This is a genomic window from Lacipirellulaceae bacterium (assembly GCA_040218535.1).
In the GTDB taxonomy this organism is placed as follows: domain Bacteria; phylum Planctomycetota; class Planctomycetia; order Pirellulales; family Lacipirellulaceae; genus Adhaeretor.
The window spans coordinates 57,672-115,342 of sequence record JAVJRG010000013.1 but is presented as its reverse complement, the minus strand read 5'-3'; the positions used below and the strand labels follow the sequence as shown (position 1 = coordinate 115,342).

27 protein-coding genes and 1 tRNA gene (1 of these 28 only partly in view) are annotated in these 57,671 nt (G+C 54.6%); 10 read left to right on the top strand and 18 right to left on the bottom strand.

The window, feature by feature from the left end; translation table 11 throughout:
- Positions 1-213 precede the first annotated feature (213 nt).
- The gene (locus tag RIB44_20780; protein MEQ8619017.1) at positions 214-852 is read right to left on the bottom strand and encodes a response regulator transcription factor; all 639 of its coding nucleotides are present in this window, start codon (positions 850-852) and stop codon (positions 214-216) included.
- Positions 853-933: 81 nt separating this feature from the next.
- The gene (locus RIB44_20775) at positions 934-2,019 is read right to left on the bottom strand and encodes a response regulator (protein ID MEQ8619016.1); all 1,086 of its coding nucleotides are present in this window, start codon (positions 2,017-2,019) and stop codon (positions 934-936) included.
- Between the two features lie 366 nt (positions 2,020-2,385).
- Between RIB44_20775 and RIB44_20770 the strand changes: the two genes are divergently transcribed.
- From RIB44_20770 to RIB44_20730, 9 genes are all read left to right on the top strand, one after another.
- Complete coding sequence (locus tag RIB44_20770; protein ID MEQ8619015.1) at positions 2,386-20,322, top strand: choice-of-anchor Q domain-containing protein; 17,937 nt, start codon at positions 2,386-2,388, stop codon at positions 20,320-20,322.
- Between the two features lie 1,261 nt (positions 20,323-21,583).
- Positions 21,584-23,233, top strand: a complete 1,650-nt coding sequence (locus RIB44_20765; GenBank protein MEQ8619014.1) for a hypothetical protein — start codon at positions 21,584-21,586, stop codon at positions 23,231-23,233.
- A 643-nt stretch (positions 23,234-23,876) separates the two neighbouring features.
- Positions 23,877-23,959, top strand: a tRNA-Leu gene (locus RIB44_20760).
- A gap of 321 nt (positions 23,960-24,280) precedes the next feature.
- Positions 24,281-25,747 carry a circularly permuted type 2 ATP-grasp protein gene (locus RIB44_20755; GenBank protein MEQ8619013.1) on the top strand — a complete coding sequence of 489 codons (1,467 nt, stop codon included), beginning with the start codon at positions 24,281-24,283 and terminating at the stop codon, positions 25,745-25,747.
- Complete coding sequence (locus tag RIB44_20750) at positions 25,747-26,736, top strand: alpha-E domain-containing protein (GenBank protein MEQ8619012.1); 990 nt, start codon at positions 25,747-25,749, stop codon at positions 26,734-26,736. Before RIB44_20755 ends, RIB44_20750 begins: the two co-directional genes overlap by 1 nt.
- A gap of 130 nt (positions 26,737-26,866) precedes the next feature.
- Complete coding sequence (locus RIB44_20745; GenBank protein ID MEQ8619011.1) at positions 26,867-30,346, top strand: transglutaminase family protein; 3,480 nt, start codon at positions 26,867-26,869, stop codon at positions 30,344-30,346.
- Positions 30,347-30,379: 33 nt separating this feature from the next.
- Positions 30,380-33,028 (top strand): circularly permuted type 2 ATP-grasp protein, encoded by a 2,649-nt coding sequence (locus RIB44_20740; GenBank protein MEQ8619010.1) that lies wholly within the window; start codon positions 30,380-30,382, stop codon positions 33,026-33,028.
- A 36-nt stretch (positions 33,029-33,064) separates the two neighbouring features.
- On the top strand, positions 33,065-33,943 hold the full coding sequence (locus tag RIB44_20735; protein MEQ8619009.1) for a transglutaminase family protein: 879 nt from the start codon (positions 33,065-33,067) through the stop codon (positions 33,941-33,943).
- Positions 33,944-34,261: 318 nt separating this feature from the next.
- The gene (locus RIB44_20730; GenBank protein ID MEQ8619008.1) at positions 34,262-35,890 is read left to right on the top strand and encodes an alginate export family protein; all 1,629 of its coding nucleotides are present in this window, start codon (positions 34,262-34,264) and stop codon (positions 35,888-35,890) included.
- Between the two features lie 83 nt (positions 35,891-35,973).
- Here RIB44_20730 and RIB44_20725 read toward each other — a convergent pair whose 3' ends face one another.
- The 15 genes from RIB44_20725 to RIB44_20655 form a co-directional block, all read right to left on the bottom strand.
- Complete coding sequence (locus tag RIB44_20725; protein ID MEQ8619007.1) at positions 35,974-36,387, bottom strand: globin family protein; 414 nt, start codon at positions 36,385-36,387, stop codon at positions 35,974-35,976.
- 99 nt (positions 36,388-36,486) lie between these two features.
- Positions 36,487-36,879, bottom strand: a complete 393-nt coding sequence (locus RIB44_20720) for a c-type cytochrome (GenBank protein ID MEQ8619006.1) — start codon at positions 36,877-36,879, stop codon at positions 36,487-36,489.
- Positions 36,880-36,912: 33 nt separating this feature from the next.
- Positions 36,913-37,539, bottom strand: a complete 627-nt coding sequence (locus RIB44_20715; GenBank protein MEQ8619005.1) for a DUF3365 domain-containing protein — start codon at positions 37,537-37,539, stop codon at positions 36,913-36,915.
- An 88-nt stretch (positions 37,540-37,627) separates the two neighbouring features.
- Complete coding sequence (locus tag RIB44_20710; protein ID MEQ8619004.1) at positions 37,628-38,992, bottom strand: cytochrome c3 family protein; 1,365 nt, start codon at positions 38,990-38,992, stop codon at positions 37,628-37,630.
- Between the two features lie 37 nt (positions 38,993-39,029).
- The gene (locus RIB44_20705) at positions 39,030-41,060 is read right to left on the bottom strand and encodes an FAD-dependent oxidoreductase (protein ID MEQ8619003.1); all 2,031 of its coding nucleotides are present in this window, start codon (positions 41,058-41,060) and stop codon (positions 39,030-39,032) included.
- A gap of 65 nt (positions 41,061-41,125) precedes the next feature.
- Positions 41,126-42,694, bottom strand: coding sequence for a sulfite reductase subunit alpha (locus RIB44_20700; protein MEQ8619002.1), 1,569 nt, complete (start codon positions 42,692-42,694; stop codon positions 41,126-41,128).
- Positions 42,695-42,835: 141 nt separating this feature from the next.
- On the bottom strand, positions 42,836-44,665 hold the full coding sequence (locus RIB44_20695; protein ID MEQ8619001.1) for a NirA family protein: 1,830 nt from the start codon (positions 44,663-44,665) through the stop codon (positions 42,836-42,838).
- 6 nt (positions 44,666-44,671) lie between these two features.
- Positions 44,672-46,903: a nitrate reductase gene (locus RIB44_20690; GenBank protein ID MEQ8619000.1), complete on the bottom strand. Its 2,232-nt coding sequence runs from the start codon at positions 46,901-46,903 to the stop codon at positions 44,672-44,674.
- Entirely contained in the window at positions 46,900-48,573 is a 1,674-nt protein-coding gene (locus RIB44_20685; protein ID MEQ8618999.1) for a DmsC/YnfH family molybdoenzyme membrane anchor subunit, read from the bottom strand. Before RIB44_20685 ends, RIB44_20690 begins: the two co-directional genes overlap by 4 nt.
- Before the next feature lie 37 nt (positions 48,574-48,610).
- Positions 48,611-49,579 carry a hypothetical protein gene (locus tag RIB44_20680; GenBank protein MEQ8618998.1) on the bottom strand — a complete coding sequence of 323 codons (969 nt, stop codon included), beginning with the start codon at positions 49,577-49,579 and terminating at the stop codon, positions 48,611-48,613.
- Between the two features lie 51 nt (positions 49,580-49,630).
- Positions 49,631-50,536, bottom strand: coding sequence for an ABC transporter ATP-binding protein (locus RIB44_20675; protein ID MEQ8618997.1), 906 nt, complete (start codon positions 50,534-50,536; stop codon positions 49,631-49,633).
- A 37-nt stretch (positions 50,537-50,573) separates the two neighbouring features.
- Entirely contained in the window at positions 50,574-51,434 is an 861-nt protein-coding gene (locus RIB44_20670) for an ABC transporter ATP-binding protein (protein ID MEQ8618996.1), read from the bottom strand.
- A 161-nt stretch (positions 51,435-51,595) separates the two neighbouring features.
- Positions 51,596-53,200, bottom strand: coding sequence for an ABC transporter permease subunit (locus RIB44_20665; GenBank protein MEQ8618995.1), 1,605 nt, complete (start codon positions 53,198-53,200; stop codon positions 51,596-51,598).
- 105 nt (positions 53,201-53,305) lie between these two features.
- Positions 53,306-54,679, bottom strand: a complete 1,374-nt coding sequence (locus RIB44_20660) for a CmpA/NrtA family ABC transporter substrate-binding protein (protein MEQ8618994.1) — start codon at positions 54,677-54,679, stop codon at positions 53,306-53,308.
- Positions 54,680-55,451: 772 nt separating this feature from the next.
- Positions 55,452-55,628 carry a hypothetical protein gene (locus RIB44_20655; GenBank protein MEQ8618993.1) on the bottom strand — a complete coding sequence of 59 codons (177 nt, stop codon included), beginning with the start codon at positions 55,626-55,628 and terminating at the stop codon, positions 55,452-55,454.
- Between the two features lie 574 nt (positions 55,629-56,202).
- Here RIB44_20655 and RIB44_20650 point away from each other — a divergent pair.
- On the top strand, positions 56,203-57,435 hold the full coding sequence (locus tag RIB44_20650; GenBank protein MEQ8618992.1) for a PEP-CTERM sorting domain-containing protein: 1,233 nt from the start codon (positions 56,203-56,205) through the stop codon (positions 57,433-57,435).
- A gap of 118 nt (positions 57,436-57,553) precedes the next feature.
- Here the strand turns inward: RIB44_20650 and RIB44_20645 are convergent, their stop codons facing one another.
- Positions 57,554-57,671: the end of a hypothetical protein gene (locus RIB44_20645; GenBank protein MEQ8618991.1), read on the bottom strand. The gene runs 2,270 nt beyond the window's last position; the window shows 118 of its 2,388 coding nt (coding positions 2,271-2,388); the start codon falls outside the window, past its right edge; its stop codon occupies positions 57,554-57,556.

Here is a 57,671-nt window from a genome sequence, read left to right as displayed (position 1 = left end):
TTTATGGAGCAAGAAGCCGAAACGCTCCGCGAGCTATATCAGGGGCTATAAAATACCTACGGAAATGGTTTAGCGAGCAAGGCAGCCCGCGATATAGAGATCGTTCTGCGGCATGTGATCCCGGCCGACATGGAAGGCCCGCTCCCGACCCCGGCGGTACCACTGCAGCACGAGCTGTTCTGATGCGAAGGATGAGACGCATAAAGAAGCAGCTTACAGCAACGTATCGAACTGCCATGCCAAGGCCACGCGTTTCAGCTCCTCGGCGGTGCTGAGATCGAGCTTATTCTTGATGCGGTCAAGAACCGATCGTACCGAATTGGGGCTGCCACCGATCTCCTTGGCAATCTCTGCATTACGGAGTCCCTGGCCTGTGAGCTCAAAGACGAGAAACTCTTGATTGGAGAGGGACTTGATGGCGGGAAGATACTCTTTCGATTTCGCATTCGGTCCCGGCTGCCCTTCGCTGATATAGGTTTCACCTCGCATTAGCGCATTGATCGCTTCAACGATCTGCATGTCCTGTGGTGACTTACGCAAATAACCGTGAGCACCAACGGCAAGGACTCTCTCACCCATGACCCAGGCAGGCCGCTGCGAAAAGACAAGAATCCTCACGCTCGGATGATGTTCCGCCAAATAATGAACGAACTCAATACCGCGAGAGTCGACCAAAGAGAGATCGATGATCGCCAATTCAGGTACAGTTTGCTCGACAAAACCAATGGCATCAGCAACCGAATGTGCTTCGCCAATAACCTTGAGATGCGCTTCTTCGGCCAGCAGTGATTTGAGGCCGGTCAAGAGAAGCTGATGGTCTTCAACGATCAGGATACGACACGCCGCAGACATGGACTCAACGCTCCTGATTAGTCTCGTTGGGGGTACGGACTGTGCCCTGAAATCCTATCGGCTCACACGAGAAGGGTGCATTTAAGCACAACCCCGTGAGGAATCATATCGGTCTAAACGATCCGTTGGAATAAGACACTGGATCGAGGTCCCCCTGCCGGGCTGGGAGTTAATGAGGAGCTTGCCACCAATGGACATGGCACGGTGAGCCATTGAGCGCAATCCTAAGTGAGATCGAGAATTCAATGTGGTCTTCGGATCAAATCCGCACCCATCGTCGTCGATCCTTAGCAAGACACGGCGTGGACCCTCCTTTAGTGAGAGCAAGATTCGTTTGGCCCCCGAATGACGTACCGCGTTGTGCAGCGCTTCTTGGCTGATGCGATAGAGCTGTAAACTGAGATGTCCTGCTGGGATTCTCAGTCTAGCGGGGCCTTCGAAGCGGCATTCCAGTCCTTGGGCACTCTTCCACTGTTGGGTGAGTTGTACCAAGGCACCGGTCAATCCTAGTTGTTCGAGTTCTGGAGGTGCCAGGCCAGCAATAGCCGCATTTACTTGGCCCTGTAGGGCAACTAGGGTTTCACAAAGCTCTTTCGCCTTTGGAGTAAGTACGTTCGATTGTTCTGCCAGCTGACGCTGCAAACTCTGGGCCGTCACCCCTGCGGCAGTGAGCGTTTGGTTGACCCCATCGTGCAGATCATTGGCGATGCGAAGCTGTGCTTCGGTATCGGCCTGCATCTGAGCTTCCTGGCTCTCTCGAACCCGAGTGAGCAATTGGGAACGTTCCATCGCATGGCGGATTGCAGGACCTAACAGGCCATCGCCTAACCGTGACTTAGGGAGGTAATCCTGGGCACCTGCTGCGATCAATTGTTTTCCGATCTCGTCATCATTAATGCCTGTTAGCACGACGATGGGTAAATCTTCGGTTTCTTCTACGAAACGTTTGAGCGTTGAATTTCCCTCGCTGTCAGGTAGATGGAGATCTAGTAAGACGATGTCGTAGTTGCGCTCATGAGTCAGTTCGAGAGCCTTTTGTAGGTCCTCGACATGAGTGATTTCGAATCGTTCACCAGAGTCACTTTCTAACTCACGTTGGACAGCCTGCGCATCGATTGCGTCATCTTCGACGAGCAACAAGTGCTCGACGGTTGGTGGGGAGTGCATCGTTGTCTGTTCCTCATCGGCAGAAGAGCGATGTTAAGCTGGGCAGTTCCGTATTGCCAACAATCACGCCGAGTGAGTCACAGTGACGTGCTTCACTCATAGGTGTAATGTGCTTAATACCCACAAGTTAAGGCATCTTATCGGTGGTGCAAGAAGCATTTTTGGGCCAACAATGAAACTGATTCTGTAAGGCTCGGCAGAGCCAATTATTTTGGACTTTTTGGGTCGTTTGTGGTCGAAGCGCTTACAAGGAAATTTTTGACTTCTGGTAGAACGTGACGGCCGACTCAGCTTACGTCTTATTCTTTAAGCTGATTCCGGCGAGTTCAGATTAGGGTAAACACCCCAAGCTCAACCGGATCTCAAATGCGTAGCTATCCCTCTTGTTGGAACAAAACTCTCACGAAACTTGGCTTCAAGCGAGTTTTCAAAAAGCGTAAACCAAAGAAGTTGCAACTCGGTCGGCACTCACTGATTGAGCAACTCGAGCCACGACAGATGTTGGCAGCGGATACTTATGTGGTGTCGACGCTAGAGGATGTCTCTGTTGCAGGCACGTCCACGGACGATCAGTGGAGTTTGCGCGAAGCATTAGCCGACTCTGCGAATGACCCAACGCACCAAGCCGGAGAGCGGGACACAATCAAGTTCGCTCCCCTTTTGTGGAATGGAACCATCGAGTTGGATGCGGCGCTAAGCCAACTAGTTGTCGACAGTGATGTGACCATTGAAGGGCCCGGAGCTGATCTGCTCACGATCGACGCCAAAGGGAACAATCGGGTATTTAGGACGTACCCTGGTAATGAAGTCACCATCGAAGGAGTCACGATTACGGGAGGCTCTTCCGGTTCCCACGGAGGAGGTATCTACAACGAAGCCGAGCTGGACTTAATCGAAGTCGTCATCACCGGTAACCAAACTGTGGGAACCAACAAACATGGTGGCGGGCTCTATAACCAGAGCGGCAGTGTGCAGATCATCGACTCGTTGATCTCGAACAACCATGCTGCAAAGAACGGCGGCGGCATCTTCTTCCGAGCTTATGGGGACGACACCCTAGAAATGGTTCGTTCGACCCTCGCCAACAACACGACCGTTGGTGGTGGTCGTGGAGGTGGACTCCTGCTTTACGCATTTGGCTCAGATACAAGCTCAGCGACCCTGGTCGATACAACCGTCAGTGGGAACCAGGCACTGATCGGCGCGGGGATCATGACTAGCGGCTCCCCTTCGTTAACACTGATCAATTCAACGGTAACAGCGAATATCGTCACTCAGGACTCGGCAGGAGTACTCAATAATCTAAACGACGCCGATGTCACGTTGTTCAATTCCATTGTGGCAGGGAATATTGGGGGCATTGCGAATACGCGAGATCTGGCCCGCGGAGTCGACGTAAGCAGTGCCAACAACTTGATTGGTCGACATTATGCCGCAGGCATCGACACATTACAGAACGAGATGCTCGACGCCAATGAAAGTCCCGAACTCCTGCCGCTGGGAAATTATGGCGGACCTGTCCCGACGCACATGCCTACATCAGATAGCCGTGCGAAGGATGGAGGAGATGAGCTTCACTATCAGTCTACGCCGAATCCAGGGACGCAGCACTACTTGGATCGCGTCGTCGGCTCCTCGATTGATATTGGTGCTCATGAGTATGGAGCGAAGCCGATTCTTGCGGATAAGCCGTTTGAGCTTGAGACACTTATCAGTCCGACCTATCCAGCCGAAGCACGGGTCGCAACAAACGCACAAGGCAAATCAATCGCTGTTTGGAAGGACGATGGCAGTGAGGGTGTTGGCGTCTACGCTCAACTAATCAACCCCGATGGTGCTGCCGCGAGCCAGCCTCGAATGGTTGATTTGGGCACCGAATCGATCGCGGTTGCCACCTGGAATGCCGCGATTGATGATCGTGGACGCTTTGCCGTTGCTTGGAAAGGCCACGACGGTAGTAACTTCAAATTGTACTTGCGGCGATACCAGTCAGATGGCACTCCCATCGATCAACTTCCCGTTGAAGTCACTACGGACCCAATGAACCACCATGCACCTTCGATTGTCACCAATGCAAGTGGCCAAACCGTCATCTCTTGGCAGGCTGCCAATGGTGATTTGATGTTTCGGCGATACACGACTTCAGGCCTGTCACTCGATGCGGCACCGCGACTTGCACAAATCGACGATGGTAATGCGATCCAAACCAGCTTGGGTGGGAGACATGCGGCCATTGATCAGGACGGCAGCTTCTACCTCATTTGGTCGCAATCAGAAGGTGCTGGTGAACGAGCAGGCTTGATGCGTCATTACTCGGCAGGAGGGAATCCAGTCGGAAGTGCGCTGAAATACGAATCAACCTCTTCACCAATTGGTGGTGCTGATGACGAAACCCTTGTCACTCCAAGCTTTTTGGTGAGCAGCAGCGCAGCGAATCATGAGGTCACCCCTTACGACGTTGCCATCGACGCAGAGGGAAGGGTTACGGTTGCCTGGTATCGTAAAGCAGGCTGGACGCTCACCAGCAGTCATGATTATCTGCGTGAGGAAGATCGCCTGTTAATGCGTCAATACGACGACCAGAGTGGATGGGGCGAACACATCGAAGTAGCAAGGGGAAGTACTCTCGACAACCTTGGCATAACCACTGGGCAAGTCCCCAACTTCACGCAGACCTTGACGCTCGATCGCCCCGGATTGGCCGTCGATAATTTGGGACGGATTGGCATTGCTTGGAAGAGCGCAAGTTCCTACTTCGTTCAGTCCAACTACGACCCCAGCATTCTTCTTGAAGCGGATTACTCTCCTGAAGAGATCGTTATCGGAGGAGGGTCAGAAAGTGCCATTCAGATTCGCTGGTACGAGAAGGACGGCCAAACGTATTCCAACAGCAATGTTGTCCTTAGCGGTAGTGAAGGGCCCGGAAATAGCATCGGGAAACCTTCGCTTTCGACCAACGGAGTCGGTGAATTCTTCTTGGCGACTCAAGACGGCAACCAACTCTCTGCCCAACGGTTCCAACTCACCAAGCCGATCGAGCTTGTCGAGGGCCAACTGCGAATCAATGATATCTTTTCGCAGTTCAAAGACATTACCGTGGCGACAGCACCCATTGAGGGAGTGCGCTACGTCACTCTCAACGGTCAGGTGACCGACATCCTCGCTAGCGAGGTGACGTCGATCGACATCACGGCTGGCAGCAGTGACAATCGGATTGATCTGAGCCGGGTTAGCGAAGAGCACTTCCCGAGCCTAGTCATTAATGGAATCCCAGGAACCATAGAGATCCGTGGCGGTGCTGGGGACGACACGATCTTCGGCACCGCACTCCGTGACACGATATATGGCGATGCTGGCAACGATGAGATCTTCGGCGGCGAAGACATCGATGCGATCTACGGTGGTGAAGGTGAAGACGTCCTGCAAGGCGGTGACGGCAATGACAACCTCTACGGAGAAGCAGGCAACGACCGCCTATTTGGAGGTGATGGTGACGACAGCTTAGAAGGTGGTGAAGGGGACGATCGGCTCGTTGGCAATGCAGGGGATGACACTCTAGAAGGTGAGGCCGGAGACGACTTATTGGAAGGTGGAAGTGGAACACTCGTTCTACTAGATGGAGGCGAGGGATCGGATCGCTACTTGCTTACTGAGAAAAGTGCCACCTATGTCTTGATCGTAGATGAAGGGACTGTTGGCATCGACGAAATTGATCTCTCTCAAACTCTTCTCGCGATACCTGACACCTACAACGCATCCGGTTTCCCAGCCGAGCTAGATCTCGACAGCAACACGGCTCAACCAGTCTTTGACGCAACTCTAGCGTCAGTAAATCTCACCATTGCAGTCGGTAGCCAGATCGAGAACGCAACGGGCACACGTTATCGCGACAAACTAACAGGGAGCACGTCTTCAAATGTCCTTCGTGGCGGTTTAGGCGACGACGTGTTGCTCGGCGGCGACGGTGCCGATGAACTGCTCGGCGAGGGTGGCGACGACACGCTCAACCCAGGCGGAACGCCAACCAATGAAGTGGACCTGTTGGTCGGTGGTTTTGGCGATGATGTCTATCAACTCTCCGACGACGTAACGACCACCGCTCGCATCAACGACGAAGCAGGTACCGACAAGATCGACCTCTCGACCTGGACGGGGACCGAGGGGGCAACGCTCGACTTGAGTCTCACGCCTGATGACGCTGCATACCAAACCCTACTCGAAGAAACTGACAACCCAAAGTTGCAGCTATCCAACTCAGGACTGGATCAAATCGAAGAGATTATTGGAACCGACAACGACGATGTCCTGATGGGCAATGACCTTGATAATGTAATTGCCAGCGGTGAGGGTTCGGACACGCTTGATGGAAAAAGCGGAAACAACATCCTGTTAGGGCAAAAAGGGTACGACGCTCTCGAAGTCGCTGACAACGTGGACGATGCTGAGGATGCGTCGATCGGCTACTTGGATGTTGGTTCAGGATGGATTCCTGCGGATGGCGGCTTCAATGGAGCGCAGCGTTCTGCGGACAATAACGACGTCGCCAATGAGGCGACCTGGAGTTTTACGGATCTCCCCGCAGGAGACTACGACGTCTACGTCACGTGGTCAGTCTCAGAAGGGACTCCTGGCAGTAGCGCGATTTACTCAGTAGGAAACGAAACATTTGCCGTCAGCCAAGCCGAAAATCCCTCAGGTAGCGTAGTCGGCGGAACGGCTTGGCATCGACTCGAAAACCCCCAAGCCAATAGCGAAGGCCGCTTTACAGTCGATAGCTCGGTCGACTTCACAGTAACGCTGGCTCACGATGCAGGTAATGGAGCGAGTGATGTCATTTACGCCGACGCAGTCCGCGTCGTACGTCGCAATCAGGCTCCGAGTATCACTCTGGGAACGCCTGCTGTAGGTCATGGAACCATTGACGGAGCGATTTGGGAAGTTGACAACGTCGCCGAGCTAGAGATTACCGTGGGAGACGGCGATGAAGATGCGTCCTTACTTGTTCTTGACGACTCGTTGACCAGTGTACCTGGAGTTTCGCTGGATCGAGTCGGGATGACCGCCGTCTGGAAACTCTCTTACGATGGCACCACGCTTGATAAGACGCATGCCATCATTCTGCAAGTCGCTGACGGCACCGACACGACCACCAAAACCGTTTACCTGCGAAACACCAATAGCACCAACCCCATCGCGATCGTCGACATCGACTCCCAAACCTCAGGTTTTGTCTTCAACCTCCACGAGGCAAACGACGACGATAACGATCCGCTCAAGACCCTAAGCGTCACGGTCAATGCCACCGTGGCTAACGGACTCGACAAGAAATTCTCGCTTGGCCCTGGCGCACCAGCAGGTGCAGACATTGATGGGAACGGTCTCCTCACGTGGTCCCCGACCGAGGATCAAGATGGCACCCACCAGATCGAAGTTCGCGTCACTGACACCGGTAATCCGCCATTGAGAGTTTCTGAGTGGATTACGGTCAATGTGGCCGATATCGATGATGTGCCTGTCTTGCCCTCTGACCCAGAACTTGTACACGATACGGGAATCGCTAACGACAGTCGTACGGCGGATGCCGCGTTGCGAGGTACAGTGACAAATGATGGATCTGTCGATCTCATTGAGATCGAAGTAGACTACGACAACAACGGCACTTATGACGAAGTTGTTCAGGTGGAGGCTTCCGAGGATGATCCTTCCCTGGGGTATTACACGATCAATCCTGAAGAATCTGACTTAGTCTTCGATGCGTCGAATACCGTAACGGTTCGTGCGCGGGAGTGGTCGGGGGCAAGCAGTAGCTACCTATACAGTGACCCCAGAGATATAGACTTTATTCCTGACCCTGACGCGCACGATCCACCTACGTTCGAGAGTGGGACACTCAAGCTTTCTAACGACACGGGAAGCATACCCAACAACACAATCGATCCCACCATCGAAGGCACCGTCCTCAATGATGGCGGAGAAGGGGCTGCCGAAGGGCTGACGGTACATTTTTTCAAGGAGAAAGGGGCGAATTATCCGGGCAATATAGGGCGCCCCAGCTACGGCTCTACCGAAACCGACGCCGATGGGAAGTTTAGTTTCTTGCCAGAGGGGTTGCTTGATGGGTTATCCGCTAGTGAGACTTTCAAGGATGTCAAAGTCTGGGTCGTCATCGAAGAGCCCTCGTCACTGACTGACGATGTGAATGCGATCGTCTTTTCAGCGGAGGATCCCGAAGACCCTGCCAACATCGAGTTCAGGCTCCACGAACAAAAAGCCCCAAATATTCACTCGTTCGGCATCAAGCCAGGTCACGACACAGGTGACGATGACACTAATGAAGTTACCAGTGATCCCTGGCTCAGCGGTCAGATTGATCTGAATGACGCTGCTTATTACGGGCCTGCCGAAGGCGTGATCATTGAGTTCTATCATGATGATGCCCAACCGACGGTTCTGTCAGGCGCAACCATTACCGATGCCAATGGCAACTTTGAGTATCTTCCGCCAGGATTGGATCACGGCGACACGGTCACAATCCGGGCTCGGGCTGTCGCCTGGGACGAGTACCGTCAAATTAAGCTCATCGGTGATTACTACGATGATGACGCAACGAACTCAGAGGTCGATCACTATACGTTCACTTACGACGAAATGGAAAATGATGAGACGACAGTCAGCCTTCTCGTCCTCGAGTACGATTCCAACAACGACGGAATTGTGGTCGATCCGCTCGTGACAGGGAAGATCAGCAATGACGGTCCAAATGACGGTTCAGCTGACAGCCTGCTCGTCGAATGGTATGTCGTTGTTGCCGGGGCCAACTTTGACCCGGATGTTCCTGATGATCCAGAAGACCCTATTCGTGTTGAAAGCGGCTTCGTGGTTACCGATGAGGAGGGGAACTTCGAGTTCCGCCCCCTCGACTTGGAGGACGACACCAACTACGACGTCTATTCGCGGGCCATTGAGTGGGATGGCTTGCGTACGCGAACCAATCAAGGTTCTCTGATTCGAGGTACTCTCAGCAATGCGGTTCCATTGAAGGTCAGCGCTAGTGCGGAGTCACCAGCAACGCTATCCGGCTATGAGCTGAGCTATAACACGGGCGATAATAGTGAAGACGGCAAGACCGCCGACCCCACAGTGAAAGGGACGGTCGACTATTTAGGAGACAAAGCGAACGTTATCGTCGAGCTTCGTTTGGGAGAATCGGACGAAACGATTGTTGAAGTGACTCCCGACGAACTGGGCAACTTCCAGTACACCATGCCGGGACTTATTGATGATGAGTTCTTCGACATTCAAGCGCGGGTACGAGTTCCGGACTACACCGCCAAAGCTCCCGAGTTTGAAGATGCATGGCTGAACGTTGATTCGGAAGGACTGCTCAGCGCTGATGGTTACCTAACCGGCTACACGTTTGATAATCCTGAAACCGAAGTCGATGAGTCCGGCTGGAGCCAGGATGCCGACGGCAATGGTGTCCCCGATATTTCCGATGCCTGGTTGAATGATCTGTTCGTTGGTGACGGCACGGAACTGGGAGGCGCCTGGTATGACAGCGACTTCACCCGTGATTGGGAAAAACTCTTCGAGGACTACACGACCGATTGGACAAGCCTCGACCGAGATCTTACTACTGAAGGGTTGCAGCAATATGAGCTCGACTTGGGAGATACCGCTCCATTTGTCATCCAGCTCGATGCTCAGAGCGACTATACGGACCCTACGATTTCGGGCGGACTCAAGCGATTCGGCGGAACTGAGATCGACAATGCTCAGCGCGAAGGCATCGCCATTGAGATTTCCTTCGACGGCGGAACCGAATTCGAAGCAGCAGCTATCACGGACGCCAACGGTAGCTTCTCCTACCAGCTTCCCAGCTATGTCGTCGGCACCAACACTTTCCATCTGCGCTTCCTACGGCCCCAATACGGTGCTGATGCAGTGCCGGATGGCCAAATCACGGCATCATTGACCATTGAGGCTGACGATACGCTTCCGACGCCCACGCTGGAATTGAAACACCCAAGAGATGAAGATGGCAATTATAGTGCACTTGACGCTATTGATCCGACCGTCATCGGAGCCCTGGGTGACGCGGCAGACCTTTCGTTGCGCAGGGTGCAGTTTGAGTATTCGTCAAACGGTACCACTTGGGACAATCTGCCCGATGGAAGTACCTTCACCGACAACGACGGCATTTTTGAGTTTACCCCCGAGGCGATCGAGTCGTACCTGACCGCTGCTGGGAATACGGATCGACACTTCGCGATTCGTGCGCGGGTCGTCGAGAAGTTCACCAGCGAGACGCCAGAGCCGTACGAGTATGAAGTCTTCGGTGAGTGGAGCGATGTGGTCGAATTCAAATCCACAGCCAACCAGTCGCCAACGGTTGAAACCTTCGAGTTAGCTTTCGATACAGGCCTCTTAGGCAACTCCTACGTAACCCTTGATCGAGTCACCAGCGATCCCACGCTCGTTGGCCGTGTTATCGACAGTGACAACACGGGCCACGCCAATGCGACCGTCGAGTTCAGCCTGGACGGTGGAGCGACCATCTTTGGAACCGCGATCACCGACTCCGATGGCAATTTCTACTATCAACCTGAGGGACTGACCGCCGGTCATCACGACATCGTTGTGCGGGTTCAAGAATACGACCCCGTGAAGGGAAGCTCGATTGACGACGGTTGGCACCCCCTTACGGCTACCGGTGACCCGTCCGATTCTGCGGGGCTCTTCACCGGATTTACGCTGATTGAGCCGTCACCGGCAACAGTAGATCTGCTTGAGCAGCCCGCTCTGAGCCATGGCGGCTATGATCCGACCGTCACCGGCAGCATTATCGATCCAGACACATTGGCAAACGTGACCGTTGATTTCTATCGCGATCCCGGTGGTGACAATGAGTTCTTGGGGAGTACGCTCGTTGATCGTGACGGTACGTTCTCGTTTACGCCAGTGGGCTTGTCATTCGGAACCAACATTACCATCAAGGCAGTGCCACGTGAGACGAATTACCTCACGGGCAATGCGTTAGTCGGAACGAGCCATTCCACTCAAGTCACCTTTAACTCTTACGGTCTCTCGAACAGTGACTTCAAAGTCGAAAACCACGATGTGGATCAGGCTACTGACTTCTTCACCTTAGAGGTTGGCGGGGCGGTCAAGGTTCCCAAAGACAGCGCCGACAACTACGAAACGGTCGCGCCTCGGTACGTTGAGGTACGAATCCTTGATAGCAACAATAACGACTCGCTGGTTCATCTGGGAATTGCCGAGATCGAATTCGATGCGCCTGACGAAACCAATACCGATACGGGTTATCGCTTCGACTACGACTACGATCTGAGGGGAGATGATTTGCCTGCGGAAGGTGATCTCCGAATTGAACTTCGTCCCGTCGGTGTCGATGTCAACGGCTTGGTATTCGGTGAAGCAGTCCCATTGGGTCAAAGTACCAACCCATTTGTGCCGCACCCCTATGAGATCCCAGTCTCTCAGATTATTCCACTCTCGGATAATGGGGATGACCTGGTTGTGGGCAAAGATGGAACGCACGTAAGAGCTTCTTTGGAAGGGACGATTGATCTGGCCTCAAGTATCGATGGGTATTCGGTCAGTAGCCGCGAAGTCGAGATCGATTACGACGGCGATGGAATTGCCGATGCGTCGATTGTGCTGGAAGACGGTCAGAGCGTCGTCAACCGCGAAGACTATGAGTTTGAAGGGCTTGAACCAGGTGAAGTGGTACTTTCTGCGCGAGCAATCACGACCCTTGAGAAAACCACCGTCGTTGACGGAGACGCGAACGTCCAGCGGATCGAAGGAGACTGGCAACCGATTGAGTTCACACTTGTCAATCCGGCACCTGCAGTAACGCCAGCAGATGGCCCTGCACCAGCCACTGAAGAAGAATTTGATCCGAGACTGCGTTTGGCCTATCCGCGTGAGGTTGTGGCAGGTGACGGTCCTGTCTCCTCCGACCCCACCATCCGCGGTACCATCACCACAGTTCTCTTGGCAAACCCAAATGCCGAAACCTCAGACACAACGAAGGTCCCCGTCGCGGGCATGACCGTTGAGATCGATCACAACGCTGACGGCGTGGCCGATGGAACGACGACCGTTGATAGTGAAGGGCGTTTTGAGTACACACCCACCGGAATCTCGGTAGGTGACGTAACGCTGAATATCCGCGCGATTGACTACTACAGCGATACACAGCCATTGATCGGGGACTGGTTGGAGTTCAGTTTCCAGTTGGCAGAAACCGCTCCTCCTACCGTCTCCCTGCTCGAATTGGAGCGTAGCGAAGGGACCAGGGACGTTTCCGATGTGGATCTACCCGTCTCGACTTACCCTGTCCTTACTGGCACGGTAGAGGTTCCCGAGGGTGTCGGGCAAGTCATCGTCGAGTTCGATCACGATGACGACGATCTGGCGGATGGCAGGGCAGATGCTGATTTGTTCGGGGCGTTTACGTACACTCCCGAAGAACTCGCTCATGGTCCCCAAACAATTCGCGCCAGGGCCGTGCTGATCAACGGTTCGGAACGAGTGATCGGTCTTTGGAGCGATGAGCTGGCTACCGATACGTCGCTGACCTTCTATCACGCGAGCGCGGAACCGGCAGTGGTTACCGATTTGTGGATCGAAGACATCGATGAAAACAACGAGAGCAAGAGCGGAGTCATTACAGGCCGTGTTACCGTCGGTGGCTATGGGCAGGCGGTCAAAGTAGCCGTCTATGTTGTCGGCGATACCGAACCGAACGGCCACACCTATGCTGATAGCAACGGTTTCTTCCGTTATCAGTTGAATGAGATAACAAAGGGATCGCACCAATTTGAAGTCGAAGGTTTGCTACCCGATCCAAGTGGGGTAGGAGACGTCCCTGGCAAGAACAAGCCAAAAATTACGATTAACTACCAGCCAGGACCGATTATCGTTCCACTTGCCAGCGACATTGAGTTCCGACTCGAACACGATACGGGTACAGTAGCAACCCATACCGCAAACCCAACCCTCTTTGGAAAGATTCCAACCACAAGCCTCACGACACAGGCTTACGCGCAGATCAAGTTGTCCACGGAGACTACTTTCTCCGACGATCCTGAGGATTGGGTTGCGATTAGGCCCGATGGTACGTTCACGTATTTGCCCGAAGAGCTAGACCCCGGGGTGAGCTACACGTTTGACATGCGTGTCGCAATGTGGAATCCGGACTATGCCGATCCAAACCTAAAGTATCTCTACAGTAATAACGATGGCACTTGGTCCACGAGCGTCGACATCGTGGTCGACGTCACCGACAATACGGCTGCTTACTTTATTGAGGATCCAGCGAACACCGAGGAAGACGACAGAAAAGGCTTCCGATTGCGGTATAACACAGCTGCTTCGGGTTCCGTCGAACAGTCTGCCGAGCCGATCTTTGTGGGTACGATCGAGAACGATGGCCGAAAGGGTGGACTAACCATCGAGTTCGATCACAACGGAGACGGTGTGGTCGATGGCACCACGCTCACTCGTGAGGATGGCAGCTTCCAATACAATGCGGTCGGATTGGAGCCAGGGGAGCTGACTCAGACAATCACGGCCATCATTCGCGAGACGGACTACTACGGTAACGAGCGGACGAGCACGATCGCTTCGCTTGATTTTATTCTCACGCGAGCGCCGCTAGTTGAGGAACTCAACTACCTTGCTTCGACAGACAGTGTTGATGGTGAGCTTCACTATCCCGTCGCGGTTGCCACGGGCGATCTGAAGGTGGAGTACTACCTGTTTGGTAGCGCGTTTGATCGTCCTGAACTAGCAGAGGACTGGTGGAGCTACGGCAACTACGAGCTTTCCACAGAAACACAGTTCGTGGCCGATGCCGATGGTGGAACGTTTACGATTGGCTTGCCAGCTTCCTCCTTCGGAACTGCAAGCGTCTTAGTGCGTGGCGTCGATCTCTCAGACGCAAATGAACCAATTCACGGTCCCTGGCAGGCTTTGCATTTTGAGAAGACCAACGACCAATCAAACTATGAGACCGAACAGTTCACCGACCTGGATTTCTCTGAATCAGATGAGACAGTGAACCAAACCGATCCCGATTATCCAATTGTCACCGATCCTGCCATCTCCGGGCGAGCTGCCATCGTTCAAGACAATGGCGGTGGACAGACAATCCTTGGCGGAATTGCCTACGGGATCGTTCAGCTTGAAGTCTTCGCCGCAGACGACCAGACCGGGACTCCGGTAACAACGCAGCGTGTCGCTACCGACCAAGATGGATACTTCCAATTCAGTCCAAACGTAGCGTTGGGACAATATGACTACGAACTGCGAATGGTTCATTTTAACGAGGTGACACAAACTGAGTCACTCGGATTTGCAACCCCCATGAAGTTCCAACTCGAAAACGGAACGACGGCGAGGGTTGATACCTTTGATCGCTTAGCAGGGGCTGCCGATGACGATCCGACCGTCGAGGGGACGATTACCAACCCCGATGGACGAAAGGGCGGGCTACGAGTTGAGTTTTCTACCGGCATCGATTCGAGCGAAACGGTTATCGGAGCAACGATTACCCGCCCTGATGGCACGTTCAGCTTCACGCCGCACAACTTAATTCCTGGAACGATCACACTTTACGCGAGAGTGGTCGATTGGGACCCGGTCAGTTCTGAATACGCCTCCCCTGACTTCACGCAAGCGAACGTGACCGCAGGCACCGTTAAAGAAGCCCAGTTCGATCTCTCGGCTGCCTCTACCGAACAGCCCGAGTTGGAAGGAACCGATAGTCAGACGCCCGAATTCGTTCAGGAGGCGCTCAGAGAACTCGTCTTTGCCACCCTGGATGAGCTCGACACCAACCATCAGGTTCTCGGGAAAGAAACAACGACCGGCACCTTGGATCTCGGTTTCGGCGAGGCGGCTCTCCTAGCGGGTGATGACATTGCCGAAGCGGCTGCCGCACCCGTTGATGTCTACGCGGCAGGCACATCGTTCAGCTTGACCACGGTGTCGGATCAGGCGCCAGACGGAACGCACTATCCAAAGAGCCTTTCGACAACGCTTCCTGGCGGTAACGTCTCTGTCTCCCTATTGAGGCACGTCGAAGATCAAGGAAACGATACTTATTCAATTAACTACTTGCTGTTCCTCGAATTTCACGGCTATGAAACCACCCAAACGGTTCCTGATCCTGCCGGAGGTGATCGCGATGTGGTAATCGAGCTTAACGGTAACTATCAGTTCCGGTTCGAAACGGCCACCGATTTGATCGTCAACACAGTCGACGACACTTATAGCGGCACCTACGACCTTTTTGAGGAAGATGCTGAGTTTGCTTATGCGGTTCGTCCCGCCAGCACAGGCGATCCACTTCCGGTCGAGGCTCGGGGTTCAGAGAAGTTCACACATGAGCTTGCCAATGGTGAGACGGGAACTTTTGATACGGCCCTAGGTGTCGCCCACACCGCTAGCCACACTGAAACCAATCGTCGCGAAGAGCAACGCAACGATACGGTGGTTGTCACAAGCCAATTCGAGAACCAAATCACCACCGTAACGACCACGACCATTGAGAACATCATTGTCGTGGAAACGATTACCCGTACGGGAGAACTCGGCTCTTCGGGCAACATTACCAATCTCGTCAGCGAATCTTACGATGCGTACGCGACCGTTGACTCTCAAGTTACGGTTACGACCGTGTATGAAACGCTCTACGATGGGCAAGGTGAATCAGAGAACGGTAACGACTCGGTCACCAATGGCCTGCTTTACAACGGAACGATCTCTGTCGACACGACGTACTCAGGCGATACGGAAACAAGCAATTTCACTCTTGGTGAAAACAGCTACGCAACGGTGAACTTCTCAGGCAGTGGTTCCTCGCACACCGTTGGAGCAGGGGGTTCTGCTGGCAGCATTAGTCGTAGTGAAACATGGCACTATGGTGGTCACGGATACTCGAGTGAGACCTATCAAGTCGGCGGTACAGTAACCACGATAACGAACGGCAGCAATTCAACTGAAACCCTGCGGGCAAGTGGTTACTCCAACTCCAGCTTCTACCAGACCGCTCACGGCGGCGGGTCGGGGACGTTTGGCTCTAATAGTGGCCCAGATAATTCAACTAGCGGTAGTGGAGGTGGAACGTTCCTGCAAACTTCAGGAGGTGGCGGTCGGCGGAATGCCACCATCAACGCCGTCGATGAGGTCTTTACGATCGTCGGGTCAGGTGGTGGGCGATCCAACGCAAGTAGCTCCAGTACCTCCTATGGCACGAGTCGATCAACCTCGACCTCCGATACCGATCAAGCCAAAATCACAACCACAGCCAATTCGCGTTCGCGTCAAGCAGGCGGTGGTTCGGTCAACACCCGCGGGAACTACGACTTCACGACCACTGATCAAGGACAACGTGTCACAGGGAACTTCGGGATCACGCTCGACGTGAACGGCGGTGGCGGCAGTAGTGTGACCGGTAAGACGATAGTCAACCCTAAAGACGAGCCTTCCTACACCGTTCCGTTCAACGATGGCTCAGCGAGTAGCTATGGTCTGATCGTTTCGCATCAGGGCAACTACACGATCAACACTCTGGGTGACGAGCCAATCAACAAGTCCAGCGGAACGGTCAAGCGAACCGAGACCACTGGCAGTCGTGGCAGCAGTTTTGGCGGGGTCGCGGGAATGATCGATGTCCCTGCTGGAGGCGGTGATAACTGTAACGTCCCATTCGGGCCAGGTTCCGAACATGGCTGCCATAACGAGCCAGGGCAGCGCTACCTCAAGGCGAGCAGCTCTAGCTTCAACCTCTCCAAAGGGACGCGAGATATCGTCGAAAGCGAAGAATACGATTACTCGACGAACAACGGGGCTACGACACGTCGAGGCACCTTCGACAACTCGGATCGGTCAACGAGCGAATCGCTCGAACAGTTCCGGTATAGCGACCCGAATCTCACCTACAAGTACCGGAGCGATTCAGGGGGTAGCAGCAACGATTCAACCGATGGGAATTTCAACGAGGCGAGTGGTACCCCCGAATCCCAGGGACGCCGTGCGCAGGTGAACGGCACAACTGACCAACGTGGGAACTCCGCAGAAGAGATCAGCTTCCGCTACACCTCTCCTGACAGCTCCACGGGCAACAGCAGCTTTAGCTCCGGCTACTCCAACAGCAAAGGCACCAGCAAATCGGACGGCAGCGGCTCAAGCAGCATTAATAACGATGAAGTCACACGAAACGGTGGCGAGGGTGGCTTCGACGGCCAAAGCCGCGTCGGCTCAGGAGGAACGAGTTTCGCGGTCTACACCAGCCCTGACGGCACGAACTTCTCATTGAACTTTAGCACTGGCAGTGGCACTGGCAACGCTCGCGGCGATTCTGACAGTAAGAGCGCAGGAGGAAGCGACGCCAACGAATCAGGCAGTGCGAGCGCCCGTACCAACAGTACCAGCAAAGGGCGTGGCAAAACGGTCAACTTCAGCATCACGACCGAACCCGAGGCCACGACCATCACGAGGGTCATCTCCGGCGGCAAGAGTGACGGGAACAGTAAAGGAGATTCTTCAGGCGACATCACTCCGGGAGACGACGTCTTCAATGTGAGCAACGAGCAAGGTGGCGAGAGTGAGGGCTCGACGACCCAGACGATTGATCGGTTTGGCAATACCTTCCGCAGTCACAGCAGCTACACCAGCTTCGGTGACAGTGGTGGCAAGCGCGGATTCGGAGGTGACGTCATCCAGCGTGAGGGTGGTGGATCCCTGCGGGATGGGACCGTTACCGAAGAAGGTAACGGCAGCGGGGGCGGCTTCGGTAAGGATTACAACTTCTCGTTCGACTTGGCCACTGGGAGTGTCTCCTGGGATCGGACGGTTTTCGATAACGAGAACGGCGGCAACAACGATAGCAGCACGGAGGTTGATGATCGTTCAGGCGACCAAACCGGCTCGGGTAGTGTTGGGGGTAACGCTGGAGGCAACACCACCCAGACCGGAGGCACGTTCAAGTTGATCAACGGAGGCTTTACTCTCTCCACGTACAAGAACACTCACGATACGAATTCCACGCTCGATACAAGCGGCGGCTTCAGTTTCCTGGGAGGCGTGATCACCTACACCAATCCTTCGGTGACCGAGTATACCGAAGAGCGGACGAAGAACGAGAAGTGGTACAAGCAGCGGAAGGCGATTGACAACGGACTATATCGGGATGATCTCGATCACATCGACCGCCATAACGTGTACCGATTCGACGTCTTTGTCACTCAGACCGATGGCAACGATCCCCAGCAAACAGAGTTTACCCTTACGACCAAGGACGAGATCAGGCGTGACATCAAGCATCCTCTCGACGAGAGAATCCAAACGCTGACCACTATCAGTAATACCCATCAGCAAACGTATACGCTCCAAGGAAATCAAGAGTCACTAGCGATTGATCGAGACTTCATGACCAAGGTTGTCGCGGATCAAGGGGGCAGTGACGACATCACCCTGGCTGACGAAAGCAACTACTCGGGACAACTCTACGAGTGGGTCAGAACGGATATTAACCGTGAGACGAGTTCCTACATGAGTCAGCATCGCGTTGGCTCCGACGGGCTTGTCTCGGGTGGACAGCTTCAAGCAAGCGGCACCGAGACCGCGTTTTCGCACATCAAGGGAACCGGGGGCGACCCGTCACTTTCGATTACTGCGCCAGGCCCGAATGATGTCGAAGGCCCCTTGGGTTATACGGACAGCACTTCGTACCATTACCTCGAATATGAGAGCCTCAGTACCGCGTCCGCCGAAGAGCAGGGCGGCTACTGGGATGCTCTTGACGACTCTGGCCAACCCTCGCGACGTGGCAGTGGCAGCTACACGCAAGTGTTCGAGTACAAGCATGGTACCACGGGGCAAACTGGGCATAGTACACGGTTAGAAAAGTGGCATGACGAAAGCGACACCTCTACTCCCGATTGGGTCAAGGTGTACCACGACAAGTCGGTTAATACCACGGACTCCAAGTATCGCCAGCGGCGGGTGATCAAGGGGAGCTATGCACCGAAGAGTTCTGACGAGCAGGTCGTTGTAGACTCGATTACCGCGGAGTTGACAACAGAGGGAAGGACTTGGAAGTACGGGCTCGGTGACAACCCCTACGAAGAACGCGACATTGACGAAGACCGCTACACCAAAGAACAAGCCGCCGACGGCTCGGGTGAAGTTCACAGGTGGGAGACGACCAACTGCACCTCGTCGCAAAACGGCTGCGACAATCCAACGACCACGGGCCACGATGGTCTTCCCTCGTATTACAACTCTGAGTTGGTTGAGCACATCGAGTATGACGCGCCGGTGAGCGATGGAACTGGCGGGGCGGATGAGCCCCAGCAGACCGTCCGGGCGATGAGTGAGAGTGAGGGGGGTGGGGACGGAGTTAATGAAGTCGTTGATGGAGTCAATTTAATCCAAGAAATCAAGTCGCTTGAGTACAAGAAGAAGTCAATTGAGAGTGACATAGAAGAATTGTCTAATGTTTGGTTCTCGTCCTTGAGAAATGGGACAGCGATAACGAATAGACAACTTGAGCTTGCGGCAGTTAGCGGTGAGCTTGCTTCTGCACAAGCAAGGCTCAATCGCGACCATGCGGATACTGTCGTACCATCAGGCGTTGTGTCAGGCCCGTTGGGACAAGAGGAGTTCAACATTACCGGAGGCGTCGGTATCGATGCGCTGAGGCAACTAGAAAAAACTCGCAAGGCGTGGTCGAGGTCGCATGCAAGCTACCAAGCGATGCTGAATTACAATTATGCGGACCATATCCCTAGTGCTGCCGATGAAGCCCTGAGGGCTTCTTGGAGTCCTGGAGACCTCGCTGCTATCATCGCATCAGGCGCGACTCGTATAGCTGCTGAGGAAGCATTTAGTGAAGCGACCGGGCTTCCATTCTTCAACCCAAGACCTTCGTTCGGGAAGGGGAAGCTGGACCCCAGAGTAATAGATGATGCTGCTACAAGTCAGCCGTCTCGAAAAGTTTACCATCAAGGGGACTTGTCGAGTGGAATTGATGATTCACGATACTTGTCAACGAGCCCCGACAGAGATTTAGGACACTATAATCCATCTGGACAACTATACGAGTTTGACATCCCCGCAGATGTGTATCGTGAATGGGAATTCAATGGTTCCTTGCAAAGGATCAATGATTTGCACGAGCCATCTGGTATAGTAACTCCAGAAGTTAGAATTCTTCCTCCATCTTCTGGACAGATGCGTGAATACATGAAGAAATTAGGAGAGTGATATGCTCTGCTGTCATGGGTTGAACAATATGCTTGCATCCGCTGGCGAGCGTGGACTCTCAATAGTAGTTGGTGAACGACTTCCCGGCGGGTATGGATTTTACCTTCAGTCACGAGGAGTGGATTATTCAAAAATAGATGTGCTTAGAGCCAATCCTGGCGAACGTGACCTCATGATCAATATAGAGTGCCAAATGGGTGTGAAGTTTTGCCCATGGTGCGGAGCTAATCTAGTTGAGCTTTCTGCCCAGCGAAGAAGCGAACTGCAGGAACTTGCGAGGAAACATAAGAAGTACGATATCGAGTAATTTAGTGGAGGAATAAAGGCGTAGCGTTCTAAAACTCAGCCGGCTCATTAGTTCTTTGACAACTCAACGATTCCCCGGAATTCTAGCGTCCGTTTACCAGTTTTAGCTAGCCATTACGCGGCCCAGTGAAGCTGTTTCTGAGCACGGTTGCAATCCTCACTTCGCTCCGAGACCCTGGCGAAACTTCTCAACTGCGTTTGGTCGCTCGTTTCCCTAAAATGCACGTACCGGAAGTTCTCAACGCGTGCTTCCAGCAAGTCTCTGTCGTTCAACTCACCCACGCAAGCAGACTTCACCGAGCAAAAGTCTCTTCCCTGAGCGACTGACAATTCACCACGACACCTAAGAATAAAAGGACTTAGCCCAAGAGCAAACTTTCCCTAGTGAGAGACTTTTGCACGCCGAAAGCGACCCAGCGTGCAAAAGTCCCCCGGCTAGCGGCTCTATGGTTATCGAGCAAGGAAAAGTGAATAAATAAAAGTGCCAGGAACCGTCTCGCTATGAGCAAGTAAACGTCCCAAGAACCTTCGCGGCACGTTTGGTCAATCGTCTCGCGGCAGCAGCTTCCGTAGCGCTTCGATTGCGGCGGTGGAGAGATCTTCCGGAGGAAGGGCTTTGGACACAGGGGCACCGGTGGTCACTCGCCGAGAAGTAGCAAAGCCTCGACCCGAACCAAATGAAAAAACGTATCGGACACCGGCAGCGCCACCACGGACTTCACGACACGCTCCCGCGGATGACCCGACTCCACGGTATTTGAGCGCAGGCAGTGGCAACGACCCATTTTCGAAAACTGCCAAGCGAAACGTGTTGTCTACACTCCGAGTATGGAGGCATAGAAGAATATTTCACAACCAGTTCGCAATCCTTATTGCATATCGCTTTCCGATGACTGACTATGGATAGCACCAACCAGATGCCACACTTTCCTGAACCGATACCTTGGAAATGCTCATGACATCAAGAATCCTTCCGCTAACGACCATTTGTCTGATACTTTTTCTATCTCGTCCGATTCGGGGAGCGGTCGCCACCTCCAGCAGACCGCCCCAACCGGTGCTTATTACGGGTCAAACCGCTCCCGGGCTTGGTGACTTTGAGCTTTCCAGTTTCCTGGATAGTGCTATTAACGACCTAGGACATGTCGTGATTAACGGCAGGGAAGAAGACCCCCAGGTAACGGGTAGTGGTCGATGGGCCCTTTATGCTGGTCCCGTAGGGAACATAAGGGCCGTGGTCCGTGAGGGAGATTCGCTGCCCGGATTTCCTTTTAATACTGGAGAAGTAGAAAGCATAGGAAGCCTAGCGGCCATTGATCCTCTTGGTCAGGTTTCCTTTAATGCCCGAGTGAGTGGACCTAGTATCAGTCAATATGAAAATGAGGGATTGTGGACCGAGGTTGACGGAGAGTTGCAGTTAGTTCTCAAAGAAGGGACGAGCTTCCTAGGAGTCGATCCGTCGGTTCACTTTAACACGAGCACCGCTGGGGTGTTGCAGTCGGGTGACTATCGACTTTGGCTCGCCTTCAATTCCAATCCTGACATTCCTCCAGAGCAAAGATCTCGGCGAACACTTTGGTTCAGTTCTGGGGATACTGCCAGTTTGATAGCGCTAGGCGGAGAAGTTCCTGATCGGAGTGTTGGTGTATCTCCCCGCGAGGCGACGTACAGTAGGTTTGCCCGCCAGGCTTTGAACGCCTCTGGGCAGTTTGTGGTGACAGGTACCATCAACGCCCCGATCGCTTCAACGTTAATCAATGACATTCTGTATACGAACGTTGATGGCGAATTCGTGGCATTGGTGCAAGAATCGGATTCTCTTCCGAGCCCCTATTCGGGCGATTTTGATGAGGTTGGCAGCGCGAATATCAACAACGCGGGGACGATCGTCTTTCAAACCACCCTCAATTTGACCGAACCCGATGATGCGATTTTCGTCTACGAGCACGGGGAATTTCGAGCAGTTGCTTTCGACGGCCAAGTAGCACCTGGGGTAGCTCAACCGGCAGAGTTCGAGACCTTCGGCTCCCCCGTCATTAACGCAACTGGCCTGATTGCCTTTCCAGCGACCACAGATGACGGCCAGCCGTTCACCGACGATAAGGAGGGTATCTGGATCGAACGAGATGAAACCCTAGAGTTAGTGGTCGCCTCGGATGTACCGGTTCCGGGTTACGAGGACCTTGGCCAGTTTCGTTCCTTTGACACACCGGCGATGAACGACGACGGGCAGATTGCATTCACCGCGAGCTTTGGGTTAGACAGCCGTGGAAGTAGGAGTATTTGGGCAACCGATAAGCTGGGGAACCTCCACCTGATCGCAAGACAGGGCCAGTTGGTGGATGTCGACCCCAGCCCCCACCGCGAAGACTGGAGACAGATCCATAGTCTGTTTTTCGAAGATGAGACCGGTGGCGAAGATGGCCGCAGCTCTGGCTTCAATAACCGCGGACAAGTCGTCTTCCGTGCGGACTTCCGCGAAGGCGGCGCAGGCATCTTCCTGTCAAACGCTGCCGCTGTAATACCGGAGCCAAGCGGATTTGTCCTCGCGATATTCGGTATCGGTGCCTGTTTCGGACTCCGGAGAAGCGCTCAGCTTTCTTAATCACTGACAGACAAGCCCATTGCGCCGTCTCTTGCTGAGTCGATGACACGAATCTGACACAATGTGTGCCATTCAAACCCAAAGCTTCTGCTATCTTGTTGCCTTAGCCTTACCCACGATACCAGCAGTTTCCTCTGCTATTCCACACAAGTGTCCAACAAACGCTATCCTTTCGCCATGCATACTTGCTAGGTTCAAGTCCTAGCGAGGCAGCTTCTTTCCAATTGCTCTGTTTTGACTTCCCCCCCATTTCCTGGTCCATGAGGAATGTGAGATTTTTAGTATCTTGCATTTTCGAAGGAGGAACTTGAGTCACGAAACGGAAGCGTTAGACGGAAGAGCAACTTGCTTTTGCTCTTCGGCAGCATGAAGACGGAACCTCGGTTGCAGGCATCGTCTGCAAGATGGGATTTTATGAGCAGATATTCTAGTCCTTAAAGGCGTGGTTTCTGCTCAAATTGTGGCGCATATGTGGCGCAATGTGGGACCACACAATGCCCGACAACCTCACGACGCTCCCATGGATGTCAGAAATGGATTTAGAATCAGAAGGCCTCGAAACACTGCAAATAAAGGTAGTTGCAGCGACTCCTTCAATCTGCTTTAATCCTTTGCAGCCCGAAGGTTAGCGATAGAAAACTTTCAGGAGTGGCGGAATTGGCAGACGCGCTGGATTCAAAATCCAGTGAGAGCAATCTCGTGAGGGTTCGAGTCCCTCCTCTGGTACTCTTTGGTAGTAAGGACTTACGTCGATTCGACGGGAGTCCTTTTTTTATACCCAGATGGCACTCGGAACAAATTCAGAACATGCGAGTGTTCACAGGCTGTTCGTAGTAATGGTTTCAAGCCCGCTTTTTTTTCCGTTCTGAGGAAGTTGCGATTAGGCATCAAATTTGCTCTATGTGCTACGGAAAAACATTGATCGCGGTAATGACGTTTGTTTGCTCTCGATTGCGACATTTGCGCGCACTTATGCGCATCGAACAGGCAACAGATCCTGTAAGATCATGTTTGTTGAGCAAAGATTTCTAGGCGGAATGAGGAATTATGACCCCCTACGTCTCGGACGGTTACGACGAGATGTTCGATTCCCAAGGCGAGCCAAGACCAGCCTGCCGGGAATTTGTTGATCGACTCAAGAATACCGAAGAAAATGACCTGCGAGCCCGGCAACGGGCGGCTGAGCTTGATCTCTATAACATGGGGATCACGTTTAACGTCTACGGCCACGAAGAGGGGACCGAGAAGGTTTGGCCATTCGATCTCGTGCCGCGTATTCTGGCCGCCGAGGAATGGGAGCACATCGAAACCGGCCTCGCTCAGCGTATCCAAGCGCTCAATCTGTTCATCGACGATGTCTACAACGAGCAGCACATTCTCAATGACGGCGTGGTCCCAAAGGACCTGATTCTTTCCGCCACGACCTATCGTCCCCAGATGCAGGGCTTCAGTCCGCCGGAAAAGGTCTGGTGCCACATTACCGGCGTTGACTTGGTGCGAGGGGGTGACGGCACCATTTATGTTCTCGAGGACAACTTGCGTTGCCCTTCGGGGGTGTCTTACGTGCTCGAGAATCGCGAAGTGATGAAGCGTGCTTTCTCTCAGGTATTCGCAGGAGCCGCCATCGCTCCGGTCGACGAGTATCCCGAGCAGCTTCTGCAGACACTGCTTGATTGTGTGCCCAACTCGGTTCAAGATCCGACCGCTGTTGTGCTCACTCCGGGGATCTATAACTCGGCTTACTTTGAGCACACGTACTTGGCCCAGCAGATGGGCATTGAGCTGGTGCAAGGTTCTGACCTGCTTGTCCAGAATGCTCGCGTCTACATGAAGACGACGCATGGGCTCCAACAGGTGGACGTCATCTACCGTCGCATTGACGATGATTTTCTCGACCCCGAGTGCTTCCGCGAAGACTCCTGCTTGGGGGTCGCCGGATTGGTCGACGCTTACCGCCAGGGCAATGTCACGCTGGCGAATGCTCCAGGTACCGGCGTGGCCGACGACAAGGCAGTCTACGCCTATGTGCCGAAGATCATCGAGTATTATTTGAAGGAAGAACCGAAGCTCAGCAATGTTCCCACACAACACTGCGGCGATCCCCAGCAGTGCCAACACGTCATCGATCATATCGGCGAGCTCGTCGTTAAGCCAACGAATGAATCAGGTGGCTACGGTCTAATGATCGGACCACACTCCACCGAGGAGGAACAAGCCGAGTGTATCGAGCGGATTCGAGAGAATCCTCGTAATTACATTGCGCAACCGATGCTGCAACTCTCGACGGTTCCGACGCTCTTCGCCACCGGATTGGAACCACGGCATGTGGATCTCCGGCCATTTGTCTTGCAGGGCAAAACAACCTATGTGATGCCCGGCGGTTTGACGCGGGTTGCTCTCAAGCGAGGGTCGTTGGTCGTGAATTCCTCCCAGGGTGGAGGAAGCAAAGATACTTGGGTGCTGCGCCACCAGCACTCAGAGCCGGTCGCTCCTACCGAAGAGGGAGGTGCGTAATGCTGAGCCGTGTCGCTGATTCCGTCTACTGGATGAGCCGCTACATCGAACGTGCCGAGAACGTTGCGCGTTTCATTGACGTCAATTACAATTTGACACTCGGCGAAGGAATCCCGCTGAGCACCCAGTGGATGCCGCTGGTTTCGACCACTGGCGATGACGAACTGTTCCGAGAACTCTATGGGGAAGCAACAGGCGAGAATGTGATGCAGTTTCTCGCCTACGACACTCGCAATCCGAATTCTATTTACTCTTGCATCTCCGCCGCTCGTGAGAACGCTAGAACGATCCGCGAAACGATCACCGCCCAGATGTGGAAACACATCAATGAATTCTACTTGATGGTGAAGAGCAATGCGGACGAATCGAAGGCGCTGTCAGAGCCCAACTACTTTTGCGACCAAGTCAAACTGGCTAGCCATACCCTGCTGGGGCTCACTTACGGAACCATGTCCCACGGTGAACCGTGGCATTTCTCGCGACTAGGCCGACTGCTGGAACGAGCTGATAAAACGTCGCGACTGGTTGATGTGCAGTATTACCTGTTGCTACCGAAGGCTGAAGATGTCGGCACTTCGGTGGACGTTGTGCGTTGGTCGGCTCTATTGCGATCGGCGAGCGCTTTGACCATGTACCGTCGTCACTACGGACGGATTACTCCCAACAAAGTCGCCGAGTTTTTGATTCTCAACCACGAATTCCCCCGTTCCATCATGCACTGCCTGATGCTGATGGCCACGTCGCTAAACAAGATCACGGGAAGTGGGGAACGGTTCTTCAGCTGCCATTCTGAGCAGCTTCTCGGTCGCTTGGGGACCGACATCAACTACACGACCATCGAGAATGTCATTGAGGAAGGGATCCACAATTTTATTGATCGCTTCCAGACGCGACTCAATGAGATCGGCCTTGCGCTCCAAGAAGACTTTTTCACCCCACTGGCCACGGAATCGGCTTCCCCGCAAAGCCAGACCCAGAGTAGTTCCTGACAGTCAAAGAGTCTCAGTTTTTCCGGGCAATTCCCCCTGCAAGCCGCGGATCTGAGGGTATTCTATAGTGTTCCCACCTACGATCTCTCCCCACAGCGCATGGCGGCGCTCTAGTTTCTGAAATAATTCCATGAGCATCCGAGTCGCCCTTCGTCACAAAACGAGTTACTCCTACGACCGGCTCATCGAACTTGGTCCGCAAGTCATCCGGCTCCGCCCGGCAGGACATAGTCGCACGCCCATTGAGAGCTATTCTCTCTCGGTGGGTCCCGGCGATCACTTTCTCAATTGGATGCAAGATCCGCACGGCAACTACTTGGCCCGCTGCGTCTTCAAGGAGAAGGTCACCTCACTGGATGTTGAAGTCGACTTGGTGGCGAACCTTTCAGCGATAAATCCGTTCGACTTCTTTACGGAGCCTTCGGCAGAGCAATTCCCTTTTGAGTACGACCCTTCGGTTCGCGAGGAATTGAAGCCCTACCTGATTTGTCTTCCCGCTGGCGGGCCGATGCATGAGATGCTTGGGCAGATCGACAGAACGCCCCGGAAGACGATTGATTTCCTAGTTGAACTGAATCAGGCACTCGAAAAGCGAATCGACTATGTCGTCCGCATGGAGCCCGGCGTCCAGTCGCCTGACGAAACGCTAACCTTGGGGCGTGGTTCCTGTCGAGACTCGGCCTGGCTGTTGGTTCAATTGCTGCGTCATCTTGGGTTTGCAGCGAGGTTCGCTTCGGGTTATCTGATTCAACTGGCCGCTGACCAAAAGTCGCTTGATGGTCCTTCGGGACCCGAAGCTGACTTCACCGACTTGCACGCCTGGACGGAAGTCTATTTGCCCGGTGCCGGTTGGGTGGGGCTCGACCCAACCTCCGGCTTGTTCACTGGCGAAGGGCACATCCCTCTGGCCTGCACGCCACAGCCGCAAGCAGCCGCACCGATTAGTGGTGCGCTCGATCCGTGCGAGGTCGAGTTCAACCACGAGATGTCCGTCCAGCGTGTTCACGAAGACCCTCGCGTCACGAAGCCTTACACCGAAGAGCAGTGGCAAAAAATCGAGGCGCTCGGACACGAGGTCGACCGTCGCCTCGAAACGGGCGACGTTAGGCTGACAATGGGGGGCGAGCCGACGTTTGTCTCGATCGACGACATGGACGGCGACGAATGGCAGACGTCAGCAGTCGGACCGACGAAACGCCGCTTGGCAGACGATTTGCTCCGCCGGCTCAAAGAGCGCTTCGCAGGCGGCGGACTACTTCATTACGGCCAAGGAAAGTGGTACCCGGGCGAACCGCTGCCTCGCTGGGCCATGCAATGCCTCTGGCGAAAATCGGGCGATCCGCTCTGGAACAGCCCGCACCTGCTCGCCAACCCCGAGGACAACCACGGGCATACGGTTGAGGACGCGCGGCGTTTCGCCGAAACCCTTGCCAAGCACCTCGCGGTCGATGCTCAACATGCCATCCCGGCTTTCGAGGATGCGTTCTACTACACATGGAGAGAACGCCGCTTGCCCGCGAACGTGGAGATCCACGACTCCAAGCTGGAAGATAAGCAAGAACGTGAGCGTATCTCGCGGATATTCGAGCAAGGACTGACCGCTCCGGTTGGGAGTGTGCTTCCCCTGCAGTTCCGTTGGTGGGAGCCCGAGCCACATTGGGTGAGCGGACCTTGGGCGGTTCGCTCCGAAGAGCTCTTCCTGATTCCCGGCGACTCCGCGATGGGCTACCGATTGCCTTTGCAATCGTTGCTCTATGAAGGGAAAGAAACCTACCCACGGCATTTTTTTGAACACGATCCGTTCGCCAAGCCAGAGGAGTTGGCGATGCGTCGCCCGGTTCAACTCCAATCTCTCCTGTACGGCACGGGCGATCCAGGTGCCGGTCGCGAAGAGTTGCAACATGCCTTCGCCACGACGGGAGCGCAGTCGTTCGCGAAGGTCGGCTCACCGACGGGTGGAAACGGCTACGGCCAGTTATACTCGGGCGGCAACGGCACGGGTGGAAGCGGTCACGGTCAGGAAGATTCCGCCACCGAAAGCTTCCGCAGTGGTGCTCCCTTTGCGATCGACACTCAGTATGACGATCCGAAGCAGGTTGTTCGTACGGCACTTTGCGTCGAGCCGCGTGAGGGGACGCTGCATGTCTTCATGCCGCCGGTCGATCGTTCGCACGTTTACTTCGATCTGGTTTCCGCCCTCGAAGCAACGTGCGTCGAACTGGAGATGCCGATCGTCGTCGAAGGCTACACCCCGCCGCACGACCCGAACATCGAGACGATGAAAGTCACGCCCGACCCGGGTGTGATTGAGGTGAACGTCCACCCGGCATCGAATTGGGAACAACTGGTCGACATCACTAGCGGCGTCTATGAGGATGCACGCAACACACGCCTGGGAACAGAGAAGTTCGACCTCGATGGCTCGCATACCGGTACCGGCGGCGGGAATCACGTCGTGATGGGCGCCGCGACTCCCGCGGATAGCCCCTGGCTGCGTCGGCCTGATCTGCTGAAAAGCTTCCTCGGCTTTTGGCAAAATCACCCTTCGCTGAGCTACCTGTTCTCCGGCAAGTTCGTCGGCCCCACGAGCCAGGCACCACGCGCTGACGAAGCGCGTTCCGATGCGTTGTACGAACTAAAGATCGCCTGCGAGCAAATCCAACAGGGCCGCGATTGTCCTCCGTGGCTTGTCGACCGCGTATTCCGTAACCTGCTGATCGATGGTGAAGGGAATACGCATCGTTCGGAGTTCTGCATCGACAAGCTTTTCTCGCCCGACTCCGCCACGGGGCGGTTGGGGCTGGTTGAATTTCGTGCTTTTGAGATGCCGCCTCACGCGCAGATGTCGCTGACACAACAGTTGCTGCTGCGGTCGCTTGTGGCTCGTTTCTGGGACCAGCCCTACGAGCAGCCGCTGGTCGATTGGAAGACCTCTCTTTACGACCGTTGGATGTTGCCGCATTTCATCTGGCAGGATTTCCAAGACGTCATCGAAGAGACAAACCAAGCGGGGATTCCACTCGAAGCGGATTGGTTCGATGCACACCAGGAGTTCCGTTTTCCGTTTATTGGCAAATTCAACCAACGAGGCGTTGACGTCGAGATCCGCCGTGCCGTCGAGCCGTGGTACGTCTTAGGAGAAGAGCCGGGCGGTGGTGGGATGGCACGCTATGTCGACTCCTCGGTTGAACGTGTTCAAGTGAAGGTCAACGGCATGACCGACCCGCGTTACCAGCTCGCTTGTAACGGTCGTCGCGTACCGCTCCACCCGACAGGCGCTGAAGGCGAGTTCGTCGCGGGCGTCCGCTTCCGGGCCTGGCAGCCGCCAAGCTGTTTGCATCCGACGCTGGGAATTGATTCACCCTTACGTTTTGATCTGGTCGATACCTGGCTTGGTCGTTCGATGGGCGGATGCCAATATCACGTTGGACATCCGGGCGGATTGAACCCTACAACCTTCCCTGTCAACGCACTGGAAGCCGAAAGCCGACGAGCAACGCGGTTTTTCGACTTTGGACATACGCCAGGGATAGCTAAGATGCCAATAGAGACGCCGCATCCTGAGCTACCAATGACGCTCGATCTCCGACGCGGCAAACACCTTAGCTAGTCTATCCTGCTTCCCAGATCGTCGAGTCCTCCGATGCAAAGCCAGCAACAATCGGCGTCCTCGGCCCAAGCAAGCGGTAGTTTCTCGTCGCCCACCGGGCACCCGAGGGTCGGTGTCTTAGATGGCTATCTGGCAACACCAGGACTGGCTTCACAAGGTCGCTACGACGAACTGCTCGGCACCGCGACGTCGCAACAAGTTACTCAGATCCAGCCGCTGTGGTCTCAGTTTCGCGAGCAAATCGACCAACTTGGCAAGGAGGGCTTTTCGCGACGTTGGGAACGTTCTCAGCGACTGATCTACGAGAACGGCATTAGCTACAGTCCTTATGGCGATCCCGAAGCTAGCGGGCGACTTTGGCAGCTCGATCCGCTTCCCACGCTGATTGAAGAGCAAGAGTGGCAAGCCGTTGCAGCGGGAATCGCTCAGCGAGGCGAGCTACTGCAGCTTGTGTTGGCTGATCTGTTTGGCGAGCAGTGTTTGCTCAAAGAGAAGGTCCTGCCGCCCGAATTGATCCTAGGTCATCCCCACTTCCAGCTTCCTTATGCGAATCTCCAACCTGCGGGCGACAGTTTCCTGCATTTCTACGCAGCCGATTTGGGGCGAGCTCCTGACGGGAAGTGGTGGTTGCTGGCAGACCGCAGTGAATCACCCTCGGGGGTTGGGTTCGCTTTGGAAAACCGGGTGGTTGTCTCGCGCATGCTGCCCGATATTTTCCGGGCTTCGCGAGTCAAACGCCTGGCGCCTTATTTTGTCTCGGTTCGAAATCGACTCCAGCAGATCGCCCAAACCAACCGTGACAACCCACGCATCGCTCTGTTGAGTCGCGGCCCAGACTACGAGAACTACTTCGAAGATGCCTACCTGGCTCGCTATCTTGGCTACACTCTCGTCGAAGGGGCTGACCTTGCGGTACGCGATCATTCCGTTTGGTTGAAAACGCTCGACGGATTGCAGCCGGTGGACGTGCTCCTCCGTCGGCCCAATAGCGAAGCGTGCGATCCGCTCGAGTTTAGCGGGAACCTTTCTCTCGGTCCTTCTGGTTTAATTCAAGCAGCGCAGCACGGGAACGTTTCGATTTCCAACCCCTTGGGAAGCGGCCTCGTCGAATCTCCGGCGTTCATGGCCTTCATGCCGCGGCTTTGCAAGTTCTTCTTCCAACGCGATTTGCAACTCCCCGGTATCGCCACGTGGTGGTGTGGTGAGGCGAAGTCTCTGGACTACACATTGGCGAATCTCGACACGTTGACCATCAGCCACGCTTTCCGCCGCCGCGGTCGTCGCGGCGAAACGAATGACCAGCTTGCTCAGCTTACTCGACAAGAACTTACCGAACGGCTGCGTACCAATCCCACTAGCTATGTCGCCCAGGAACAGTTTAACTCTTCATCCGTCCCAACCTATCGCAACGGGACAACCAGCGCTTCCCAGCTCGTGCTGCGTTGTTTTGCCGTCGCCCAAGAAGGCTCTTATGCCGTGATGGATGGTGGACTCGCCAGAACTTCCCCGTTGCCCGCCGAGCAAAACGCTCCCAAGCGGCGTCCGTTGATTCCCAAAGGCGACGGCAGCAAAGACGCATGGATTATCAGTAAACAGCCCGTTGAGCCGATTAGTTTGCTTTCTGCGAGTGAGGAGCAAGTTAGCCTCCGCCGTAGTGGTACCGACCTGCCAAGCCGTGTGGCGGATAATATCTCTTGGCTCGGTCGACATCTTGAGCGGGCCGATGCTACTGCGCGATTGCTACGGACGTTCATCCACCGCGTCACTAGCGAGACAGCCGATGGCAAGCTCGTCGAGTTACCCGCGTTGCTACGGGCCATGGCTGAGCAAGGGCAGATTGAAGCGGGCTACGCCTTGGAAGAGATCAAGCCACGGCTCCCTGAGTTGGAAACGGTTTTGCCTCGTTGGGTTTTCGACAGCGAACAAGCGGGAACCCTACGGAGCGTCCTCGACCAACTGTTCCACGTCGCTTCGCTGGTCCGCGATCGACTTTCGGTCGATACCTGGCGAATCATCGTACGCATCGACAAGAGCTTCCGTGCTCCCAAAGAATTGGTCTCGCTAGACCTGACCGACGTGCTCGGCATGGTCAACCGACTGATCGTTGATCTGGCCGCGATCGAAGGACTCGTCATGGAAAGCATGACACGTTCCCACGTTTTTCGATTCCTCGATCTCGGACGTCGCTTGGAGCGCTCGTTGCAAACGCTCACCCTGTTGCGAAGCTGCTATTTGGAAACGAAAACGATTTCTCCTGAGATCTTTGAGGTTTCGCTCGAAATTGCCGACAGCCTGATGACCTATCGTTCGCGCTACTTGGCGAGCTTGCAACTCTCGGCGGTTCTCGACCTCCTAATTACCGATGAAACCAACCCGCGGAGTGTGGCCTTTCAACTGATCACGTTGCAATCACACATCGAACAGCTCCCGCGAGATGACGACCAACCTGGGCTGGCTCCGTACCTGAGGTTGATCTCGGAGATGACGCACACGATCAAAGTCGCTAACATTCAAGACGTTTCTGATCGTTTCCGGATAGGCGATAGCGAAGCTCTAGAACAACTGCTCATGGAATTTGAAACGAAGCTTCCCCAACTAGCGAACGAAATCTGGCGACGGTACCTCGTCCACGCAGGCACACCTCGCAAGCTATCCGCGACGTCACTGGATCCGCAATCTTAGAGACAGTTTTGACGTTAGATTCACTTCCTGAACAGCATGAGATATCGCATCACTCATACGACGAAGTACGCCTACCAGGAACCAGTCTCGGTTTGTCAAAACAAGGCGCACCTTCGTCCGCGAGACACTCAGCATCAATCCTGTCAGGACTTTCGTCTCCTCACGGTGCCGGACCCGTTAGAACTAAACTCGCGACTGGACTACTTTGGGAACAAGATCGACTATTTTTCCCTGCACACGCCCCACAACAATCTCTCCGTTACAGCCACCAGCGTTGTCGAAGTGGCTGAGCCGACACCGCCTAAGGAATCTCCGCCTTGGGAGGAAATCGCTCAGCAGGTGGTTGCTCCGCAAACTGAGGAAACGATTCGCGCGTGCCTGTTTCGCTTCCCTTCGGAATTCACACAGCTTGACGAAGAGTATGCCGACTACGCCCGCGCGTCGTTCACCCCGTCCCGTCCCATCATTGAGGCAACGCAAGACTTAACCAACCGCATCTACGAAGAATTCCAATACGATTCTCGTGCCACGACGGTCAGCACCCCAGTCGCCGAAGTTTTCGCAAGGAAAGCCGGCGTTTGCCAAGACTTCGCCCATCTCCAAATCTCCTGCCTGCGTTCGCTTGGACTCCCAGCCCGTTACGTCAGCGGCTATCTGCGCACCGAACCGCCTCCGGGGAAAGAAAAACTGGTTGGGGCCGACGAATCACACGCCTGGCTATCGGTGTTCACCGGAGAGAGCGGCTGGGTGGACTTTGACCCCACCAATGACGTGATCCCCTCGACCGACCACATCACGCTTGCCTACGGGCGAGATTACGGAGATGTTTGTCCGCTGCAGGGCGTCTTCGTAGGTGGGGGCAATCACACGCTCACGGTTTCTGTTGATGTCAGTCAGCTTGATTTTCTCGACTGAACAGCGACAACTGAGCTGCACTATTTGTTAGCCAGCTGTTAATGAGCCGATGTCTCTACGCGTCGTTGAACCCAGGGTGATGGGGTTCGATTAGGTAAACTCTACGGGTTGCGTGAGCGTCGCTACAGATACGTCAAATATCCGACGAACCAAGACTTTTGGAGGACCTACTGGTCTAGCTAGCACGGCGGCTAGCAGCTTAGGTCGTAGTCACTCTCCAACGCCGGCCGTTTTGGCGGACGATTCGGCAAGGATTGTTCAGCGACGTCCTTTCAGTGAAGTTCGCTCTCGACACGGATGGTTTGGAGACATACGGAGATGTACGCTTCTAGATTACAAGGCAAGACTGCCCTTGCCTGTGCACTAGCATGGTGGCTAGTCACCCCTGCAATTGGTCAGGAATTGACCAACCCTTCTGATAATTATCAAGTCGATCACTTCGACATCGAGGCGACCAACTGGGTCGACGACGAGCAATTCGAACTCACCGACTGCTGCGATTGCGAACCCTCTTGTGGGGCGGATGGTTGCTGTGACGATTGCGGACCAAGTTGTGGTGATGCGTGCGGCGATGGCTGTGACTGTGGAGATGGTGTCGGTTGCGGCGCTGGAGTGAAAAAGAAAGACAAGCCGACTTGCGCCGGATCGCACAAAGTGTTGTTCTATGCGAACGATTTCAGCTACTTGAACGACCCTTGCTATAAGGGAAGTTGTCTTGGCGACTGCCTGAAGCTGATGCCCGTGGCTGGAGGTGATTGGGGTAAGCTGGACATTGGTGGTCAAATCCGCTTGCGTTACCATCACGAAGAAGGCATGGGACGTCAGGCTGGAGTTCTTGGTTTCAATGACACGACCAACGACTTCATGCTCACCCGCTTGCGGCTTTACCAGAACTGGAAGGTCAATGATCGGTTACGCATCTTCTCCGAAGGGATCTTCGCGGACGTCATCGCCAACGATGAGTATCTTCCTCGTCCGATTGATCGCAACTCGGCAGACTTCTTGAATTTGTTCTTTGACTTCAAGATTACCGACAACACCTCGATTCGCGTCGGTCGCCAAGAGCTGCTCTTTGGTGCACAGCGATTGGTTTCGCCGCTCGACTGGGCCAATACCCGTCGAACGTTCGAAGGTATCCGCGGCACGGTAGAAGCCGGCGACTGGACGATCGATCCTTTCTACACAAATCTAGTCCCCGTCGACGCCGACAACTTTGACGAAGCCAACTACGACATTTCGTTCTACGGTGCCTACGCGAGCCGCAAGTTCGCCGAAGGGGCCAACACGATCGACATGTATTACCTCGGTTACGACAACCAAACCGCGGGGACGCCTGTGCGGACGGACTTCTCGTTGCACACGGTAGGCGGTCGTCTCAACGGTAAGTTTGAAGGCATGCCACTCTTGTTCGACGTCGAAGGTGCTTACCAAGGTGGCCGTCAAAGCGGCCTTGGTGTTGATCACTCTGCGGCCTTCTGCACCTGTGGTCTGGGTCATCAACTCGGCGGATTGGCTTGGAAGCCAACCATCTGGGCGTACTTCGACTACGCTTCGGGTAACGTCCCTGGTGGCGACTTCAATCGTTTCAACGACTTGTTCCCGCTGGCACACAAGTACCTGGGCTTCATCGACGCAGTCAATCGTTCAAACATTTCGTCTCCGAACTGCTTGATTACGATGGCTCCAAGCAAGAAGTTGAACTTCCTGTTCTGGTACTACTATCTCGGTGCGAATCAAGCGGAAGACACGATTCCATTCGTTGCCGTTCCCTCTGATCAACGGACCGACAGCAAGGACTTCGGTAACGAGTTGGACTTCATCGCGAAGTACGCGATTGGCCCTCGCTCGAACATCCTGCTTGGTTACTCTTACCTGTGGGCCGGCGACAAGATCATCGGCAACAGTAATGCCCAGTTCATCTATTCGCAATGGACGATGAACTTCTAAGACCGAAGAGTACCGATTGAAGAAGAGCGAAAGCCTCGGGCCGCACGTTACGGTCCGAGGCTTTCTTCGTCTTGGTTAGCGATTCAAGCTGCCTGAGCAGCGGCGTCTTTCATCACAGTCGCGAGCGTGACGTACGTCTCCGTCCACGCCTCTTTGACTTCAGGGGTGAAGCCATCTCCAATCCCTTGCTCTAACGTCCAAAGCAAAGCCGCGCCAACCGAATCGTAATGCCCTGCTTCAACACCATATTCGATGTGACGGACTCCGAGCTGTTGGACCGCCGGGACAATCGTGTCGAGCTTCGGCAGTCCATTCACGGCGACACCAATCATCTGCATGAGCTTCTTGCCTTGCTCGGCGATGTCGGTCGTGAACATCGGTTTCACCTCGGGAGCGATTTCGAACAGCCTCCCGTAAAAGAGCCCGGCGACTTGATCAGCACTTGGTTCGACTTGGGCCCAAGTCGTTTGGACGAGGGTGATTTGCTCAGGGGTCATCGTATTTCCTCATTCTAATTTGGCGTTATGTTTTTGGTGAATTCTCTTTAGAGAATGAGCCGCAAGGCGTCAGTCTGTGGGTGGCACTCCTTAAGGCGTTCATTCTGCCTTGGCCGGAATCCCCAACTCAGCGCGGTACTTGATGTAACTCACCGCGTCGGCGATTTCTTCATCAGTCAACTCGGGGTTGTCCCCTTTAGGGGGCATGAGCTTGAATCCTTCGATCGCATGTTGAATCAGAAGTTCATCCCCTTGGGAGAACCTCCGCGACCAGGCTGGCTTGTAGCCCAGTCGCGGCGCTCCATCGCGGCTGCTGTCGTGACAACTGGCACATCCTGCGTCATAGACAGCTTTGCCCGCTGTGAACTTCGCGGGTAAAGCGGGCATTTCCGTCGCCCCAGTGTCAGCCTCCGTACCTTCAGGTTGGCTGCATCCTGCAGCCGACAGCAAGCCGATTGGCAGTAGGAAGATGATTCTTAGCAAACGAGTCATCAGACCGCTCCCAAGATTCGATTTTCATAAACATTACTTCGTGGGAACGAACACTACGACAGCCCCCATCACGTCATCCTTTTTGAATTCGGGATAGGCATCCATATCGCGACGTTCGTGATTGTTGTGACATTCCCAGCAAGCTTTCGCGACGGCACGGTCAGGGTAGTACTTCACGAACAGTTCGTTCCCGTCGGGATCGGTGATCGTGTCCGTGTAAGTCTTGCCCGGGTTGTCTGAGAGAAACTTGAGCGCCTTGATCTCGTCCTCGTTAGCCGGCTTATGTTCCGGGTTGAGAGGCCAAAGCGATTTCAAGCTGTATTTGAAACCTGCGTCGGGGTTGTCGTTCACCAGTGAAGCACCCATACGGAACATCTGGGCCGGCAATGGCATTTTGTGGGTGTCACCCTCTTTCCACTTTTCCCAGTACTCATCAGGCTTCACGGGAGCCTCCTGATCTTTGAGACGCGTGACCACGTCACGGGCGTAGACCGTACGATCCGCCATCATCACGGCGTGAACTCCATCGGCGAACTTCTCGGGCGAGATCCCACCCGTCGCGGCTTCGCTCGGTTTGCTGCAACCGCCAGAAGTCAGAAAGGTCAATCCAGACACCAACACCAACAGCAGGCCGGCAACCAATTTCATCGAATGCGTCATCACGGAACTTCCTTTACTCTTTCTTGAAAACAAAATTGGGCACTGGCACGTCGCTTACGCCCGACTCATTCCGCCTTAGCCTCGAAACCTAGCCGCCTTCACGCTTCTGTTTCGCCTCCTCTCGTAAACGGGCCCGCTCGTCGAACCAGTGTTTCGCCATGTCGAGACTCTCGACATGGACCTCCGGCTCACCCTGAAAGTTGTTCTTGATCAGTACCTCATCGGCTAAAGCGTCCAACGAGAACTGAAGCCCGTGGCACTGGTGGCAAATGCTCTCGACCATTTTTTCGTTCGGCCTAAGGTTGTCGTTCTGATTGTGCTGAACGAAAGTCTCTTTCTCGGCATTCTTGAGACGCGGAAGATGACACGTCGCGCACGAAACCCCAGAGCCAGGTTTCCCCTCACCTGCCAGCTCACTTTGCCAAAGATCGTAGTGGGGGGAATCGAGATATGCGGTTGAGTGCTCATCCGCATGACACTTCACGCAGGCATCGACCGCAGCGTAGGCGGTATCGTACTTGTGTGGGGTATGACAGGCTGAGCAAGTTAGCTCCGCGTGACCGTTCGTCGCATACATCGGCAGCCGGGCAGCGCTGGGCGTCATCGGCGAGAGGCCTTGAGCAAGCCGCATCCCATGGCGTCCTTCGAGGAATCCCGCGACCTGGCTGTCGTGGCATGCGCCGCAAGACTCGTGCGTGGGATGGTTGGTCCATTCCAACTCTTCCGATGTGTGACACCCGCTGCAATTCACACTCGCAGCAGCGTGGGCAGTGGCGGCCCAATCGGTAGAGATTTGCTCGTCGTAGCCGAGGCCTTCCGGAGCATCATTCTCCTCAGCGGCCAAAGTCTTCCGCGATTCAGAATAGCGAGCCTGCCAGGAGTCTCCAAAGTTGCGGGGTTCAACAAGTTGCTTCTCAAGCATGGCAGGCTCGCCGTGATGCTCAACGAGAAGGTTTTCGAACAGGGCTCGATTATCGTGATAGTTGTGGCAGCCAGCCGTTGCACATGAGTCGTAAGCAAAGTCTGCATGGCTGGGGCGTTGTTCGCCGACTTCTTGATGGCAGTGCCAACAGTAATCCTTGGGAAGCGAGAGGCCCATGGCCAACGTACGGTCAGGTACGTGTTCTTGATGGCACGTCGTGCAGTGTCGCGCGTCGAGCTTGGTGAGTAAGTGCATCTTTCCCGGGTCAGTAAATTTCGAACGCGGATGCGTGTCCGTGGAACGCTTTAGGTCAGCTCCGTGGCAATCCATGCAGGACTCTTGCTTCACGCCCATCCCCGGCGTGTGGCAAACTAGGCATTGCATTTCGATTTGGTAGTGCCCATGCGTGGTGACTCCAGGCAGGAAGGTCTGCGCCATCCCGCCCGGCTGTCGTGTGAGACTCAACGTAAAGTAAGCCAACAGGCAAACCGTCACGATCATCCACAGAATCCACTGATGCTTAACTGACATATCAAAGCGAGCTTGCAAACACGCATACTCGAAAAACTTAGTAGTAGTAAACCGAAATGATGTGGAACAAAACCAAGGCCGGCAGTGGCCAAAATAGCCAAATGTGTAGTTGAGTGAGTTTGGGCCGCCAAGCGCGAAGCTGCCGCCCCCGCACTCCTGCGAAACGACTCTCCAGCGACGCAGTGATCCCCGTGAAAGCGCCAAGCAGATTCAGCAGCAGAAAAACGACAGCCAACGCGAGCGTGAAGTTGTGTCCCAAACGCAAGCCGGTGTGGACGAGGAAGCCCGCAAGCGTGAGTGTCCCTAGGATTCCATGCATGCCTCTCCAGGAAGCGAACTCGCCCCATGAAAACCAAGAGATTCGTTTCCGCAATGAAAAGCCCAAAGCCAGGATGGAAATTCCCAGCAGCGTGAATCCCGAAACCTGCTTGGCGAAGGAATCTTGCCAGAGGAAGTCGACTTGTCGCCAGGAGGATTGAACTGTCTCAGCAAACGGAAAGGGACCTGCCGCAACGAATACGGGAACCAAGAATGCTGCCAAGCAAGAGGCAATCAGCAAACCCTTCCGACCTTTGACGCCGGCAGCCGCTTGGGGCTGACCTGCCAACTCACACAACAGATCGCGGCAAGACCCGCAAACGGTTGATGCCCCGGTAGTTTCCGCCAGTGTATCCGCATCGCTCGAGCCGGCCAGTAATGCGTCAGAGAGTTTGCCACGTGTCACGTTGAGACAGCTACAAACCGTCGCGGCAGCTGGCCAGTCAAGAATGCTATCTCCTTCGCTGGCGGACCAAAGCTGGCCGGTCTCCTTGAAGTGTCGCTCTTGCCTGCGCGAAATCTTCCTCCCCTCGGCGATCACTCCGCTGAGACGCTCACGTTCAGGCCAGTTCCCAACGCCGATGGCACCCACGAGTCGCTTGTTTTCGATCATCAACGAACGACAATATCCCTCGCCCTGGCTGACCAACAGCGAAGCACCTGCCGCCTTGCCAATCGGAGTGCCAAGGGTCGAGACATCAACGCCCATCAGCTTCAATCGCGAAGCTTGCGACGCCCCAAGAAATTCGTGCTTGGCGGCTTCACCCTCGGCAGTCGCTGCCAAATTCTTGGCGACCACCTCAGCCATGTCGTAGCAAGGCCCAACGAGGCCGTAGAGTTTACCCTCAAAAGTTGCGCATTCGCCAATGGCATGGATGCGTGGATCGACGGTGCGCAACTGGCGATCAACGGCAATTCCTCCGCGCTCTCCGCAGGACAAATTCGCTTCACGTGCCAATTCGTCACGCGGGCGAATCCCCGCGGAGATGACGATCATATCGACTTCGAGCGTTTCCTCGCGATCAAAGAGAATTCGCTTCTGCTCCCCGAATTCTTCGATCCCTTTCGCGCCGCGCAAGAGGTGAATGTGGACTCCAAGCTTCTCGATCTCTTGCTTCAGCAGCACACCTGCTTCAGCATTCAGTTGACGCGGCATCAAACTCGGCGCGACTTCAAGAACGTGCGTTTCTAGTTTGAGATCATGTAACGCCTTGCCAGCCTCTAACCCGAGCAAGCCACCTCCGAATACCGCAGCAGTCTGGCAGCCCTTGGCATAGCTTTTGATTTGCTCAATGTCCTCAATGGTGCGATAGACAAATACTCCTGGCAGGTCGACTCCCTTGATCGGCGGCACGAACGGGCACGAGCCGGTGGCGAGTACCAAGCGATGATAGACTTCTTTAAGACCCGACGCTGCGTGGACGGTCCGCGTTTCGCGATCAATCCGTGTGACGGCATCGCCCGTGATCAGCTCAATGCCGTGCTCGGAATACCACGCAACGGGGTCGAGCAACAAATCATCGGCGGTCTTGCCGGTGAAGCACTCGGTCAAGTGCACACGGTCGTAACAAGGTCGCGGTTCTTCTCCAATGACCGTCACATGGTAATGATCGAGCGCCTTGAGTTGAGCCAGCTGCCGCAAGAGCGCGTGCGTCGCCATGCCGGCACCGATAATCACGAGAGATTGCCGTGACGGCTCCGCGGAGTTCGGAGAATTCGGATTAAGCGGCAGGTTGTCTGGGGAAGACATGGAGGGAAGGTGTCATCGAGCCGCCTAAGCTTGATTGGATTTGTTCTAGGAAGTGATCTGTGGTTTTAGTACACGTCTCGCACATAACGGTTGGCAGACTTCAAGGATTCCACATATTGCTTTGCTTCTGTCTCGTTCAGATTTCCGTGTTCGGTAATAAGCAAGTGCAGCGCTTTGTCGACGTCGTTGGCCATTCGCTTCGCATCACCGCAGACGAAGAAGTAAGCGCCCTCTTCGAGCCACTCGAACAGCTCTGCGCCTTGTTCGGTCATGCGATTTTGAACGTAGACTTTCTCCGCTTGGTCACGACTAAAGGCGGTACTCAACTTCGTAAGCAGACCCGACTCCTGCATTGCCGCGAATTCTTCTTCGTAAAGGAAGTCGGTCGCTGCGTGTTGATCGCCGAAGAACAGCCAGTTCTTGCCCTTCGCGCCAGCTGCTTGGCGGTCTTCAAGAAACGCGCGAAACGGAGCAATGCCCGTCCCTGGCCCGACCATAATCATCGTAGCGTCTGGATTCTCCGGCGTCGTGAATCCATGTGAAGGTTGAACAAAGACGGGTACCTTGTCTCCGGAATTGATTCGATCGGAGAACATCGTCGAAGCGACCCCCTTGCGTTCTCGCCCCTTGACCTCGCAGGTCGCACGACCGACCGTGAGATGTACTTCCTCGGGATGGGCATCCAACGAACTGGCAATCGAGTATAACCGCGGATTGAGCGCCGCCAAGCTCATCGCAAATCCCGCCGCTGGCGGCTTTGCCGAGGGCGCGATCTCCAAAAGATCAAGCACATCCAACTCATCAAGCTCGTCGCTATCCACCAGCGACTGCAACTTCGTTTTCTCAGCTTGATCTTTAGTCGTCGCAATCAGTAACTCTAACAGCTCTTCTTCGACATCACGCAGATTGCTCTTCGTCAGCAAAGCTTCTTTCAATGTGCCTTGAAAACCATCAGGCCCTTCAACCGCTTCGCTGCCATCACTGCCGATGGCTGAGAGGATGGCGTCCACCAAGTCGGGGCAGTTCGTGGGATACACTCCCAAAGAATCCCCAACGCGATAGGAGAGTCCACTGCCGGCAAGATCAATGACGGCGTGGGTTGTCACCTTGGACGAACCCTCATTGTTGAGATTATGAACGCTCTTCACAGGTGCAGCCCACGGATTGCTGCGACTGATCTGACCATCTGCCTCCTTGGTCGCAGCTTGGCCATTGCTACTTGGCGCCCCAGCTTCTTTGATAATCTTCTTGAGCATTTTGGCGGTCTCTTTACCGCCGGGAGAGCAAAGCGTCAGATTGCTCTCATCACCAGCAGCAATCGCCTCTGAGTAGGTCTGGCAAACGTAGCCGCAAGCGCCGCAGTCGAGTTGCGCCATCGCGGCCATCAACCTTCGCTCGACCGGCTTTCCTTCGGCCAGTTTCAGCCGTTCGTCCATTTCCAAGGCCGAGTCGTGCCACGGAAAGTCTTCCTCGACGACCGTATCCGTTTCGCTCTCAAGCAGTCCGGTCGCTGCGGCTAGACCTTCCCCTTCGGACCCAGGCTCCAGCCCCGTCCAGCCAGCAAGAAAACCGTTGAGCCAGGCGCGTTGCGACTCGTTAAAAGGTGCCGATTCGGGAATCAATGAGACAGACATGATTTAAGTGGGCAGTAGGCAAGGGGCAGTAGGCAGTTTCTTTGAGGGTATGCCGAGTTTCGCGTGGCACACCTGGCACCAAAAAAATCCGTGAAATCAGTGCAATCCGTGTTCAAAATGCAGGTCGATAATCCTCTTCAACTAAGCCATTGCAGGTACGGTTTCCAACAGTGACTTCAGTTCTTCGATGGTCTTACTCTGGGCAAACTCAACGAAGGTTTGCTCGGGAGTGTCACGCTGCTCCAAGTAGGACCGCAGCACTTGGCAGACGACTTCTGGTGCGTCGATGGCGCGGATGTTTGAGAGTAACTCACGTCCGATGGCTTGTTGATTTCCGTAACCACCGCCGACGAACAAGTGGTAGCCCTCGACCATGTCCTCGCCATCTTCCACATTGGCACCGATCAATCCGAGGTCGCCGATGTAATGCTGAGCACAGGAGTGATGGCAGCCTGTGAGATGGATATTCACGGGCGTGTCGAGTTCGAGTTCGTTCTCAACGAATTCGGCGATCTGCATCGCGTGTTGCTTCGTATGCGAGGCAGCAAACTTGCACCCGGCAGCACCCGTGCAAGCGACAAGTCCTGCGCGAACGCTCGTAGCGCGATAGTCGAGACCCATGGCTTCAATTGCAGCGGTGACCTCTTCGACCGACTCATCGGAAATGTCTGGGATCAGCAGGTTCTGCCAAACCGTGAGCCTCAGCGTTCCGCTGCCGTATCGGTCGGCAAGCCGAGCTATCTGGCGCATCTGCTCGGAAGTGATGCGTCCCACTGGTAAGACAACACCAATATAGTTCAGTCCAGGTTGTTTCTGGGCACGGACGTCCAAGTGAGCCAACCGATCGTCGTCTTCGCGCGGCTCGCAACTCTCCAGCGGAAAACGGGGCAGACTGTGGCCAAGTTCTTCTTCGACTTGGGTCAAGAATTTCTCGAAGCCCCAATCGTCTAGCACGTACTTGAGGCGGGCCTTTTTCCGATCGGTTCGATCTCCGTTATCGATGAAAACACGCACGATCGCTGTAGCCACCTCGACGCACTCGGCTGGCTTCAACAGAACTCCCGTGTAACGAGCGAAGTCTTCGTGGCCAGTGATCCCACCCAAAGCGAGTTGAAAGTAGACGCCGGCAGGAAACTCTTCGGACGCGTTCTCCTCGACCACCTCAACCGCGTGGAAACCAATGTCATTGGTATCTTCGAGTGCTGTAATCGTCCCCCCGCCATCGAACGCGATGTTGAACTTACGTGGCAAACCATACATCTCGCGATTATTGATTATGTAGTGGTGCATCTCTTGAGCGAGAGGGAGCGTTTCAATCAGCTCACGAGCATCGATCCCGCTTAAGGGGCTCGCCGTTACGTTGCGAATGTTATCCCCGCCTGCACCGATGTTGATGATTCCGAGGTTACGCAAGCCGATGAGAATATTGATCGGACTTTCCGCGGGGATTTCGCGAAACTGCAGATTGGCTCGTGTTGTGACATCCACGAAGCCGCCCGCGTCGGAGTCCGCAAGGTCGGCGAGACCGCGTAGTTGATAGGATCGCAAATCGCCGCCCGGGAAACGCATACGACACATATAAGAATCTTGAGCCGGTGCCACGTAAAACAGGCCGTGGAACTTTTGCAGAAAAACGTCCGTTCCCTTGGGAAACTCCCCACTCCGGGCACGGGCCTGCATTTCGTCCCACATGTCCAGCGGATTCTTTTCTCGCTTTGCTTGCTCTTCAGCACATAACTTCCCGCCAGCATCGGTTTGGCGATCTTGAGCGTCGTAATGCCGCTGTTCGGGGCGACGGACCACATCACTGACACTGACCGCTACGCTGCCTCCGACACTGATGCTCGTACCAGAGGAAGCGCTACCAGAAATGACCGGCAGGTTGCGAATCTTCCGCGCAACGTCCGCCCCAAGGGCAAAGCCTTGCAGGTAGTTCTGTTGTTCTTCACTGAAGTTCTCGTCGACGCTCATGATGGACTAAACTCGTTCAATTCGGACGGCACAATTCTTGTAAGAAGGTTGATGTGAGTAAGGATCAAAATGGGCCAGCGTTAGGCGATTGGTTGCCTCGTAATGCATGGGAAGAAACACCTGCCCTGGCTTGACGGTTGGCGTAACAAAGGCGCCCGCCGTCAATTCTCCCCGGCGGGAGAGGACGCGCACCTGGTCGTGGGCCTGCACTTCGAGCGCTTCTGCATCGGCAGGGTTCAGCTCGACATAAAGTTCCTTCGGGTAGAGCTTCGTCAAAACGGGCGACTTACCGGTACGCGTTTGCGTGTGCCATTGCGAAGCTGTGCCACGCCCCGTGAGTAACATCAGCGGATACTCGCTGTCGGGTTTCTCGGGCATCTCTTGAACCGCTTCGAACTTGATCTTGGCTCTTTCGTCGGGATGAAAGAATCGCCCGTCGGCGAAGAGACGTCTCTGCTGCTCGACCTCGCCAGCGTCTTCGGGGCAAGGCCATTGCACACCTCCAAGCGCATCGAGCTGGGCGTAATCTTTGATTCCGCTGATATCGCAGGGGCGACCTTGGGAAAGTTCTTTCAGAATTTGGAACGCTGCCTCGGGAGATTCCCAGCGGTCGAACATCTCGCCGCAGCCCCAGTATTCGGCGATCAACTTGAAGATCGAAAAATCGGCCAGCGCCTCTCCAGGGGCACGCTTTACACGTTTGATGACGCCGAGGCGTCGCTCGCTGTTGATGAAGGTTCCCTCTTTCTCACCCCAACCGGCGGCGGGGAGAACCAAGTCGGCTAGCTGAGCGGTCTCTGTCGTGTGGTACATGTCCTGCACGACGAGAAAATCGAGTTTTTCGAATAACTCGCGAGCCTCAGACTGCTCGATCCAACTATGGGCAGGATTCGTGCAGATCACCCAGAGTCCACGGATGGTTCCCTCGCGGACACCTTCGAGGATCTTGTGATAAGGAAGGCTGTTTTGCGTGGGTATGCGATCAACGGGGATCTCGAGAATCTCCGCGACTTCCTCACGATGTACTTCATTCTCGAAATCGCGACCAGCGAGCAGTGAAGTCGTATTGCTGAATATCCGCGACCCCATCGCGTTCGCTTGGCCGGTAATGCTGTTCGCGCCGGTTCCTGGGCGGCCAATGTTTCCCGTGATGAGCGCGAGGTTGATAATCGCTTGAGCGACACGCACACCCTCGTAACTTTGATTCACGCCCATCGTCCACCAGAAGGAGACGCGCTTTCCTTCGTGAATCGTACTGGCAAGCCGTTCTATTTGCTCGGCCGGAATGCCGGTTTGCTCGGCGACGCCCTCGGGCGTAAAAACATCAACGAATCCTGAGAACTTCGCGATGCCATCGGTATGGGCGTCGATGAATGATTCATCAATCCAACCGTTCCGCACCAGCACGTTTGCAATCGCATACAGCAACGGCAAGTCACCCTTAGGATTGATGGCGAGATGCTCGGTAGCCGCGACCGCCGTTTCCGTGCGACGCGGATCAATGACGATGATTTTCGGATTGTGAGGATTCCGGCAAACCCTTTCCCACATGATCGGGTGCGCGATGCAAAGGTTTGAGCCGATGAGGACGATGACGTCGGACTCTTCAAAGTCTTGGTAGGTGTAGGGCGGAGCGTCAAAACCGAAGGCCTGCTTGTAAGCCGTCGCCGCAGTAGCCATGCATTGCCGCGTGTTTCCGTCGCCGTGGAGCATGCCCATGCCAAACTTCGCGAGGCTCCCCAAGAGCGCCATCTCTTCGGTTGGCATTTGGCCGGTACTCAAGAAAGCGACGGCATCAGGGCCATGCTCCATCTGAATCGCTTTGAAGTTGATGCAAAAGGCTTCCAGAGCATGGTCCCAATCCGTCGGCTGGAGCGTACCGGAACGATCACGCAGCAAAGGTGTCGTCGCTCGATCAGGGGCATCCAGCACGTTGAGCGCTTCCCAGCCCTTGGGGCAAGCCATCCCAAGGTTTACTGGATACTCGGTAGCCGGTGTGAGGTTCACCGCTTCGCCTTCTTGGAGGTGAATCCTCAGACTGCACCCTGTCGAGCAGTAGCCGCAGACCATGTCGGTCGTCGCGTCAGGTGCTAGACGCGCCGGAGCTTGCCCGAGCCCAAACTTTCCAGGCGTTCGCAGCAAGTCTCTGGTGAGTACGCCATCTCGCGCATCAATGAGAGACTTCAGCTTGTCGGCGAAGGTCTCCGGCGGAGCCTTCTCCGTTACGACGATACTCATGACGGGATTCCTCCCGGCATTCTTAGCGGGACGACTGCTGAAAAGTACAGATACCTCTCCGCAAACTCACCGACTAAGCAAAGTGCGAGTGAGGCGATTGCCAGTCCAAGAGCAAGTTCTCCAGAAGTGGCAAGAGTCAGCAACGGGAAGCACAATCCACCCAAGACGCCACAGAGGAATCGCATCCTGCTGATCGCACTTAGGTCTCGCTGAATCAGTCGTGCCGATTGACTAATCGAACTGCTCGGCTGGCTCGCTTGCGAGACCTGCCACCACTCGTAAGCAAGTTTCACCACAGACACGAAACAAAGCCCAGTCGCGAACTCACGGGTAAGGCTGCTTTTTAGAACAGCACTGATGACGAGTAGACCCGCAGAACCAAGCACGAACGGGGTGAGTCCAAACTTGAGGCCCGTTCGAGTGCCTTTCCAGAATTCTCGCTGGGTGAATTGGTAAATCTTTGCAGAGCAGAAGACTCCGGCGAAACCGGCAAGCGTCGCGGCAACTTGCAACGGTGTTTCGAGCAATGATTTCAAGGGGAGCCGGGGTAACAGAGCGTAAGCGGTAGCTCCAATGGCCAGCGGCGCAAAGACACCAAACGCAATCGCTTCGCGGCTTAGCCAAGAGTGCCGCCAGCCCAACACACTCCGGAACGCCAAGTGCGGCCTGCCTAAATGGAACAATGCAGCCAACAGTCCCACGTGTGTTACCAACACGGCAACACCAAACGTAATGGAGGAGGAGCGACTGCTCTCGAATGCACCGCCACAACCCAACAAGACTGTCAAAGCAAACAGCCCAACCCCGAACTGAGTCAGCACAAGCATCGCAATCAGCGCAAAATGCGCGTGCTGCGGCTTGGCGAAGTCACTGTCTGCTCCAACGACCCGATCCGTGTGAGTTCGTTCGCCTCGATAAATAGTCGTCGGTCGCGTAATCGTGGGAGACGGCGAACCGCTCAGAAATTCACCAGCGTCTGTCCGCACTTTCGTTGATTCGATAGCCACATTCGTAATCCGAATCGCTTGATTCGGGCACGCTTGGACACAGGCCGGCGCTTCTCCTTCAGCCAGTCGATCGTGGCACATGTCGCATTTGCGAACGATCCCTTTCGACTCGCTGTACTGTGGCACTTCGTAGGGGCAAGCCATCGTGCAGTACTGACAGCCGAAGCACTGGTCATCAAGATGGCGCACGATGCCGGTTTCAGGGTCTTTTTCGTAAGCGTTCGTTGGGCACCCGACGAGGCACCCCGGATCCAGGCAGTGATGGCACGCGGTTGTGACGTGCCGAAGCGTAGGTAACGAATGCGCATCGACCCCGGTTAGCAATCCAACAGAGCGCCAGGTTTCGCCGCTCTCTAAACCGTTCATGTGGTGACAAGCACTAACGCAAGCCTTGCAACCACTGCAAAGATCGAGATCGACTTCGAACGCATATTGTTCGCCAGGCTGAGGCTTTTCTAGCGGAATCAAGTCGCGATAATACTTCGCCTGCGCGGGCAACGCGTCCGATTCATGCCGCTGAGAAAATCGTTCGACGGCAGTAAGCTGGCTTTGCTCTTCGAGATACTCAGCAACCATCTGCTCAGGCTTCGCGCGGCGCGGAGCTTCTCGCTCTGGGCTTGTGCCGCGTGTTGGCTTGTCGATGAGTGGAGTAGTCGTAGACATGAAGGATTTGGTTGGTGCCTTGTTGCATAAACCTTTCTTATTGCATCATCACGACAATCGCTGTGAGTTCTTCTCCAACGAATACAGGCAGACCGAGCGACCAAGTGAATCCGTACTCTGCGAACAACTCGCCCCGAGTTGGTTCCGAGGCTAGGTCTTCGCTCACCATGGGCGTTCGGCTGGCTGCGACCCGGCCTACGAGGGCTTCACCTTCACCAAAACAGAGCTTTTCGCTGACTGGCTCTAATCCGATAAAGGGGCCATAGCTTGAATCGGCGAGGCACCAACGGTTGCCTTCCTCCTCCTCTTTTGGCTGCGGCTTCCAGACTTCCATCACGCTCGCAATTGGGCTTTTTGCGGAAGAGAGCATCATAAAGACCGCCTCAAGTTCCAAAGCCGTTCGCATAATTGGCCAAGCTATGGCGACTGAGAGATTCTCCGCTCGGGCCCCAGCGGCACGCATGAAACTCTTTGAAAGCCCAACTCGTGAAACGATTTTGGGCTCGCGGTCGTTCCAAGTTTCTCCCGGCAAACCAGCACGCCTCGGGAACCGGACACACTGGCTAACCGCCCCAAAGCGTTCGAGGTTGGAATAGTAACTCGAAGAAAGGCCCAGTTCGTCGCGATCGTTTCGATGCCATACTTCAAAGGCACCTTGAAGTCCTTCCCCTCCTCGACAAAGGAAGCTGACCACGCCACGGCATTGCTCGTTCTGCATCACGGGGACGGCCACAAGACAGTCAATTCCGATCCGCCGAGCCGCCTCGCCACGGACAAAGTCGTCCTCGGATAATTCTTGGGAAACAACGGGAAGCCCCTTTTCCCAAGCAATTCCAGGAAGCCCTTCGCCCCGCTCAAAGGTGATCGCTTTGCTCTTCTGGGCGAACTCGTCATGTCCCGTGTAGGAGCCGGATGCCCAGGTAATCCGCGATTGGTCTTCGCTGGGAAGCCAAACTTCTACCGCCTGAACGAGAGAAATGCCTGCGGGATGTTGCAAGGCTTCCATTTGTTCTGAATCCGCCAAAAACATGTTCACCAACTAGAAGGATAAGGCTGATTAACTAAAGGATTCCTGCAGCTCGGGCGTCACGGTTACTTGCTGAGTGGCCGTTACCATGGCTTCAATTTCGTGCAAGGTTTCCTCGTAGGCTTGTTCGTCGCTGGACTTTTCGCTGGAGTGGTCTTGCTGTTCGAGGAACGAAACAAGACAACCGCGCAGATCGTAATACATCGGGTGCTCGAGAACTTCGTCGCGATTACGTGGCCTAGCGAAAGGCAGCTCCAACAGTTGCCCGACGCGAGCGTTCGGGCCGCTAGTCATCATGCAGACGCGATCAGACATGTAGATCGCTTCATCCACGTCGTGGGTGATGACCATTGTGGTGATCTGTTCACGATCAAGAATCCGCAGTACCACGTCCTGGAGTTCCATGCGTGTCAGGGAATCGAGCCGTCCAAAAGGCTCGTCCAGAAGCAGCATTTGCGGCTTGAGCGCGATTGCCCGAGCGATGCCAACGCGCTGCTGCATGCCGCCGGACATCTCACGCGGATACTTGTCCATCGAGTCCGCCAGCCCAACAGCAGAGAGGTAATACTCACAGATTTCCCTGCGCTCCGCCTTCGTGCCGTGTGGGTAGACCAGATCGACGCCCAGCGCCACGTTCTTGTAGCATGTCATCCAAGGCAAGAGGCACGGTGCCTGGAACACAACCGCGCGATCGGGACCCGGTCCGCTGATCTCGCGACCACCGACGGCGATACTTCCGCCCGAGGTTTCGTTCAGGCCTGCGACCATCGTCAGCACGGTACTCTTACCGCAGCCGGAGTGCCCAATGACGCTAACGACCTCGCCCTTGCGCAGGTTCAAATCAAAACCGTCAACAACCCGTATCGCCTCGCCATACGGATTGGGATACGCCTTCACGACGTTAAAGATTTCAACGAATCGATTTTCGTTTGCCATGCTATTCTTCTCCGGCGTCGTAAAAGTCGTTGGACGACTACGACGCTACGCTTACTAGCTTCCCGGGCATTTCAGGTTGAAGATCAGGAAGGGGAAGTTCGACTTGCGGTGAAAGTTCTTTCGCTTCCTTATTGATCCGCGTCATGTACCGCGTGACTTCATTGCGGAGCTTCTTGAACTCAGGATTAAAGTTCAACGTCGCGCGATCGCGGGGACGCGCGAGGGTGACGGGGAAGCTCTTGCCAAAGCTCGCCGATGGTCCTGGCGTCAACGGAACGATGCGATCAGCCATGAGGACGGCTTCGTCGACATCGTTGGTGATCATCACCACGGTGCGACGGTCTTCTTCCCAGATGCGGATGATCTCGTCTTGGAGTACGGCACGGGTTAGCGCATCTAGTGCGGAAAGCGGCTCATCCAACAACAACACCTCGGGCTTCATCGCCAAAGTGCGTGCCAGCGAAAGCCGTTGACGCATCCCGCCAGACAGCTCGTGCGGTTTCTTGTATTCGGAGTCGGTGAGGCTCACCATGTCGATGTAAGTTTGCACATAGTCGAGTCGTTCGGCCTTGCTCATTTCCGGAAAGACTTGCTTCACGGCAAGCTCGATGTTTCCTTGAACGCTCAGCCAAGGCAACAGCGAGTAGTTCTGAAACATGATTCCCTTGTCGGGCCCAGGCTCAGCAATTGGCTGCCCCTGCATCAGAACGTCGCCGGTGTCGGGTTGCAGCAAGCCTGCAAGGAGCGAGATCAGTGTACTCTTACCACTGCCAGAAAAACCAATCACCGCGACAAACTCGTTCGGTTCGACCGATAGTGAAGCGTTCTCAAATACCTCGTACCGATTCGATACCAGACCGAAGCCAAAGCAGACATCTTTGAGTTCAAGAAATGGCATAGGGCAAAAAACTGAGTAATTATGAACGAGTAAACTTAGTGGAATAACTCTTCGGCAACGCCCCCTGCAGAGTTCTGTGGCGGTGCAGCAAGTCCGAAGACCCGCTACAACAGAATCCACAGGGGGCTTTTCCGATGGATTCCCAAACGGTGTGGTGACTACTAAATCGCGGTGGGAGCTCCGTCGAAACTGACAAGTCTCTGCAGGACGATCATCAGACGGTCCAACAGCAAGCCGATCAGTCCCACGACAAAAACGACCACCACCATCTTGGCGAATGAATCGGAAGCCCCGTTGCTAAATTGATCCCAAACAAACTTGCCAATCCCTTCTGACGAGCTGAGCAATTCGGCAGCGATCAAAACCATCCAGCCAACGCCAAGGGAAATCCGCAGCCCAGCAAATACCAGCGGCAAGGCGGAGGGAAGAACAATCTTGAAAAGACGATCCCAAAAACCTAAACGAAGTACACGAGCGACGTTCAAGTGATCTTTATCTACCGAAGCGACGCCCAAAGCGGTGTTAGTCATCGTCGCCCATAGCGAGCAAAGCGCGACCGTAATCGCGGAAGCAATAAACGCGGGGTTAATTTTGTATTGGCCCAACCACGGCAGATCCCACAGCCATTGCGTGAACCAGTGTTTATCGGGATCGGGGATCAGAGCGCTCATGACAATCATGGCCACCGGCAGCCACACGATTGGTGAAACCGGCTTGAAGAACGCGATAAACGGCGTCATCGCTGCCATGAAGGTTTTTGAGAGTCCACACAACACGCCGATCGGGATTGCGATGGCAGACCCGAGGAAGAAACCGGTGAAGACACAAAGCACACTACGCTTGATTTGATTAGGTAGCGTTTTCGGTTTGGCATACTCAGCCTCTTTCAGGCTTTGAATGCGATCTTCGCTGCGGACGACACTTGTTGCAGCGGAATAGAGCTTGTCAGCTTCCGCAGAGTTCAGCTTCGACTTCTCAGCATCGAGCTTCTCGGTTGCCTTGGCAACTTTTTCCTCGCGATTTGCACGAGTGAGCTGATCTCGCATCTTTCCCAAGTACTGGCGTTGTTCGGCAACATCGGTCTGTGCTGCAAGCGCTGCTTCTTCCGCAGGAAATTTTCGACCGCGAATCTGATCGATCTCGGCTTTCAACTCGCGTAGCTGATCTTTCTCTAGATCGTTCTGTTGGCGATGGGCTCGCACTTCAGCAACATAAGCCGCTCGTGCATCCTCACCCTTTGTTACGACGTCAGCAGCTTTCGTCTTGAGTGCCGTTTCCCGCTCCTCTTGCTTCGACTTGAACTCAGCTTTGAGAGCGTCGTATTTTTCCTGAAGCGGTCCCACGAGTTTGGCGAGTTGTTGCTTCGCCTCTTCTTTGGCTTCTTTGACCCGATCGTTCGCCTGCTTTTCGATTACCGCGAGCTCTTCGATCTCTTTCTCCACTCGTTCGAGCTCAGCAGCACGCGCTTCTCCCGTGAGGTCAAAAGCACGTTCTTTCCCCTTCTCGCGCTTATGGAATGTCCAGATCGACTTGGCGGAATCCCAAGTTCCACTCGGGTTCGGTAGCTTACCGCTTTTGGTCTGAATGCTGTCTGAGACGACGTACCAAGCACCAACAGCAACCAAGATCGCGAAGAAAGGCACGACAATGAATTGGCCGATTAGTTTGAGCTGCTTCTGTGGCTCCTCTCCGTAGCATAGCCTCACGATCGGTGTGAGAAAGTTCAGCCCCGCAACATCAATGGCCTTGATGATCTTGTACTTCATTCTGATTACCGCCTATCGTTTGCTTCCTCGGGGTGTCTCGAAAGAACCGAGTGAGCATCTCGCGGAGGGTGGTGGGTGCGAGATGCTCACCACGGCCTTCTGTTGCTAGTCTTTGTTGCCAATCTTGTGTGAATTCAAGTACTCAATCGGTTTCTTGCCGTCGTAGGTAATCCCATCAATGAACTCGTCGGTCGGAGGCTTATAGCCGTCGGTATCCCAGGGCACATCGGCTTCCTCGAGCAGCCCTTCTTCAACTAGCATGCGAGCCGCCTTCAGGTAGATTTCCGGTTTGTAAACTTCTTTAGCAGTTGTGTCGTACCACTCAGCCGGTTTGGGCTCAGTGATCTGCCCCCAGCGACGCATCTGCGTTAGGAACCAGACGCCATCGCTGTACCACGGGTAGGTGCAGTTGTATTTGAAGAAGACATTAAAGTCTGGCATCGCCCGCTTGTCGGTTTTCTGGAAGTAGAAGAAGCCAGTCATCGAGTTCTTGATGACATCGAAGTCAGCGCCGACGTAGTCGGATCGGGAGAGAATTCGAGCTGCTTCTTCACGGTTGACGAGCTTGCCCTGCTCGTCCGTCTCATCAAGCCACTTCCCGGCGAGGATCAGCGCCTTGACGACTGCAAGGTGGGTGTTGGGATTCTCATCCGCCCACGACTTGGTGACACCGAAGACTTTCTCAGGGTTGTTTTTCCAAACGTCATAGTTGGTCGTTACCGGAACGCCGATCCCCTTAGCAACGGCTTGCTGGTTCCAAGGCTCACCGACGCAATAGCCTTGAATGTTCCCGGCTTCGAGGGTGGCTGGCATCATCGGTGGCGGCGTCACCGAAAGCTCCACCTGAGCGTCGGTGCGACCACCGATGTCGCTCTTGGTATACATTCCCGGATGAATGTCAGCCGCAGCTAGCCAGTAACGCAGTTCGTAGTTGTGTGTGCTAACGGGGAAGACCATGCCCATCTGCAACTTCTCACCGTCATCGAGCATTTCTTCAACGACTGGCTTCAGTGAATCAGCGGTGATGGGATGCGAAGGCGCGTCGTCACGAAGCCGCTCTTCGTTCTCTTGCATTTGCTCCCAGATCGAGTTGGAAACCGTAATCCCGTTACCGTTCAGATCCATCGTGAAGGCAGTAATGATATGCGCCTTGGTTCCAAACCCAATGGTTGCGGCAATCGGCTGCCCGGAGAGCATGTGCGCCCCGTCCAGCTCGCCGGATATCACGTTGTCGAGCAAAGTCTTCCAGTTAGGCTGCGCGATCACTTCAACCTGCAAACCTTCTTCCTCAAAGAAGCCCTTCTCCTTGGCAATGACGATCGGAGCGCAATCGGTCAGCTTAATGAACCCAAACTTCACCTCGTCTTTCTCAAGATCAAGCAGTTGCTTGTCGGCAGCCACTCCGGTGACTGAAGTTGACAGAAAGCTCAGCAACAAGAGAAACCGCAAGACCCAGCGCGAAACCGAACCTACAAACATCCCAGAATGGTGCCGCCGATTCGAATAGGCACGACTTCTAGAATGAGGTGACTTGGCTACGGGAAGAATCATCATTTATTAGTCCTTAGGAATGGCAGGAATGCTGAACGCCTCGAAGCGCCCGCCTCTATTAGGCTGCGACTCAGAGTTGCCTTCGCAGAGACAAAACAACTGCCAAATAATTCGACAGAGTTCGCTCTGTTTTTGGGCAAGTAGAGGATTGACGGCACTTCTTCGACAGCAATCAAGTTCAGCAGCTCTCGCTTCGGGAACTTCGGAAAATCGGTTATTGCCCGGCAGAAACCGGGCAACTCACCCCACGGCCGCCAACCGTTTTTGGGATAATGGTGCTTACCAACGCAAGTAGCATGCCATTTGAGCTTGGGAGCCAATTACACATCACAATCGCAATCACCAGGCAACCCTGACGCTCCCTTCAATTCTTTGCTCAACTTGAAACGAGATGTTTTTCAATGGCTTAAACAAGACAGAGAAGACAGAAAGATGATGGAAGCGTGCTTTGTCGAGGAGCAAATAACACTCGCGCTTCCGTTTCATGGCTTATGGCCCTACGTCAAAATCGAAAGATACTAGAAAATCGAAGCCCACATGGAGCAAGAAAAGTGGGAAGGTCGATGTCCAAGTCTGCCGAGTCTAAATCCACGAAAATCGACTGTCTGAAACGCGTCTGTATGCTCGCAATACCCGGGGAATCCGAATCGTTCGCCGAGTGAGTTCGTTCGACAGTACTCGAGTCGTAAGAACTTGCCAGCTATGCTTCTGCTGGGATCACGGTCACAGTTGCGTTACTAGAAGTGCCTGCTGTATTCAAGTTAACGCAGACGGCAATCTGGTCGTTGGCTCCGTAGGAGGTTTCCGAGAGTTCAAGAATCACCAACCCTTTCGTCTTACCGAGACCACCGGAAACAGTCATGTTGTCTGTGACCATGAGCGTTTACGGTCCGTTGCCCCTAGGTGCGAGGGGTGCGGCTCCAGGCTTCCACACATCTCCCGAGCCAGCATTGATCGTGGCAGCACATTAAAGTCGCTGATCGACTCTCAGGGTGTGGACTGAGCGAATTCTGACGCATCGAGTATCACGCCTTCTTCAAGCGTGATTATTGGCCTGCGCTATTCCCCTTCGGATCCTGAGAGGTTGTCGCTCTCTTGGTCCTATTCTTGGCTCTCTGGTCGCCGGATACGCTGTTTCCGCGTTGGGGGTCGCTTTCGCTGCATGAAACTCACTAGCTGAGTTGCCAACAGTACCGCAAATTTCGGTTGAATTCCGTTGACTTCGCCGTAGCGAGCCCTTAGCGTAAGAGTTTGTTAATATAGCGAATTATGCTGAATCGTGATGGTGCGTAAAGGCCGTCACACAATGATGCTTTGTGCTCGTCACTGCACTAGATCTGCCGACGAGCGAGACCGTTTTTTCTTGTTAGGGGGAGATACGTCTAATGAAAACGTACAGACAATTAGTTTTTGGGAGCTTCTGCTTCCTGTTGTATGGACTCTCGATCTCTGTGTCATCATCATTCGCCGCGCCGGCCACGGCAATCATCAGTGAGGGCGATGCCCTAGGTGGTTCGACCGTCGAAGTCATTCGCTTTTCCGGTGCTTCTAACAGCTCGAATGGCTTCGTGGTCCAACTCGACACCACGGACGGAGCCGCTCACATTTACGGCAGCGTTGACGGCGTAACTCCCAATGGCGTCGTTCGCACAGCCGGCACCATTGGCAACTTCGTGCAAACTTCATTTGATGGCGAAATCGGTTTGTCGAACGCTGGTGTGGTTACCTATGGAGCCGACATCGACGAGGTGACAGGCGCACCAGTAGGTAATTCTATCTACCAAGACGATACACTCATTGTAAAAGAAGGAGACGCCGGTGCTGGCACTGCGACCAACTTTCTTGACGTCGTATCGACTCATGGCGGCACAGCTTCGTTTTTCGGTATTAGCCCGGACAACGGCCTCTTCGTTGGAGCAGGCTTGTCGAACTCCCCACAGATTGGCGATCTGATTCTTGGATTTGCGATCGATGGCTTTGACGAGTTCCAGCACGGCAATAGCGATGCCAATGGGCCGATTCAGGAGGTAAACATCGACACCGGATCGTCGGCCGATGATGGCATCGTCTTAATTAATGGTGCCCCCATTGCTTCTGGGGCAGGCAACATTCGTGAAGGTGATCTAATTCCTGTGTCGAGCGGAGGCGTTGGCGACAGTTGGGACAACTTCGATTTCCATCGCATCAATGAAGTGGGAGATTTTCTCATCACTGGTGACACCGACCAAACGGGCGGTAGTGCCGATGAATTCGTCTCGATCAATGGTGTGATCGTTGCCCGCGAAGGCGATCTTATCGCTGGTGGAATTATCGACGGTAGCATCGAGAACGCTGACCTGAATGAGCAAGGTATCTGGGCCGCTATCTGGGATTTCGATACCGACCTCACCGGAGGAAGCACAGATTCAGAAGCCATTTATGTTGGAGATTCCAGCGGCGTTGACCAATTAGTGATCAAGGAAGGTGATACGGTTCTGGTGGGCGGTGTAAGTCAGACCCTGGACGATATCACTACCGGACTTTCGATTGGCGATATTCAGGCGAACGGATCCTATAATGTGTGGTTCCGTGGCGTGTCTGATGGCGTTCAGCGGCAGTTCGTGATTACGATTCCTGAACCAGGAGCGATCGCGTTACTCAGCTTCGGCCTAGTGCTCTGCCAAGTTCGTCGACGCAAACATTAGTTTGCGAATCGGTTGATCGTTGTAAACGTAGCCGCGGTTTCGACTGTTGTCGGGACCGCGGCTTTTTCATGGGGAGTCGTCCGATTGCGGCAGTTGCTCGCCTGTGGGCTAGGAGCAATCAGCTTCGTCGACGAGTGGGCAACAACAGCAACAACCCTAGCAAGGTCGCGACACCCGAAGACGGTTCGGGCACAACTCGCGAACTGGCCAGCGAGGATCCGACGGTAAACTCGCCC

Coding starts and splice junctions, on each gene's coding strand:
- RIB44_20685 (MEQ8618999.1), bottom strand. CDS start 48,573: ATGTCTACGACTACTCCACTCATCGACAAGCCAACACGCGGCACAAGC.
- RIB44_20725 (MEQ8619007.1), bottom strand. CDS start 36,387: ATGACCCCTGAGCAAATCACCCTCGTCCAAACGACTTGGGCCCAAGTC.
- RIB44_20710 (MEQ8619004.1), bottom strand. CDS start 38,992: ATGTCAGTTAAGCATCAGTGGATTCTGTGGATGATCGTGACGGTTTGC.
- RIB44_20720 (MEQ8619006.1), bottom strand. CDS start 36,879: ATGACTCGTTTGCTAAGAATCATCTTCCTACTGCCAATCGGCTTGCTG.
- RIB44_20705 (MEQ8619003.1), bottom strand. CDS start 41,060: ATGTCTTCCCCAGACAACCTGCCGCTTAATCCGAATTCTCCGAACTCC.
- RIB44_20770 (MEQ8619015.1), top strand. CDS start 2,386: ATGCGTAGCTATCCCTCTTGTTGGAACAAAACTCTCACGAAACTTGGC.
- RIB44_20690 (MEQ8619000.1), bottom strand. CDS start 46,903: ATGAGTATCGTCGTAACGGAGAAGGCTCCGCCGGAGACCTTCGCCGAC.
- RIB44_20750 (MEQ8619012.1), top strand. CDS start 25,747: ATGCTGAGCCGTGTCGCTGATTCCGTCTACTGGATGAGCCGCTACATC.
- RIB44_20740 (MEQ8619010.1), top strand. CDS start 30,380: ATGCAAAGCCAGCAACAATCGGCGTCCTCGGCCCAAGCAAGCGGTAGT.
- RIB44_20765 (MEQ8619014.1), top strand. CDS start 21,584: ATGACATCAAGAATCCTTCCGCTAACGACCATTTGTCTGATACTTTTT.
- RIB44_20655 (MEQ8618993.1), bottom strand. CDS start 55,628: ATGGTCACAGACAACATGACTGTTTCCGGTGGTCTCGGTAAGACGAAA.
- RIB44_20735 (MEQ8619009.1), top strand. CDS start 33,065: ATGAGATATCGCATCACTCATACGACGAAGTACGCCTACCAGGAACCA.
- RIB44_20775 (MEQ8619016.1), bottom strand. CDS start 2,019: ATGCACTCCCCACCAACCGTCGAGCACTTGTTGCTCGTCGAAGATGAC.
- RIB44_20700 (MEQ8619002.1), bottom strand. CDS start 42,694: ATGTCTGTCTCATTGATTCCCGAATCGGCACCTTTTAACGAGTCGCAA.
- RIB44_20745 (MEQ8619011.1), top strand. CDS start 26,867: ATGAGCATCCGAGTCGCCCTTCGTCACAAAACGAGTTACTCCTACGAC.
- RIB44_20665 (MEQ8618995.1), bottom strand. CDS start 53,200: ATGAAGTACAAGATCATCAAGGCCATTGATGTTGCGGGGCTGAACTTT.
- RIB44_20780 (MEQ8619017.1), bottom strand. CDS start 852: ATGTCTGCGGCGTGTCGTATCCTGATCGTTGAAGACCATCAGCTTCTC.
- RIB44_20680 (MEQ8618998.1), bottom strand. CDS start 49,579: ATGGAAGCCTTGCAACATCCCGCAGGCATTTCTCTCGTTCAGGCGGTA.
- RIB44_20730 (MEQ8619008.1), top strand. CDS start 34,262: ATGTACGCTTCTAGATTACAAGGCAAGACTGCCCTTGCCTGTGCACTA.
- RIB44_20660 (MEQ8618994.1), bottom strand. CDS start 54,679: ATGTTTGTAGGTTCGGTTTCGCGCTGGGTCTTGCGGTTTCTCTTGTTG.
- RIB44_20715 (MEQ8619005.1), bottom strand. CDS start 37,539: ATGACGCATTCGATGAAATTGGTTGCCGGCCTGCTGTTGGTGTTGGTG.
- RIB44_20695 (MEQ8619001.1), bottom strand. CDS start 44,665: ATGAGCGTCGACGAGAACTTCAGTGAAGAACAACAGAACTACCTGCAA.
- RIB44_20755 (MEQ8619013.1), top strand. CDS start 24,281: ATGACCCCCTACGTCTCGGACGGTTACGACGAGATGTTCGATTCCCAA.
- RIB44_20670 (MEQ8618996.1), bottom strand. CDS start 51,434: ATGCCATTTCTTGAACTCAAAGATGTCTGCTTTGGCTTCGGTCTGGTA.
- RIB44_20675 (MEQ8618997.1), bottom strand. CDS start 50,536: ATGGCAAACGAAAATCGATTCGTTGAAATCTTTAACGTCGTGAAGGCG.